At 47.0% G+C, this 56762-nt stretch carries 60 protein-coding genes and 2 pseudogenes (2 of these 62 cut by a window edge); 39 read left to right on the plus strand and 23 right to left on the minus strand.

The genetic code is table 11. The annotated features are described in order from the left end of the window. Nucleotides 1-723: the 5' portion of an NAD(P)H-dependent flavin oxidoreductase gene (locus DYD54_RS10530; protein ID WP_218563664.1), read on the minus strand. Its footprint begins 18 nt before the window's first position; 723 of the gene's 741 nt are visible here — the first part of the coding sequence; it begins with the start codon at nt 721-723; its stop codon lies beyond the left edge, outside the window. Beyond that, nucleotides 720-929 (minus strand): nitronate monooxygenase, encoded by a 210-nt coding sequence (locus DYD54_RS11640; RefSeq protein ID WP_218563665.1) that lies wholly within the window; start codon nt 927-929, stop codon nt 720-722. Before DYD54_RS11640 ends, DYD54_RS10530 begins: the two co-directional genes overlap by 4 nt. A gap of 166 nt (nt 930-1095) precedes the next feature. Here DYD54_RS11640 and DYD54_RS11860 point away from each other — a divergent pair, with 166 nt between their 5' ends. The 4 genes from DYD54_RS11860 to DYD54_RS10545 all read left to right on the plus strand — a co-directional run bounded on the left by DYD54_RS11860 (nt 1096) and on the right by DYD54_RS10545 (nt 5714). After that, the gene (locus DYD54_RS11860) at nt 1096-1740 is read left to right on the plus strand and encodes a hypothetical protein (protein ID WP_228703561.1); all 645 of its coding nucleotides are present in this window, start codon (nt 1096-1098) and stop codon (nt 1738-1740) included. Further along, a complete protein-coding gene (locus DYD54_RS10535; protein WP_228703562.1) occupies nt 1670-2872 on the plus strand; it encodes a hypothetical protein in 1203 nt (400 codons plus the stop codon). The genes DYD54_RS11860 and DYD54_RS10535 overlap by 71 nt, the downstream gene beginning before the upstream one ends. Next, nucleotides 2869-3741 (plus strand): LysR family transcriptional regulator, encoded by an 873-nt coding sequence (locus DYD54_RS10540; RefSeq protein WP_063514840.1) that lies wholly within the window; start codon nt 2869-2871, stop codon nt 3739-3741. The genes DYD54_RS10535 and DYD54_RS10540 overlap by 4 nt, the downstream gene beginning before the upstream one ends. A gap of 101 nt (nt 3742-3842) precedes the next feature. Next, nucleotides 3843-5714 carry a cation:proton antiporter domain-containing protein gene (locus DYD54_RS10545; RefSeq protein WP_063514841.1) on the plus strand — a complete coding sequence of 624 codons (1872 nt, stop codon included), beginning with the start codon at nt 3843-3845 and terminating at the stop codon, nt 5712-5714. Here DYD54_RS10545 and DYD54_RS10550 read toward each other — a convergent pair. Next, nucleotides 5707-6303, minus strand: coding sequence for a YqiA/YcfP family alpha/beta fold hydrolase (locus DYD54_RS10550; RefSeq protein ID WP_063514842.1), 597 nt, complete (start codon nt 6301-6303; stop codon nt 5707-5709). The two genes, DYD54_RS10545 and DYD54_RS10550, sit on opposite strands and share 8 nt — an antisense overlap. 81 nt (nt 6304-6384) lie before the next feature. Between DYD54_RS10550 and DYD54_RS10555 the strand changes: the two genes are divergently transcribed. Then, nucleotides 6385-6645 carry a DUF1289 domain-containing protein gene (locus DYD54_RS10555; RefSeq protein WP_046697308.1) on the plus strand — a complete coding sequence of 87 codons (261 nt, stop codon included), beginning with the start codon at nt 6385-6387 and terminating at the stop codon, nt 6643-6645. Here DYD54_RS10555 and DYD54_RS10560 read toward each other — a convergent pair. The 8 genes from DYD54_RS10560 to tyrS all read right to left on the minus strand — a co-directional run bounded on the left by DYD54_RS10560 (nt 6642) and on the right by tyrS (nt 10623). Next, nucleotides 6642-7040, minus strand: a complete 399-nt coding sequence (locus DYD54_RS10560; RefSeq protein WP_063514843.1) for an FKBP-type peptidyl-prolyl cis-trans isomerase — start codon at nt 7038-7040, stop codon at nt 6642-6644. The two genes, DYD54_RS10555 and DYD54_RS10560, sit on opposite strands and share 4 nt — an antisense overlap. A gap of 13 nt (nt 7041-7053) precedes the next feature. Then, nucleotides 7054-7308 (minus strand): GNAT family N-acetyltransferase, encoded by a 255-nt coding sequence (locus tag DYD54_RS11955; protein WP_323807414.1) that lies wholly within the window; start codon nt 7306-7308, stop codon nt 7054-7056. Beyond that, on the minus strand, nt 7292-7636 hold the full coding sequence (locus DYD54_RS11960; RefSeq protein ID WP_323807415.1) for a GNAT family N-acetyltransferase: 345 nt from the start codon (nt 7634-7636) through the stop codon (nt 7292-7294). The genes DYD54_RS11955 and DYD54_RS11960 overlap by 17 nt, the downstream gene beginning before the upstream one ends. After that, entirely contained in the window at nt 7633-7857 is a 225-nt protein-coding gene (locus tag DYD54_RS10570) for a DUF1653 domain-containing protein (RefSeq protein WP_046697310.1), read from the minus strand. The genes DYD54_RS11960 and DYD54_RS10570 overlap by 4 nt, the downstream gene beginning before the upstream one ends. After that, complete coding sequence (locus tag DYD54_RS10575) at nt 7850-8488, minus strand: histidine phosphatase family protein (RefSeq protein WP_063514844.1); 639 nt, start codon at nt 8486-8488, stop codon at nt 7850-7852. The genes DYD54_RS10570 and DYD54_RS10575 overlap by 8 nt, the downstream gene beginning before the upstream one ends. Nucleotides 8489-8490: 2 nt before the next feature. Beyond that, nucleotides 8491-8805, minus strand: coding sequence for a hypothetical protein (locus DYD54_RS10580; protein WP_084260716.1), 315 nt, complete (start codon nt 8803-8805; stop codon nt 8491-8493). 75 nt (nt 8806-8880) lie between these two features. Then, the gene (locus DYD54_RS10585) at nt 8881-9333 is read right to left on the minus strand and encodes a hypothetical protein (RefSeq protein WP_147285097.1); all 453 of its coding nucleotides are present in this window, start codon (nt 9331-9333) and stop codon (nt 8881-8883) included. Between the two features lie 81 nt (nt 9334-9414). Then, on the minus strand, nt 9415-10623 hold the full coding sequence (gene tyrS, locus DYD54_RS10590) for a tyrosine--tRNA ligase (RefSeq protein ID WP_063514845.1): 1209 nt from the start codon (nt 10621-10623) through the stop codon (nt 9415-9417). Nucleotides 10624-10855: 232 nt separating this feature from the next. Between tyrS and gshA the strand changes: the two genes are divergently transcribed. Genes gshA through mpl form a run of 3 tightly spaced genes read left to right on the plus strand, consistent with a single transcriptional unit; the run spans nt 10856 to nt 14340 of the window. Continuing rightward, nucleotides 10856-12412 carry a glutamate--cysteine ligase gene (gshA, locus tag DYD54_RS10595; RefSeq protein WP_063514846.1) on the plus strand — a complete coding sequence of 519 codons (1557 nt, stop codon included), beginning with the start codon at nt 10856-10858 and terminating at the stop codon, nt 12410-12412. Between the two features lie 21 nt (nt 12413-12433). Beyond that, the gene (locus tag DYD54_RS10600) at nt 12434-12934 is read left to right on the plus strand and encodes a disulfide bond formation protein B (protein ID WP_063514847.1); all 501 of its coding nucleotides are present in this window, start codon (nt 12434-12436) and stop codon (nt 12932-12934) included. A gap of 26 nt (nt 12935-12960) precedes the next feature. Next, complete coding sequence (gene mpl, locus DYD54_RS10605; protein WP_063514848.1) at nt 12961-14340, plus strand: UDP-N-acetylmuramate:L-alanyl-gamma-D-glutamyl-meso-diaminopimelate ligase; 1380 nt, start codon at nt 12961-12963, stop codon at nt 14338-14340. Nucleotides 14341-14401: 61 nt separating this feature from the next. Here mpl and DYD54_RS10610 read toward each other — a convergent pair whose 3' ends face one another. The 3 genes from DYD54_RS10610 to argH form a co-directional block, all read right to left on the minus strand. Continuing rightward, nucleotides 14402-14875, minus strand: a complete 474-nt coding sequence (locus DYD54_RS10610) for an acyl-CoA thioesterase (protein WP_063514849.1) — start codon at nt 14873-14875, stop codon at nt 14402-14404. Then, complete coding sequence (locus DYD54_RS10615) at nt 14875-15168, minus strand: oxidative damage protection protein (RefSeq protein ID WP_036363899.1); 294 nt, start codon at nt 15166-15168, stop codon at nt 14875-14877. The genes DYD54_RS10610 and DYD54_RS10615 overlap by 1 nt, the downstream gene beginning before the upstream one ends. A gap of 242 nt (nt 15169-15410) precedes the next feature. Further along, nucleotides 15411-16778, minus strand: a complete 1368-nt coding sequence (argH, locus tag DYD54_RS10620) for an argininosuccinate lyase (RefSeq protein WP_172459614.1) — start codon at nt 16776-16778, stop codon at nt 15411-15413. A 108-nt stretch (nt 16779-16886) separates the two neighbouring features. Here argH and DYD54_RS10625 point away from each other — a divergent pair, with 108 nt between their 5' ends. From DYD54_RS10625 to DYD54_RS10660, 8 genes are all read left to right on the plus strand, one after another. Continuing rightward, complete coding sequence (locus tag DYD54_RS10625) at nt 16887-17693, plus strand: LytR/AlgR family response regulator transcription factor (RefSeq protein ID WP_063514851.1); 807 nt, start codon at nt 16887-16889, stop codon at nt 17691-17693. Between the two features lie 44 nt (nt 17694-17737). Beyond that, nucleotides 17738-18709 (plus strand): hydroxymethylbilane synthase, encoded by a 972-nt coding sequence (hemC, locus tag DYD54_RS10630; RefSeq protein ID WP_063514852.1) that lies wholly within the window; start codon nt 17738-17740, stop codon nt 18707-18709. Next, on the plus strand, nt 18702-19499 hold the full coding sequence (locus tag DYD54_RS10635) for a uroporphyrinogen-III synthase (protein ID WP_063514853.1): 798 nt from the start codon (nt 18702-18704) through the stop codon (nt 19497-19499). The genes hemC and DYD54_RS10635 overlap by 8 nt, the downstream gene beginning before the upstream one ends. Nucleotides 19500-19615: 116 nt before the next feature. After that, the gene (gene grpE / locus DYD54_RS10640) at nt 19616-20137 is read left to right on the plus strand and encodes a nucleotide exchange factor GrpE (protein WP_063514854.1); all 522 of its coding nucleotides are present in this window, start codon (nt 19616-19618) and stop codon (nt 20135-20137) included. A 277-nt stretch (nt 20138-20414) separates the two neighbouring features. Continuing rightward, nucleotides 20415-22328, plus strand: coding sequence for a molecular chaperone DnaK (dnaK, locus tag DYD54_RS10645; RefSeq protein WP_063514855.1), 1914 nt, complete (start codon nt 20415-20417; stop codon nt 22326-22328). Nucleotides 22329-22473: 145 nt separating this feature from the next. Continuing rightward, nucleotides 22474-23202, plus strand: coding sequence for a response regulator (locus tag DYD54_RS10650; protein WP_063514856.1), 729 nt, complete (start codon nt 22474-22476; stop codon nt 23200-23202). Between the two features lie 230 nt (nt 23203-23432). Further along, entirely contained in the window at nt 23433-23624 is a 192-nt protein-coding gene (locus DYD54_RS10655) for a hypothetical protein (protein ID WP_063514857.1), read from the plus strand. A gap of 208 nt (nt 23625-23832) precedes the next feature. Next, a complete protein-coding gene (locus tag DYD54_RS10660) occupies nt 23833-24063 on the plus strand; it encodes a hypothetical protein (protein WP_063514858.1) in 231 nt (76 codons plus the stop codon). 87 nt (nt 24064-24150) lie between these two features. Here DYD54_RS10660 and DYD54_RS10665 read toward each other — a convergent pair whose 3' ends face one another. Next, complete coding sequence (locus DYD54_RS10665; protein WP_063514859.1) at nt 24151-25014, minus strand: MBL fold metallo-hydrolase; 864 nt, start codon at nt 25012-25014, stop codon at nt 24151-24153. A gap of 115 nt (nt 25015-25129) precedes the next feature. Between DYD54_RS10665 and creC the strand changes: the two genes are divergently transcribed. The 4 genes from creC to nqrM all read left to right on the plus strand — a co-directional run bounded on the left by creC (nt 25130) and on the right by nqrM (nt 28507). Next, complete coding sequence (creC, locus tag DYD54_RS10670) at nt 25130-26590, plus strand: two-component system sensor histidine kinase CreC (RefSeq protein ID WP_063514860.1); 1461 nt, start codon at nt 25130-25132, stop codon at nt 26588-26590. 93 nt (nt 26591-26683) lie between these two features. Beyond that, on the plus strand, nt 26684-27994 hold the full coding sequence (gene creD / locus DYD54_RS10675; RefSeq protein WP_063514861.1) for a cell envelope integrity protein CreD: 1311 nt from the start codon (nt 26684-26686) through the stop codon (nt 27992-27994). After that, complete coding sequence (locus DYD54_RS11490; protein ID WP_155400064.1) at nt 27981-28142, plus strand: hypothetical protein; 162 nt, start codon at nt 27981-27983, stop codon at nt 28140-28142. The genes creD and DYD54_RS11490 overlap by 14 nt, the downstream gene beginning before the upstream one ends. Nucleotides 28143-28258: 116 nt before the next feature. Beyond that, nucleotides 28259-28507, plus strand: coding sequence for a (Na+)-NQR maturation NqrM (nqrM, locus tag DYD54_RS10680; RefSeq protein WP_080702180.1), 249 nt, complete (start codon nt 28259-28261; stop codon nt 28505-28507). An 88-nt stretch (nt 28508-28595) separates the two neighbouring features. Here nqrM and rlmB read toward each other — a convergent pair whose 3' ends face one another. Continuing rightward, complete coding sequence (gene rlmB, locus DYD54_RS10685; RefSeq protein ID WP_084260718.1) at nt 28596-29441, minus strand: 23S rRNA (guanosine(2251)-2'-O)-methyltransferase RlmB; 846 nt, start codon at nt 29439-29441, stop codon at nt 28596-28598. Nucleotides 29442-29720: 279 nt separating this feature from the next. Here rlmB and recN point away from each other — a divergent pair, with 279 nt between their 5' ends. The 6 genes from recN to xerD are packed head-to-tail and all read left to right on the plus strand — an operon-like array spanning nt 29721 to nt 34161. Beyond that, nucleotides 29721-31436 carry a DNA repair protein RecN gene (recN, locus tag DYD54_RS10690; protein WP_063514862.1) on the plus strand — a complete coding sequence of 572 codons (1716 nt, stop codon included), beginning with the start codon at nt 29721-29723 and terminating at the stop codon, nt 31434-31436. A gap of 18 nt (nt 31437-31454) precedes the next feature. Beyond that, nucleotides 31455-32021, plus strand: coding sequence for a YqgE/AlgH family protein (locus DYD54_RS10695; RefSeq protein WP_063514863.1), 567 nt, complete (start codon nt 31455-31457; stop codon nt 32019-32021). Next, nucleotides 32021-32509: a Holliday junction resolvase RuvX gene (gene ruvX, locus DYD54_RS10700; protein ID WP_063514864.1), complete on the plus strand. Its 489-nt coding sequence runs from the start codon at nt 32021-32023 to the stop codon at nt 32507-32509. Before DYD54_RS10695 ends, ruvX begins: the two co-directional genes overlap by 1 nt. A 32-nt stretch (nt 32510-32541) precedes the next feature. After that, the gene (locus DYD54_RS10705) at nt 32542-33003 is read left to right on the plus strand and encodes a hypothetical protein (protein WP_063514865.1); all 462 of its coding nucleotides are present in this window, start codon (nt 32542-32544) and stop codon (nt 33001-33003) included. Beyond that, complete coding sequence (gene tusA / locus DYD54_RS10710) at nt 33000-33230, plus strand: sulfurtransferase TusA (protein ID WP_046700496.1); 231 nt, start codon at nt 33000-33002, stop codon at nt 33228-33230. The genes DYD54_RS10705 and tusA overlap by 4 nt, the downstream gene beginning before the upstream one ends. A 1-nt stretch (nt 33231) precedes the next feature. Next, entirely contained in the window at nt 33232-34161 is a 930-nt protein-coding gene (gene xerD / locus DYD54_RS10715) for a site-specific tyrosine recombinase XerD (protein ID WP_063514866.1), read from the plus strand. On the opposite strand, the gene DYD54_RS10720 is transcribed toward xerD, so the two are convergent. From DYD54_RS10720 to DYD54_RS10735, 4 genes are read right to left on the minus strand one after another with little or no spacing between them, the layout of a single operon-like run. After that, complete coding sequence (locus tag DYD54_RS10720) at nt 34151-36634, minus strand: DEAD/DEAH box helicase (RefSeq protein ID WP_063514867.1); 2484 nt, start codon at nt 36632-36634, stop codon at nt 34151-34153. The genes xerD and DYD54_RS10720 overlap by 11 nt on opposite strands. Next, nucleotides 36631-37683, minus strand: coding sequence for an FRG domain-containing protein (locus DYD54_RS10725; RefSeq protein ID WP_115265763.1), 1053 nt, complete (start codon nt 37681-37683; stop codon nt 36631-36633). The genes DYD54_RS10720 and DYD54_RS10725 overlap by 4 nt, the downstream gene beginning before the upstream one ends. Next, nucleotides 37676-39415 (minus strand): Eco57I restriction-modification methylase domain-containing protein, encoded by a 1740-nt coding sequence (locus tag DYD54_RS10730; protein ID WP_063514869.1) that lies wholly within the window; start codon nt 39413-39415, stop codon nt 37676-37678. Before DYD54_RS10730 ends, DYD54_RS10725 begins: the two co-directional genes overlap by 8 nt. 1 nt (nt 39416) lies before the next feature. After that, on the minus strand, nt 39417-40058 hold the full coding sequence (locus DYD54_RS10735) for a DNA methyltransferase (protein WP_063514870.1): 642 nt from the start codon (nt 40056-40058) through the stop codon (nt 39417-39419). 341 nt (nt 40059-40399) lie between these two features. Between DYD54_RS10735 and DYD54_RS10740 the strand changes: the two genes are divergently transcribed. From DYD54_RS10740 to DYD54_RS10750, 3 genes are read left to right on the plus strand one after another with little or no spacing between them, the layout of a single operon-like run. Then, entirely contained in the window at nt 40400-41005 is a 606-nt protein-coding gene (locus DYD54_RS10740) for a class I SAM-dependent methyltransferase (RefSeq protein ID WP_063514871.1), read from the plus strand. A 39-nt stretch (nt 41006-41044) separates the two neighbouring features. Continuing rightward, nucleotides 41045-42388, plus strand: coding sequence for a deoxyguanosinetriphosphate triphosphohydrolase (locus DYD54_RS10745; protein WP_063514872.1), 1344 nt, complete (start codon nt 41045-41047; stop codon nt 42386-42388). Between the two features lies 1 nt (nt 42389). Next, nucleotides 42390-42899, plus strand: a complete 510-nt coding sequence (locus DYD54_RS10750; protein ID WP_046697337.1) for a hypothetical protein — start codon at nt 42390-42392, stop codon at nt 42897-42899. Between the two features lie 49 nt (nt 42900-42948). Here the strand turns inward: DYD54_RS10750 and DYD54_RS10755 are convergent. Together DYD54_RS10755 and DYD54_RS10760 are read right to left on the minus strand one after the other, a co-directional pair. Beyond that, nucleotides 42949-44639 (minus strand): annotated as a pseudogene (locus DYD54_RS10755) (AMP-binding protein). Nucleotides 44640-44744: 105 nt separating this feature from the next. Then, nucleotides 44745-45353: a TetR/AcrR family transcriptional regulator gene (locus tag DYD54_RS10760; protein ID WP_063514873.1), complete on the minus strand. Its 609-nt coding sequence runs from the start codon at nt 45351-45353 to the stop codon at nt 44745-44747. A 249-nt stretch (nt 45354-45602) separates the two neighbouring features. Between DYD54_RS10760 and DYD54_RS10765 the strand changes: the two genes are divergently transcribed. The 5 genes from DYD54_RS10765 (at nt 45603) to DYD54_RS10785 (ending at nt 52391) form a co-directional block, all read left to right on the plus strand. Next, complete coding sequence (locus DYD54_RS10765; RefSeq protein WP_370446601.1) at nt 45603-46784, plus strand: isovaleryl-CoA dehydrogenase; 1182 nt, start codon at nt 45603-45605, stop codon at nt 46782-46784. 116 nt (nt 46785-46900) lie between these two features. Further along, nucleotides 46901-48514, plus strand: coding sequence for a carboxyl transferase domain-containing protein (locus DYD54_RS10770; protein ID WP_063514874.1), 1614 nt, complete (start codon nt 46901-46903; stop codon nt 48512-48514). A 59-nt stretch (nt 48515-48573) separates the two neighbouring features. Beyond that, a complete protein-coding gene (locus tag DYD54_RS10775; RefSeq protein WP_063514875.1) occupies nt 48574-49365 on the plus strand; it encodes an enoyl-CoA hydratase-related protein in 792 nt (263 codons plus the stop codon). A gap of 45 nt (nt 49366-49410) precedes the next feature. Beyond that, nucleotides 49411-51387 carry an acetyl/propionyl/methylcrotonyl-CoA carboxylase subunit alpha gene (locus DYD54_RS10780; RefSeq protein WP_063514876.1) on the plus strand — a complete coding sequence of 659 codons (1977 nt, stop codon included), beginning with the start codon at nt 49411-49413 and terminating at the stop codon, nt 51385-51387. Nucleotides 51388-51491: 104 nt separating this feature from the next. After that, nucleotides 51492-52391, plus strand: coding sequence for a hydroxymethylglutaryl-CoA lyase (locus DYD54_RS10785; RefSeq protein WP_063514877.1), 900 nt, complete (start codon nt 51492-51494; stop codon nt 52389-52391). Between the two features lie 65 nt (nt 52392-52456). On the opposite strand, the gene DYD54_RS10790 is transcribed toward DYD54_RS10785, so the two are convergent. Then, nucleotides 52457-53347, minus strand: a complete 891-nt coding sequence (locus DYD54_RS10790) for a LysR family transcriptional regulator (protein WP_063514878.1) — start codon at nt 53345-53347, stop codon at nt 52457-52459. Nucleotides 53348-53475: 128 nt separating this feature from the next. On the opposite strand from DYD54_RS10790, the gene DYD54_RS10795 reads away from it, so the two are divergent. From DYD54_RS10795 to DYD54_RS10815, 5 genes and pseudogenes are all read left to right on the plus strand, one after another. Beyond that, on the plus strand, nt 53476-54603 hold the full coding sequence (locus tag DYD54_RS10795; protein ID WP_063514879.1) for a YbfB/YjiJ family MFS transporter: 1128 nt from the start codon (nt 53476-53478) through the stop codon (nt 54601-54603). 65 nt (nt 54604-54668) lie between these two features. Next, entirely contained in the window at nt 54669-54887 is a 219-nt protein-coding gene (locus DYD54_RS10800; protein ID WP_036363821.1) for a tautomerase family protein, read from the plus strand. Nucleotides 54888-55102: 215 nt separating this feature from the next. Continuing rightward, a pseudogene (locus tag DYD54_RS10805) lies at nt 55103-55911 on the plus strand (thioesterase family protein). 12 nt (nt 55912-55923) lie between these two features. Then, on the plus strand, nt 55924-56508 hold the full coding sequence (locus DYD54_RS10810) for a methyltransferase domain-containing protein (RefSeq protein ID WP_228703563.1): 585 nt from the start codon (nt 55924-55926) through the stop codon (nt 56506-56508). A 222-nt stretch (nt 56509-56730) separates the two neighbouring features. Continuing rightward, nucleotides 56731-56762, plus strand: partial view of a hypothetical protein gene (locus tag DYD54_RS10815; RefSeq protein ID WP_084260719.1) — the 5' end (the start) only. 736 nt of this gene lie beyond the right edge of the window; only the first 32 of its 768 coding nucleotides appear in the window; its start codon is at nt 56731-56733; its stop codon lies off the right edge, out of view.

Below are 56762 nucleotides of genomic sequence, written 5' to 3' on the forward strand. Positions count from 1 at the left end.
AATCATCTCTTGTACGCTTTTGATACGGTTAATGGCACCAATGCCATTGCCCACCGACACATAGCCATTTTCAAAATCGCCTTCTAGCATTCCCAAACGCATGCCTGTGCCAGCGTTCATCACTTTGGCGATGTCGGCTCGGCTTGCTCCACTTTCACTCATTTGGAAGCATTGTTTGGCAAGTTCGGTTGGCAATGAGCGGTAATAATACGGCTCAGTGCGGAAAAGAAATAAATCGTTGGCGGTAGAATCCACAATCCACTGCTTGACTTTTACGCTCGCTCGGCATTCTTTGGTGGCGATAAATGCCGTGCCAACCCAAATGCCCTCCGCCCCAAGCGTTAAAGCCGCCTGCACCGCTTTTTTATCGGCAATGCCACCAGCCAGCATTATGGGCAAATCCACCTTACCGACAAACTCTGCCAAAACGCTAAAACTGCCCACTTCTTTCATCGGCAAAGTTCCGCCTTCGTCAAAGCCTGTCAAAACCAAAATATCCGCCCCCAGTTTTTGGGCTTTTAAAGCGTCTGCCAAGTTGGGATTGGGCAGGCGACAGATGATTTTGGTGCCAGCAGTTTTGAATTTTTGGTAAATATTTTCATCAAGCAAGCCGTTATCCAGCACCACAGGCACACGCTCGTCAATCAATAAATCCACCATCAAGGGAATGAGCGACAAATCATAAGACAGCATAAACGGCACGCCAAAGGGCTTGTCGGTCAAGGCTTTGACCTTACGGATTCGTTACGCATACGATCTAAGACTTCTTCGTTGGAGCTTGGGTTGGTCGTCTGCCCTGCGTGTGGGGCCAAAAAACCAAGCCCGCCTGCGTCTGCCACGCTTGCCACCAAATGTGCATCTGTCAGCCACGACATTGGGGCTTGGACAATGGGGTATTTGATGTTTAGGATTTGGGTGATACGGTTCATAAAATTTTCTCTTTAAAATAAATGGAATGGGCGTATTATAAGATTTAATTTTTAAAATTTGAATGGCGAAAAATAGGAAGTTGGTTTTCGTTTTTGGAAATTTAAACTTGAAAAATTCTTAACTAACCACATATGTGAGAACACTATTGTTTTAAGGTGATGATATATGAATCAAAAGCAAGATAAATTAGAGTGGCTTTTGCAAACCAAAGAAACTCGTCAATATTTTGAGAAAAGTACTTGGGTTACTTTACGAGCATCCAATCATCAAAAACAAGGCGAATGCAGAGAGATAGGCTTTGTAGAAGGATATTTTGGCTGTTATTCCGTTGCATTTCCTCCTGAGCATAAAGAGAGAGCTTCTGAATTGACTTGGTCTCAATTTGGTGGAATGGAAGTTCTGCCTTATGCATATGATGATGGTCATTATTCGCCTATTGAAGAATATGAAATTGGCGATAAAGAACCAGTGGGTGTTAATTTGATTTTTAATCATCCTCAACCTGTAATAGGTGGAAATAAATGGATTATCAACCCAGACCTAATTGTGGCTTTACGCCTAATTAAAGAAGGAAATAATTGGGTAAGACCAGAAGAAAATTTTGTTATTGTTATTCAAGAAGAGTTGGATTCTGATGGAAATCACATTTCTATCAGAATTAAAAGAGAGTTTTTATTGGATTATCTAGCAGCAAGAAATTTATCTTTGCGTTTGTCATATTATAGACGAAGAGTAGAAAATGTTGATAATTTATCAACAAGCCCATATTTTTTCCCTTCAAAATACACAAGAAGAGAGAGATGGGGGTAGATTTGAAATATTGATTCGTCATTTAAATGATATTTATGGTGGTTGTTGGTCTATGTTTCGTGTATGGAGAACCGATATAGATGAAAATGACGATGCCCCACTTATGACAGAAGAAACCGACCAAAATACAGCCTATGAACAAAAGCAAGGCTATGAAAGTGGCTATGTTGGCATTAGAGTTGAAAGTGAGTTTTGGAGAGACGAATGGATTGAACACAAAAATCAAAGTATTAGAATTAGAGGAGATAAGGATTTAAATTTACCTTCTTTTATTGTGGAAACAGATGGTTCACGCCTAGCTTCTGAAAAACTCAATAACGAAGATGTGGGTAGATGGCTTTGGTTTAGAACAGGTATCATTAATGAGCTTTTGAATTGTCGTGGATTTAAACTTGAATGGCACACAGCACAAACAGGGGCTATTCATTCTACTTCTGGATACAGAACGCATTTTGGGATTAATAATGCAGATTTAATCACGGTTTATGCCTATGACATTGCAAAACTTGATTCTTGGGAACAACATCTTTGGGCTGGTCATAATGTTGTGCCTGATGGTAAAGTATCATCAGAATTATTAGATTCACAAGTAAAAGTTCAGCCTGCCAAAACTTATGCAGTAGAGGATTTGTTATTTAAGTGTTTAGATGCATTAGAGCGAGATTTCTTAAAAAAATACAATAAACCGTTATTCTCTCACAAGTTAGATGAACAAATGATTCAAAATATTTCTCGCTTTGCAAGTATGGACAAGGCATCATTGTTGCGATTAGCCAAAGATTTAGTGAGGGTTTTTACTGATAGACTTAATGTAAAATCTTTAAGAGAAATATCACAACATAAAGATAAGGATAAGCTAGGTTCAAATAAATTACTTCAAGATATTATTGCTCAAACAATAGGGGAAGATAAAGCAAAATCATTATTTTCCAATATTGTTGGGATTTATAATATGAGATTAGGAGATGCACACCCAACGGGTTCAAAAATTGATGATGCTATCAAATTGGCAGGAATTGATGAAAACTTATCATACTTGCGACAAGGAGAACAGCTTATTCACAATTTACAAAAAGCAATAACTTATATTGGATATGTTTTATTTGTACTTAATAAGAATGCAAAACAATGAACCTCAACGCCTTATCCCTATTTGTTGCCGTCATCAAACACGGCAGTTTCTCCAAAACGGCTGAAAAATTGGGCGTGCCGATTGCCACCATTAGCCGTCAAATTGCCGAGCTGGAAAAATACTTACAAATTCAACTCTTTGACCGCCAAAAATCAGGCGTGAAGCCCACAATGGCAGGGCAAAAACTCTATGATGAAGTGCATTTGCCCATTGAGAGTTTGTTGAATGCCAAGCAGGTTTTGTTTGACGATGAACAAAATTTAAAAGGTGTGTTACGCATCTCTACCATGCCTGCGTGTGAGCCGATTTTGGGGTGGGTGGGCGAATTTCAAGCACAGTTTCCCCACATTCAAATCCATTGCACCATGACCGACCGAGTGCTGGACATGACCGCAGACGGCATTGATGTGGCGTTTCGCATGGGAGCGCTACATGGCGAGCAGTTTATCGCCAAAAAAGTGCTGTCCGTCCGCTCAAAATGGGTGGCTCACCCTGACTTACTTGCCCAACATGGCACGCCAAGCACCATGCGGGACTTGGCAAATCTCCCCTTGGCAGGCTGGGCAAGGAATGGCGAGACGGCTTTGTCTATCAAAATTGACAAACAAACCCATCATTTGCCTTATTTATTTGCCAGCAATGAAAGCCCAGCGGTGGAATTTATGGCGATAAATGGGCGAGCAGTGTGTCAGCTTGCTGATTATACGGCAGATAGGCTTATCAAGGATTATGGGCTAACAGAAGTCTTGGCGGACATAGAACTTCCAAGCTATGACGTGTCCATGCTCTATGCTTCACAGCGTTATCCGTCTGCGATAGTGCGGGCGTTCGTTGAATTTATTATGAATAAAATTGGTATCGCTTCATGACGGACAGATCTTAATATAATCATTACGCCAAATAATAACCATGTACAAATCTCAAAAACTGATTTAAACTTAAAAAAGATACTCACAAGCCTACCGCCGTTATGACAGAATTACTTCTCTACACTTTTATTTATCTCTCCTTTGCTGTGCTTGCGGTCATGATAAGCCAGCGAGCGGGCTTGGGATCGGTCTTGGGTTATCTGCTTGCCGGGATTGCCATAGGACCTGTGCTTGGCTTTGTCGGTAAAGAGACCGAGAGTATCGGGCACGTTGCCGAGTTTGGCGTGGTAATGATGTTGTTCATTGTCGGTTTGGAGCTTGCCCCAAAAATGCTGTGGCAAATGCGTCATAAGCTCATCGGACTTGGCGGATTACAGGTGGGGCTTAGCCTGCTTGGAATTATGATGGTGGCCATGCTGATGGGCTTGCCGTGGCAAATTGGCGTGGCGTTAGGCTGTATCCTGTCCTTATCATCTACCGCCATTGTCCTACAAACCTTCGCCGAAAAAAAGCTCATGAACACTCAAGGCGGTCAGTCTGGCTTTGCCGTGCTACTATTCCAAGATGTCGCCGCCATTCCCATGCTAACGCTCTTACCCCTGCTTGGTGTGGCAAGTGTACAAACTGAACATAACGATCTACTATCCGGTATGGACGGCTGGGTGATTGCTCTTGTGGGTGTGGGAGCGGTGGCTCTTATCGTCATGCTCATGCGGTATGTCGTGCCGTTTTCTTTGCAGATGATTAGCCGTTATCGCATTCATGAGATGTTTTTGGTGTTTACGCTTACGGTGGTAGTGGGCATTGCCACACTGATGTCGCTTGTGGGTTTGTCGCCTGCGTTGGGGGCGTTTATTGCAGGGGTCGCCCTTGCCAACAGCCCTTATCGTCATGAAATGGAAAGCCAGCTTGACCCCTTCAAAAGCCTATTTCTAGGACTGTTTTTTATCACGGTGGGGGCGAGCATGAATTTTGCCCTATTAAAGTCCAATCTTGGCGAGATTCTCGCCATAACGCTTGGGGTCATGGCTCTAAAAGGGGCGGTGCTGTATGGGCTTGGGCGATTGTTTAAATTAAACCCCTTATCCAACAAACTTTTTGCCCTATCATTGGCAGGGGCAGGGGAATTTGGTTTTGTGCTGATTTCTATTGCCAATCATAGCCGAGTTTTGCCAAAAGAATTAAGCGATAAAATCCTACTGGTGGTCGCTTTGTCCATGATTTTAACGCCACTTTGCTTTATCATTTATGAAAAAATCTTTGCCAAAAAGGCTTTGGTGCATGAACAACATGAGCGAGCCGATGATGACATTGCCCATACAGGGGAAGTGGTGATTTTGGGGCATGGTCGCTTTGGGCAACAGGTCAATAGCCTGCTTATGGCGTGTGGGTTTAATACCACCGTGATTGACAACCATGTGGAGATGATTGAAGGGCTTGCCAAGTTTGGCATACAGACCTATTATGGCGATGCCACACGCCCCGACATGCTAAAAAGTATCGGACTCAAAAACGCCAAAATGCTCGTCATCTGCCTTGCCAATGAACAAGCGTCCACCGACATTATCCATTTTGTCCGCCGTCATTATCCGCATTTGACGATTTTGGCTCGGGCGTATGACGCTCGTCATACCTTTGATTTGCACCATGCTGGGGCGAATTATATCATCAGGGAGACAGCCGATTCTGCCATTCGTAGCGGTCGCATTGTCCTTGAACAGCTTGGGCTGTCCCGTGATAAAGCTCGTGAGCTGACCAAGTTCTATGAAGCCCGTGAACGTCATCATTTGGGGCGTGCGTCCTATCTGTATGACCCTGCCGTGTCGGTCTATGATAATGACGAAATGATGAATCTTATCAAGGACTTACGAGATGAGACACACGAGATGATGGGTGCGATACGCCGTGGCGAGAGCGTGGACTGGCAAGAAGACCCAGAATGCTGGACAAGGACGAAGAAGGGGATTAGTTAAACATCCTAACCAATTCAAGTACCAATCTCACCTGCTCATCATAATCACTCATTCTGCGGTCGCCCCTGTCTTGGGCGACAACGTCCGCCCCACAACTTTCAAAAAATGCTTGTGTGGCATGGGCGTCCAACAGTTCATCGCCCATTTTTAACAGGACTTTGATTTTGTGGGCATTTTTGGCGGTTAAGCGGTGCTTTTCAAGCCACGCCAAATCGCCATAACGAATCTGCCAACCCCCTGTTGTGGTATAGATGATGGTATCGTCCGTGAGCGTTTGCCCGTCAAAATTATCCGTTAAAAATCGAGTAAAGCTAAGATCAGGGCGTATGCTTGGGTTTGACAGCACCGCAGGCATGCCTGTCATGTCGGATAACAGCGTGGCAAAGTACCCGCCCAAAGACGAACCGACCAGCACGGCATTGGGGTTTTCTTTGATTAAATTTAAGAGCTTAGCCACTACTTCATCAGGCGGACAGTTCAAATCAGGGCGCAGCGTGTCTATGCCAAGCGCTTTGGCATGATTGGCGGTGATAATGGCTTTATTGGCGTTGGGGTCGGCATCTAGCCCGTGCAGGTAAATGATGGTCATGGAATTTCCTGTATTTGTACAGACAAAGTATTGATTAATCAACAAAAAATCGTTATAGTAATATTTTTGTCACGGTTTTTTATGTCGCAATTTGAATTGTTCGACATTGACAGCCCATGCATTGGTGTCTGCCAGATGAACAAGAAGGGCTACTGCATCGGCTGTCTGCGCAATCGCACAGAACGGCAGAGGTGGCACACCCTTGGCGACGACGACAAGCACCGAATCCTAAACCGAATCATCAGACGACAACGCAAGCTCATGGATGCGCGCCGCCAAAGACAGCAAGCAGAGCTGGACTTTTTTGGGGTGCGCGAACAGCTTAGTCTGGACGGTTCTTAATCGCGCGTCTTCACATCGAGAAGCTCAATCTCAAAGGTCAGATCTGAATTCGGTGGAATTTTCCCCACCGAACGCTCACCATAGCCAAGGTGCGTGGGCACGACAAGCTGTCTTTTACCGCCGACTTTCATCGCATCGAATGCTGGCAGCTCAAGCTCAATGCCCCACTTTTGGACAAGCTTTGCCCCGATCTCACTACCCAATACACCCAGATCCCACCCCTTAATCACGCGCCCTGTACCGATGACGCACTCAAACGGCTGCCCACGACTGTGCGATGAATCAAATACCGTGCCATCCGCCAGATAGCCCGTATAGTGAGCGGTGATTAATGCGCCACGTTCAGCAGCTTTACCGGTGCCTACAATGAGGTCTTGTGTTTTAAAATCAATCATGTTGTCCTTGGTGCTACTGCATCTTTTGTTGTAAGTTATGTTTAACGTTTGGCCATTCATCCGCCGTGATGCTGTACATCACCGTATCGCAAATGATGCCGTCTTGGGTAGTGCGTTGATTGCGGATGACGCCATCTTTTTTGGCACCCAGTCGCTCAATCGCCGCCTGTGAACGTATGTTTAAACTACTGGTTCTAAGCGCAACCGTCTGATAAGACAGCACTTCAAAGGCGTACCTCATCAGCAGAAACTTACAGGCAGTGTTCACGCGTGCGCCAATAACTCTTGGCATACCAAGTATAGCCAATCTCGAGGCGCAAACAATGCGGCAAGATATCATGATAACTCGTACTGCCAATCGCACGCCCTGTGATCTCATCGATGACCACAAAGGCAACCCTATCCATCATCGCATGAGCCGTAGCGATGTATTCATGAACTTTATCAGGGCTTGGTGCGATGGTGTAAAGCAGCTTCCACAGATTACCATCTTGGCATGCCTGCACCAAATCATCCTCATGACGAAGGTCCAATAACTCTAGTCGCACGCCATCATGCGATAGCGTCAGGTCGGACGGCAATTGCAAAAGTTTCAAGAGACGATCTCCTTGATAAGCTCAAATCGTGGTACATCTTGACCATCGACATTCACCATCTCGTGGAACATGTCGGCAGGTCGCACCCACACGCCATAATCGCCATACAACGCGCGATACACCACAAGGCACTCTTCAGTCTCGCTGTGCTGCGCGGTGTGTAGAACTTGGTACAGATTGCCCTTATAATGACGATAGATGCCCGGCTGAACCTTATTCATCACGCACCCGCACCTTCGCCACTGACTGCACGCCTTGGGCATCTGTTAGTAGATAGACTTCACAGTTTTTTGGGCGGATAGCAAGCTCATACGCACGAAAAGCCGGCATGTCCATCATGCGTGTACCATTGCCGTGGATAATCTGCCACATCAACATGCCAATCCACATACCATGTGTAAATACAACGTAATTACCATCTGGCAGCTCATCGAACATCTGGCGCACCGTGCACACTCGCTCCACGAACCGCTCATAGGTATCTTCTGCCGTGCCGTCCTGATAAGTGGTATCGCCCTGCTGCCAAAAATTATCCGCCGTAGCGATCAAGTCCTCAAATGACAGATCCTTAATACGATCAAAGTCCAAATAATCAAACTCATGCAGCGCCTCGATTACCTTTGCTGTGCCGCCAAGCTGTGCCAAAAACGGCGCGGCTGTCTGTGCCGTACGTACATAGTGGGACGTAAACACGCCATCGATCGGCTGCTGGATGTTAATGCTTAGCCATTCGGAGAGCTCTTCAGCCTCCATTCTGCCGACATCGGTCAGATTAATCACAGGGTTTGGACGAATGGCAAGGCGGGCGTTGGATTCACTCTGAGCGTGGCGAATAAGGTAAAATTTTTTCATGATTATTGGTATTCTTTAGTGATTGGGTTAAATAGCAGCTCTTGGCTAAAGTCGACATAATTGATCTGCTCGCCGCTTTCATCGATTGGCATATCACCCACAAAATGCAGACGAATCGGATAATATGCCACACCGTTATTTACAACACTGGGCGTGCTCTCGTAGCTATATGCCAAAGGGCTGTCCTCGCCATAGATGCTACTGGTATCAGTGCCGCTATCCCCAACATAATAAGCACCAATATAGTCAGACTCTAGAAGGTGCAGTGCCAACCATACAGACTCACAAACCCCCGTGCTACAATAGCCAAGATTCATCAAAGAGCCCATCAGCGATTTTCCCAGTGGCTGTATGGTACCTGCAATATCTTCGCTGTTAAAGTTCGAGCGACCCTAGCTGCCGCCTATGCCATCATATTCAGCTGGCGTTCTACTGACCAGCTCATAGCCACCCACGGATGATTCCTTAAAAATATACAAATCCACAGGCGCATCACAGACATGACAAGCAACCAAATTACCATCTTCATCAAATGACGGCTTTTCAATTGTAACCAGATAACGCTTTTGCCCATCTTGATTTTCATATTCGATGACAGGGTGCATCAGTGCAACGACACTCTCGCCAATTTCAGAAGTTTCATCCAGCGCGACATTTGGAAATTGGCTTAACTCATCATCAGCAATGTGCGCGTTGCCCAGCATTTTTCCTGCGTATAGCGCACACATGATGCTTTTAAAGCTCAAATCTCGCACTTTGGTTTGTTGCATTTGGCTTGATGAGAAACTTTGAGCGTGCGCATCATTCACCACCATACCCATTGTAGACGCGATCGCCAGAGTCATCGCCAACAGTATTTTTTCAGGACCTAATTATCTATTCAATAAAAAACAACCAAGATGACAGAATCACCTTGGCTGGGTTCATTATGCAACGCTTACTCTGGCATACGCCTTTTTCCCTGCCTGTATCACAACCGTCTGCCCTGCACCAAGGGCAAAACTTGCGTCCACGACTTGCCCGTCCACTTTGACCGCCCCACGAGACAGCATATCTTTGGCTTGGGCGGAATTTTTGGCAAGGCTGGCTTGATTTAGCACTTGGGTGATAAAGAGCTTGTCCGCACCGTCAAGAGACAGCGACACTTCGGGCAAATCAATGGGCAACTCCCCGTCTGCCAAGCGATTGCCTGCTGAGCGGTGGGCGTTGTCGGCAGACTCTTTATCATGAAAACGCTCAATGAGCTCATGGGCTAGGATTTTCTTTAATTCTTGGGGGTTGCGACCGTTTGCCATTTCATCAAGCAAGGCATTCACTTCATTCATCGGCTTAAAGCTCAAAAGCTCAAAATAGCGAGCGATGAGCGTGTCGGGCATGGATAGGATTTTTTGGTACATCACGCCCGCAGGTTCGTCAATGCCAATGTAGTTGCCAAGCGATTTGGACATTTTTTGTACACCGTCCAAGCCCTCCAAAAGGGGCATGGTGATACAAACTTGGGGTTCTTTGCCGTAGCGACCCTGTAGGGTACGTCCCATAAGCACGTTAAAGGTCTGGTCAGTACCGCCAATCTCCACATCAGCTTCCATGGCAATGCTGTCATAGCCTTGTACAAGTGGGTACAAAAATTCGTGAATGGCGATCGGGGTTTGGCTGTTGTAGCGTTTTGAGAAATCATCACGTTCAAGCATACGAGACACGGTAAGCTGACTGGCTAGGGCAATCATGTCCCCTGCACTCATCTTGGAGAACCAGTCAGAGTTAAACATAATGGTGGTTTTGTCTTTATCTAGGATTTTAAAGACTTGCTTGGCGTAAGTTTCGGCATTTGCCTTGACCTGCTCTTCAGATAGGGTCGGACGGGTGGCGTTTTTGCCAGACGGGTCGCCAATGCGAGCGGTGTAGTCGCCAATAAGAAACAGCACTTCATGCCCCAATTCTTGAAAGGCACGCAGTTTGTTCAAAACAACCGTATGCCCAAAATGCAAATCAGGAGCGGTGGGGTCCATGCCAAGTTTGATACGCAAAGGGCGACCTTTGGCGAGTTTTTTTAACAAATCTTCTTCGGAATAAATCTCAACCACGCCACGTTTTAGAAGTTCAAGTTGTTCGGCAGGGGGCAAAAAATTTGACATGGGACACCTTAAAAAATTTCAAAATACACAAAATTAGCCTAGTATAGCAGAATTTTTGGGATGAAAAAACGCCAAGCATCGGATTTTCTTTGCCATTATTCGCCCATAGGCTTATAATAGGCAAAACACCGCCAGACACGTTATGGCATGGTTGGTTATGCAAAATTAGCACATTAAAATACATCGATACGCCTTATAATAAGCAAAAATTAGGCAAGTACGGGGATTAATTATGAAAACACAGCAATTTCGCCTGCCTGAATGGTTCGACTCCGAGTTGGTCGCAGGCATGAAGCGCGGCATCGAAAAAGAAGGCTTGCGCATGCGCGCTGATGGCTATGCCGCCAAGACGCCGCACCCTGCCGATCTGGGCTCAAAGCTAACCCATCCCTACATCACAACTGACTATTCTGAGAATTTACTTGAGCTCATCACCGAGCCTTTTTCATCAATCAAAGAAGCCTTGGACATGCTAAGAGAGCTACATGTGCTCGTGCACCGCTCACTAGGCGATGAATTGATGTGGCCGCTATCCATGCCGTGCATGACCGCCGACAATGATGAAGACATTCCACTGGCCGATTACGGCACATCCAATATCGGCAAACTAAAAACCCTGTACCGCTCTGGGCTTGGGGTGCGTTATGGTCGCAAGATGCAAACCATCGCAGGGCTGCACTACAACCTATCCATCGGCGATGACTTGTTTGACAGATGGTTCAAGCATTCAGGTGGGGAAGACTTTACCGCTTTTAAAAACGACAAATATCTTGCCTTAATCCGTAACTTCAAGCGCCTAACCCCGCTTGTGCTGTATCTGCTGGGGGCAAGTCCTGCGGTGTGTGCGTCATTCATTAAGGGACGCGAGCACCACCTTGTGCCGCTGTCAGATGGCAGCTACACCTACTATCAGCCACACGGGACAAGCCTTCGCATGGGTAAGCTTGGCTATACTAACAGCGTCCAAGAAGACCTAAACATCGAATACAACGATCTAAACGAGTACATCAAAGGTCTGCGTGCAGCGATCGGTACACCATTTAAAGACTTTAGCGACATCGGCGTGGATGACAAGGACGGCAATCCTATCCAGATTAACGACCACATCCTCCAAATCGAGAACGAATTCTACAGCCCGATTCGCCCAAAACAAATCACCAAATCGGGCGAAACACCAACCGCTGCCTTGGCTGATCGCGGCATCGCTTATGTTGAATTCCGTGCCATCGACTTAGACCCTTATAGTGACATCGGCATTCGCGTACAGACAGCGTGTTTCCTAGAAGTATTGGCGGTGTATTGCCTACTGCTTAACTCGCCTGCCCTATATAAAGATGAAGAAAAACGCCTACAAGCCAACATCGACACTGTGGTAAACCATGGCCGTAATACGGATCTTGTCATTAACACCGAGATCGGCGACATGTATCTGCACGACTGGATCGTCAAGCACCTAACCAACATGCAGATCATCGCTGATGCCTTTGATGACCATCACGGTGGTAATGCCTATCGCGAAGCCTTGGCGATGATGCAAGGCAAGGCGACCAACCCAGAGTTTACGCTCTCCGCCCAAATCGAGACCGACAGTCGTAGACTTGGTAGCACATGGGCATTGGGCAAGCTACTTGCTAAGAAACACCAAAACGACCTTCTTAATCATGCGCTAAGCCAAGAGAACGAAGCGCATTTTGCCAAAGTCACCAAAGACTCCATCCAAGAGCAAGCCGACATTGAACAGGCGGATACGCTGTCATTCTATGACTATATCCAAAGCCATCGCCAGTAATTCATCATTTTTGAGAGTTTTATGACTTATCGTCAAATCAACGCCTTCTTGGTATTCATCTGTGCGGTAGGCAGTGTATTTGCCATCGGCTACCTTCAAAACACTCTTGGACTTGACCCGTGCCCTTTGTGTATTTTTCAGCGGATTGGGCTGTGGGCGATGGGCTTATTTGCATTCTTGGGGCTGATTTTTAACCCCAAAGGCAAAGGATCTCGCCTAACATTATGGCTAGGCTCACTGCTGGGTACGCTGTGGGGCGCAGGTGTCGCTGCTCGTCATGTGTGGCTGCAGCATCTGCCTGCCGATGAAGTGCCTGCCTGCGGACCGGGACTGAACTACTGGGTGGAGACGCTGCCTATAATGCAGGTCTTTGAGCAGGTGTTAAAAGGCTCAGGCGAATGCGCACTCATTGATTGGACATTCCTAGGTCTATCCATTCCCATGCAGACACTGGTTCTGTTTGTTGTTATTTTGGTGATTTTATTGGTGCAACTCACCAAGATTCTTCAACATCGCCCTTGATCCATTTATTATAAAAAGGTTATTTCATGCACGTTCATATTTTAGGTATTTGTGGTACTTTCATGGGTTCGCTTGCCCTATTGGCGCGCGATCTGGGCCACACCGTAACAGGCTCGGACACTGCCATCTACCCGCCGATGAGCACTCAGCTGCATAACGCTGGTGTTGAGATCTTAGAAGGTTATAAAGCTGAACACCTACAACCTGCGCCAGATCTTGTCATCGTGGGCAATGCCAGCAAGCGCGGCATGGAAGCGGTCGAATACATGCTAAACGAACGCCTGCCCTACACATCAGGACCGCAGTTCTTAGCCGAGCACGTCCTACAGCATCGTCATGTCTTGGCGGTGGCGGGCACACACGGCAAAACCACGACCACAACCATGCTGTCATGGATTCTGCAATATGCTGGCATTGATACGGGATTTTTGATCGGTGGTGTGCCACAAGTTAGCAGTGATGATATGCGCCTGCAAGATGCCTTTAAGCACAGCTCGCACCTGGGTAAAGATTATTTTGTCATCGAAGCGGACGAGTATGACTCGGCATTTTTTGATAAGCGTTCTAAGTTCGTGCATTATCGCCCGACGACCGCCATCTTAAATAACCTAGAATATGATCACGCTGACATCTTCCCAGATCTAAAGGCAATCCAAACCCAATTTCACCACATGATTCGCATGATTCCTGCCAAGGGTCAGATTATCATGCCTGCCAACACCCAAAGCCTAGAAGATACTCTGGAGATGGGCGCATGGACGCCTGTGGTGCGTACCTCTCTAGGCGATGATGGCGATCACAAGGCACAGCTATTAAAAGAAGACGGCTCATCATTCAATGTGACCATCGCAGGCGACAGCGCCCAAGTAAATTGGGGCATGAGCGGTCTGCATAACGTCAATAATGCACTGGTTGCCATTAGTGCCGCTCATCATGTGGGCGTAAGCGTGGCGAATGCGTGTGAAGCGTTGTCGAACTTTGGCGGCATCAAAAGACGTATGGAGCTGATCGGCGATGTTGGTGATATTCTGGTATTCGATGACTTTGCACACCATCCTACTGCCATCACCACCACACTAGACGGCGCCAAAAAAATGCTGCAAAGTCGTAGAATTTGGGCGGTCATCGAGCCACGCTCCAACACCATGAAGCTGGGCAGTCACCGCGACCATCTTGCGCCATCGGCGTCGATCGCTGACTTTGCGCTGTGGTATGAGCCTGCCAATTTGGCATGGGGCTTGGCTGACGCCATTGGCAATGCACCAAACCAACAAGTGTTGACCAACACAGATGACATCATCGCCTGCCTAAAAGCAAACGCCAAAGCAGGCGATGCCATCATCATCATGTCAAATGGCGGCTTTGAGAGCATTCACACCCGTCTATTGGACGCATTGTCTGAGTGATTTCATAAGACATAAAACCTCGATAAATTTCGAGGTTTTTTATTGATTGCATTATTTAAGCTTAAAGCTCGCGACCTTCAAACTTAGCAAAGGCTGCTCGCTCACTGTCCGCCCACACTTGCTTTGCGCCATGTTCATCAGCGCGCACCATCACCGCCTCGGCTGTCGCTACGATGGCGTCTTGAGCGGTGCTATAATAAGCATGTTCGAACACCACGCTTGTCGTGCCCAAGTTCTTAATGCGCACACCGACCAGCAATGTGTCTGGATAAGTGACGGGGCATTTGTACTGACAGCTGTTCGCCGCCAAGATGGTCGAAATATCAGTACGCGTCTTCACCAGCCCGGACGCGCGCAAATAGCTAATGCGCGCTGACTCAGCATAGCGGTAGAATACCACGTTATTTAGGTGGTGAAAGCCATCCATCTCGCCCCACGCCACAGGCTGAACATGGACGCTAGGATACTCCGCCAACACATCAGGGCGATCATCGCCCACCAATATCGGCTCATACACGCCAGTCACACTAAGCATTAGGCATCCGCCTTTGGTTTATAGCCTGCGGGGCGTTCGTAATCGCCATTATCTAGGAATAATTCACGCTGTTCAGCGATGAATTTTTTGGCTTCTTTATCCACCATACTTAGGTGTTTTTCGTTGATGAGCATGGTTTGTAGTTCTAGCCACTCGCCCCATGCCTTAGCAGAGACGGTGTCTTGAATCTCCTGCCCTTTGGCATTAGGAAAAGGTGGGTTGGGTAGTTTGGGTAATTCTTGTTTGTATTTACGGCACATCACAAGATTGGCTTTAGGGTTAAAGATTTCCATGGTGCTTCCAAATGATAAAAAGGTATTATAACAAATGTGGGGATGGATTTGGTGTTATCAATGATGAGTTTTCAGTTTATAAAAATTTAGATGCGATGGCAAGAGCTACCGTAATTAACACGGTACAAACTTAGTGTCCAAATCTAGCCATCCTGTACATCTACCACCAATAATCCATCAGACATTTCACCCAAACAAAAACCCAACGCTTAACACATTGGGTTTTATCAATCACTTTTTAATCAGCCTTTAACCCGACCACGCCCCCGCTCAATCGCTTTTACCACCTGCTCTGGGGCAGTACCCCCGATATGATTACGAGCGTTTAGCGAGCCTTCTAGGGTTAGGCAGTCAAAGACATCATCGCTAATCAGCGGACTAAACGCCTTTAACTCATCAAGGCTAAGCTCACTCAAATCCACGCCTTTTGATACGCCAAGTGCCACCGCACTCCCAACCACTTCATGAGCATCACGAAACGGCAAGCCCTTTTTGACGAGATAATCCGCCAAATCAGTCGCTGTGGCATAGCCTTTCATCGTGGCGGTACGCATATTTTCTACATTTGGCGTGATGTTTGGAAGCATATCAGCAAAGGCGATGAGCGAGCCTGTCAGTGTGTCCACGCAGTCAAACAGGGGCTCTTTGTCTTCTTGGTTGTCCTTATTGTACGCTAGGGGCTGATTTTTCATGAGTGTGAGCAGAGTTGTGAGCTGTCCGAACACACGAGCGGTCTTACCACGCACAAGCTCTGGCACGTCAGGATTTTTCTTTTGGGGCATGATAGACGACCCTGTACAAAAGCGGTCAGGGATATGGATAAAACCAAACTGTGCCGACATCCACAAAATCAGCTCTTCACTCATGCGAGATAGGTGCATCATCAAAATGCTGGCGTTGGCGGTAAATTCAATGGCAAAATCACGGTCAGACACCGCATCGAGCGAGTTCTCAGAAATGCCGTCAAAGCCAAGCAGACGAGCGGTGATTGTGCGGTCAATGGGATAAGTTGTCCCTGCCAGAGCCGCCGAGCCAAGTGGCATTTGGTTAATGCGAGTGCGAGTCTGGGCAAAACGCTCGCTATCACGGCAAAGCATCTCAAACCACGCCATGACATGATGAGAAAAACTCACAGGCTGGGCGGTCTGCAAATGCGTAAAGCCGGGCATGATGGTCGTGGTGTGTTTGCTCGCCAAATCTAATAGACCATTTTGTAATTTGCCAATTAAGGCGATGATTTTGTCGGTCTCATCTCTTAGGTACAGGCGAATGTCGGTTGCCACTTGGTCGTTACGGCTACGCCCTGTGTGCAGTTTTTTGCCGACATCGCCAATCAAGGCGGTCAAGCGACTCTCAATGTTCATATGAACGTCTTCTAGCTCCACACGCCATTCAAATTCGCCACGCTCAATCTCGCCTTTGATTTGAGTCAGTCCGTCCACGATTTGACGGCTCTCATCGGCGGTGATGATACCGCACTGTCCAAGCATGGTGGCGTGGGCGATAGAGCCTTGTATGTCTTGATTTGCCATGCGTTTGTCAAAATTGACCGAGGCGGTAAATTCGGCAACAAAACGGTCGGTGGCTTCGGTAAAACGTCCGCCCCACATTTGGGCGGTGGGTTGATCATTGTGTGTATTATTGGTCATCATAACACCTATATTCAGTCTAAAATCTCATGAATTATAACACAGCCCACCCCCAAAACCGCGCCAAAGATGGGAAAATTATCACAAAAATGCTATGATGCTCGTAAATTATTCGCAAGTTTGGCCATGCAGATTTTATTATTTAGCAATCATCGCGCGCTGATAGACCACGTTCGGCGATCCCTAGCGGATGACAATAGCTCACACACGCTGATTCATGCTGGCACGCTCACAGACACCATCACATCATGCAGGCTAAACCAGCCTGCCATCATCATTATTGATGTCTATACAGCACCCATCACGTTCTTTGCTCACAGATTCATCGAGCACTATCATAGAAAGCTGCGCCCTGCCATTGTGCTGTTTAGCCAAGATGACAACCTGCCCATGGACATCGCATCGCTTGGCGTGCAGGGCGTTCACGCGTATGGCGATAACAAATTCCCCTGCATGGCAGACATCATCGAGCGCTGCACCCAGCCCACCCTAGCGCAGCGCCAGTCGCACGAGTACATCATGATACACAGCCATCGCGGCGATGAGCGGATTTTTATTGATGATATTTTTTATTGCCAAGCGGAACAAAAATACACCAAGATTCTCCATCGCCACGGCACCACATTCACCGACGACACCTTAAAATCCCTAGAGTCTCTACACCCCGCCAAGCTGGTGCGCATCCATCGCCACACCTTAGTAGGCATGGCGCACATCCGCGCCATCACGAGCGATGATGGTCATCAGCTGCATTTATACGGTGTCAGCGAATCACTTGACATCTCACGGCGCTGCCTACCAGCCCTGCATGATAAGTTAAAAAGCAGCCAAGATAACCAAAATAGGTCAGCATTTGCCCAAAGCTCATTAATGTGATTAAATATGACCAACCAAATAACTCTACGGAAAAATGAAAAATCATGACAACTGCACTTAACATCCCTGCCACCCTAACCATCGCCACACGTCAAAGCCCGCTTGCGCTATGGCAGGCGAATTTTGTCAAAGATACGCTTGAGGAGCTGTATCCTACGATGAAAGTCGAGCTGCTTGAGATGGTTACCAAAGGCGATAAAATCCTAGACACCCCGCTTGCCAAGATCGGCGGTAAGGGCCTATTCGTCAAAGAACTCGAAAACGCCCTATATGAAAAACGCGCTGACATTGCTGTGCACTCCCTAAAAGACGTGCCGATGGTTCTGCCAGAAGGGCTGACATTAGGCGCCTATCTAGAGCGCCACGCGCCGACAGACGCCTTCGTATCGAACCGCTATGCCAGCCTAGATGAGCTGCCTGATGGCGCAGTCCTAGGCACATCAAGCCTACGCCGTGAATGCCAAATCGCTCACACCAAGGGAAACCTAACCATCAAATCCCTGCGCGGTAATGTCGGCACCCGCCTATCAAAACTCGATGCTGGCGAATATGATGCCATCATTCTGGCAACCAGCGGACTAGAGCGCCTAGGCTTGGGCGAGCGTATCCGTCATGAGCTCGATGATGAGCTTAGTCTGCCTGCGGTGGGTCAAGGGGCATTGGCGATCGAATGCCGAGCGGATGACGAGACGATTTTACAGTTATTAGCACCACTAAACCACCTGGCCACACGTCTGTGTGTGATCGCAGAACGTGCGATGAACAAGACGCTAGAAGGCGGCTGCCAAGTGCCGATCGCAGGCTTTGCCACCATCGATGGCGACACGCTCAGCCTTCGCGGCCGAGTGGGCAGCATCGATGGCAAGACACTACTAAAATCTCAAAACACCATCACCTTAACACACACCGCAGATGATGAACAAAATGCCGAAAACCTAGGTAAACAAATCGCCCAAGACCTACTATCCCAAGGCGCTGATCAGATTCTAAAAGAAGTCTATCAAAACAATGGCTGACACTCTGTTCATCAATACCCGCCCCACGCACCGAAGTGATGCACTCAATCGCTTGAGCGTGCGTGTGGCAAATCTGCCCTTACTTGCCATCAATGATTTATCACTGACGGCAAGCGAGCAGGCGATGATGGGTAAATTTTGTCACACCAACCCGTATAAAGTCCTGATCGTCACCAGTGTAGAGTCCGCCAAACGTGCCATTCGTTATCTAAGCAATCAAGGCTATAATGCCGCTCAAGAACTGACAGCCTTGTCAGAATGCACTATTGTCGCCGTGGGAAGTGCGACCGCCAGAGCCTTGATCAATTTTGGCTTTACAGTGGTTCTGCCTGCCACCGCCAATAACGAAGGCATGTTGGCACTTGATGTCATCCAGCGCCTAACATCAGGCGATCAGGTCATGATCTGGCGCGGTGTAGGTGGGCGCAGGCTACTGCATGATGACCTAATCGGCCGCGGCGTGCAGATAGATGCCATCGAATGGTACGAACGCACCGCCCCACATGACCTGATTAACATTCATCATGCCATCGCACCACTCATCGATGATGCGATGGCAATGCGCACACCTGTATTTATGCTCATCGCCAGTCAGATGGCGTTCGAACATTGGCAAAACCTCAACAACCCACACGCCCCACAGCTGCACTATCTCACCCTAGGCGAGCGTTTGTTTGATATCGTCAAGACCGCGCACCCCGCCGCACAGGTACATCTGATTGATAATCTCGACGCCGACCACGTCAGCGCCATCATCACACACCTGCCTCAAGACCTCCTAGACTGCTAAACTGCTAAATTTTCACCAATTTTTCGCAAATTTGTCCCACGCCCCTTGAAAAACACCCAAAAGCCTTTATCAAGATAAGGATTTTATTGTTATATCTTTTCACAGGCAGGACAACCATGACCGAACAAACTCAAGACATCACCAACGAAGAGACCACAGCCACTGAGCAGGTCGCAGGCGAAACTTGCGAATTGACCGCCAAAATTGCCGAATTAGAAGCCCAAGTCAAAGAGGCCAAAGACGCGGCAGCCCGTGCCAATGCCGAGAGCTACAACGCCCAACGCCGCATGGAGCAAGAAACCGATAAGGCAAAAAAATTCGCTCTACAAAAGTTTGCCAAAGAACTGCTTGACGTGGTGGATAACTTGGAGCGCGGTCTAGAAGCCAGCGAAAAATCAGGAACGGATGAGAGCGTTCTTGAAGGCTTGCGCTTGACCCATAAATCTCTGCTTGGCGTCCTAGAACGCAATGGCGTGGTTGCCGTGGGCGAAGTGGGTGAGAGTTTCAACCCTGATTTGCACGAAGCGGTGGGCATTTTCCCTGATGCCGACAAAGACACCATTGGCCAAGTACTGCAAAAAGGCTACACGCTAAATGAACGCTCCATTCGTCCTGCGATGGTATTGGTGGGAGCTTAATCCCGTCCTTGAACGTTTGATTTATGCTTAAAACTTGGGTGAATTATAACTTGCTCAAGTTGGATAAGCATAAAAACACATGGGCGAAATTTTTATGATAGCCTGTGGATTTTGTTTTAAATTTCAATGGCTTAAAACAAAATTTTTATAAAAATTTTTTAAGAATTTGTCAAATTTTCTCTTGAAAATACAAATTTGACACAAATATAACAGACAAGTGTGACAAAACTGTTTTGCAAATTTGTCAAAAATTCACTTAACAAATCGGAGAAAAATTATGGGTAAAGTTATCGGTATTGACTTAGGTACAACCAACTCTTGTGTGGCAGTCCTAGAAAATGGCAACGTCAAAGTCATTGAAAATGCCGAAGGTGCCAGAACCACGCCTTCTATCGTGGCATTCAAAGACGGCGAGACCCTTGTCGGTCAATCTGCCAAACGCCAAGCAGTTACCAACCCCCAAAACACCCTATTTGCCGTCAAACGCCTCATCGGTCGTCGTTATGACGAACAAGCGGTTCAAAAAGACATCGGTCTTGTGCCTTACAAAATCGTCAAAGCCGACAATGGCGATGCGTGGGTAGAAGTGAACGGTAAAAAACAAGCACCGCCACAAATCTCTGCCGAAGTTTTGAAAAAAATGAAAAAAACCGCCGAAGATTATCTTGGCGAAACCGTTACCGAAGCGGTCGTTACTGTGCCTGCTTATTTTAACGACGCCCAGCGTCAAGCCACAAAAGACGCAGGACGCATTGCAGGTCTTGATGTTAAGCGTATCATCAACGAGCCAACCGCTGCCGCCCTTGCTTTTGGTCTTGACAAAAAAGAAGGCGACCGCACCATTGCTGTCTATGACTTAGGTGGTGGTACCTTTGACGTGTCTATCATTGAGATTGCGGACGTGGACGGCGAACAGCAGTTTGAAGTACTATCTACCAACGGCGATACCTTCTTGGGTGGTGAAGACTTTGACATTGCTTTGATCGACTACCTTGTGGACGAGTTCAAAAAAGAGCAAAACGTCAATCTAAAAGGCGACCCGCTAGCCATGCAACGCCTAAAAGAAGCTGCCGAAAAAGCCAAGATTGAACTGTCAAGCTCAACTTCCACCGAAGTGAACTTGCCGTACATCACCGCAGATGCCTCAGGTCCTAAGCACTTGGTAATCACCATCAGCCGTGCCAAACTAGAAGCCTTGACCGAAGAGCTGGTGGCTCGCACGATTGCTCCATGTAAGATTGCCCTAGAAGATGCTGGTCTGTCAGCTGGCGATATTGATGACGTGATTTTGGTGGGTGGTCAAAGCCGTATGCCACTTGTACAGCAAAAAGTGCAAGAGTTTTTTGGTAAAGAGCCAAGAAAAGACGTGAACCCTGATGAAGCGGTGGCAATCGGTGCGGCGATTCAAGGGGCGGTACTTGCGGGCGACAAAAAAGATGTCTTGCTACTTGACGTAACTCCGCTAACGCTAGGCATTGAGACCATGGGTGGCGTGATGACGGCAATCATTGAGAAAAACACGATGATTCCTACCAAAAAATCACAAGTGTTCTCAACCGCTGCTGACAACCAACCTGCCGTAAGCATTCAGGTGTATCAAGGTGAGCGTAAGATTGCCAACCAAAACAAACTTTTGGGCAACTTTGACCTAACCGACATTCCGCCTGCACCCCGTGGCGTGCCACAGATTGAAGTTACCTTTGACATCAACGCAGACGGTATCATGAACATCTCCGCTAAGGACAAAGGCACAGGCAAATCACAATCTATCCAAATCAAAGCCGACAGCGGTTTGACGGATGAAGAGATTGAACAAATGGTGCGTGATGCCGAAGCCAATGCTGAAGCGGACAAGAAGTTTGCCGAGCTTGCAGATGCACGCAATGAAGCAGATGGTCGCATCAGTGCGGTGCAAAAAGCCCTAAAAGAAAATGGCGACAAAGCCACCGATGAAGAAAAACAAGCGGTAGAAACGGCAATCAGCGAGCTAGAACTTGCGACCAAAGAAGATGACGTGGACGCAATCAAAGCCAAGCTAGAAGCCCTTGACAACGCATTCTTGCCAATCGGTACGAAGATTTATAGCACTGACCAAGGCGGTGCGGACGCAGGTCAAGCACAAGAGCAAGCCAAACCTGCCGATGACGGCGTGGTAGACGCTGAGTTTACCGAAGTTAAAGATGATAAATAATCTTTAGTCGTTAGGCAAAAACGAAACACCGCTCAATTTGATTGGGCGGTGTTCTTTTATGGAAAATTTGTGAAAAATTTTCTTGTGCAGTATTTGTATCTAATTTTGACGTATAATATTGACATACCAACTAATACGCCATGCCATGCACATTCTCATCATCGAAGACGACCCTGCCATTGCCACGACCTTGCGTTTTTCCTTAGAGCGCGAAGGCTATACCGTGTCATGGGCGGACACGATTGCCAAAGTCGCCCCCTGCCTTGATACGCCACGCCTTGACGCTGTTGTGCTGGACGTGGGATTGCCTGACGGGGACGGTTTTGACGTGTGCCAAATGATACGCCAAGGCGACAGGCACGCCCACGCTCCCATACTGTTTTTGACAGCACGCACGGACGAGATAGACCGAATTTTGGGCTTGGAGCTGGGGGCGGATGACTACATCGCCAAGCCATTTAGCCCCCGAGAGCTGATGGCACGGCTAAAAGCGATATGGCGTAGAGAGAATATCTTTACCCAAAAATCGGACAAATCTGATACATCAGGCAAATCAGACCCCACCCACACCGATTTTACCAAAACCACGGGCACGCATACTTGGCGTTATCAAGCCCATGATTATTCACTTTTTCTAAATAATCACGCCTTGACCTTATCAAAAACCGAGCTTGGTATCATGCTCACCTTGCTTGCCAATCCCACGCACATTTTGTCCCGTGAGCAGATTTTGGCAAGCATTTCCGGCCACCCCGAACACCGCCTATCACGCACCATTGACAGTCATATCAAGACTTTACGGCAAAGATTGGGCGATGTGTGCGATGATGAGATTATCATCACGCATCGGGGGCTTGGGTATGGGTTGGCTTAAAAGATGAGTTTGGAACAAAATTTGCGCTAACACAAAATAAAATTGCCAAATACTTGCTTTTCTTTTTATTATATGCACTATCATTAAGGGATGCGGATGTTGATTTTATGGCGAGCCAAAAGATTTAATCTCAATTTAATCAAAAGATGATAGTGTGATTTTATTGATTAATTTCTTTTGAAATACCATCCTATCTTTTAAATAAAGTTTTTGGAAATTAAGGCGGAATCATGACACAAAAAAGACACCAGTTGTATTACAGAAAATTAATCCCCTTACATCTTGAAAAAGATGCAGATTTAATTGAGGCCATTAACAAAGACGAAGGCAGCTTCAATGATCTGATGAGGGTATTGCTATCAAGGCATTATCAATTAGGCGAATCCGCACAAGCGCAAAAATCAGAACCCAAAAAAGATTAAAAACTGAAAGTTTATGGGTGAATTTATCCAATGCATTGCATGGCTCAGTCATGCCAACATCAGATAAAAAGTAAAGCCCTAAGCTATAAACTTAGGGCTTTTTAAAAATCAAAAGGCAATGATTTTTATGTAAGCCAACATATAATATTGACTTGCTAAGCATTATAACACTTTCCCAAGAAAGCGCAAATTTTTTTAAGGCAATAGAATGAGTAATTTTAAAAATCCAAATGAATTAAAAACACCTGATTATGTCCGCCGAGCCATCAAGAAGCGCGAAGAAAACATCGTGAACAAATTGATTAACTTTCATAAAGAAAAAGACGCGGCATTGATTAAGGCAATCAACCAAGAAGCGCGCGGCAACTTTGCGCCATTGGCAAGAAAACTACTACGTGAACACTACCAATTGCCAGCAGAAAACCGAAATGACAGATAAAGAATAGTTGTCATCATTGCAGCATTTGCAAGTGATTTGTCTATGGCATTGGTGTGCAAGCTTAATCTGATGTCCGTATTTGAATATCTAGAACTGATTAACAGGAATGCGAACATACGGCTTGCCGTTTTGGGTGGTAAAAAACTCGCCTGCGTTGATATTGACCTGCACGGACGGAAGCATGAGTCTAGGCACGGATAGGGTTTTGTCCCGAGTGTCTCTCATGTTAATAAAGTCATCTCGGCTGATACCGTCTTTGACGTGGATATTATGCCGTCTTTGCTCGCCGACTGTCGTGGTTGGGCTATACGTGCGGTGCTTTGACGGATAGTCATGGCACAGATACAATACCGTCTCATCGGGCAGTGCCAGAATGCGTTGTATCGAATCATAAAGCCGACCACTATCACCAGCAGGAAAATCACAACGAGCCGTACCAACATCAGGAGCAAAGAGCGTATCACCCACAAAGACGATGAGCCGTGTGCCGTCCGTTACCTGATACGCCATGTCTGCAGGGGTATGCCCTGCCACGTGCATGGCGGTAATGCTAAGACTGCCAAGTGCAAGAGTCGTGCCGTCATCGGTCAAATGGTCAAATTGAGAAGCATTGGGAATAAAGTCATCATCAAGGTCATAGATGTCCTTAAAAATATGCTGAACCGTGGCAATGTGTTTGCCGATGACCGTCTGCCCACCAAGTTGCTCTTTTAGATAATGGGCGGACGTAATATGGTCGGCATGGGCGTGGGTCTCAATGATGTATTTGACCGTCAAATCGTGCGTTGTGATAAAATTGATGAGTTTATCGGCATTATCATAACTCACCCGCCCCGACACAGGGTCATAATCTAACACAGGGTCAATGATGGCACACAGTTTGGTATCATCATCGATGAGTATGTGGCTATACGTCTCGGTCTGTGGGTCTAAAAAAGAATGCACGTTCATGTGTCCGCTCCCTGATATTCGTGGGTTTAGTTATTTATAGCATAATTTACCCACCCCTACAATGCTATTTTAGATAATTCTAAAATAAGAGGAATTAATCAAAATAATTATCATCATGCCAACTTTTCACACCCTACTTGACCGCATTTTTAAAAAACGCCTAAGTTTTAGCATTTTTGTGCGGATATGGCTCACCTTTGCCTTGATTACCCTGTTGTCATCGTCCCTTGCCCTATATTATGTCCAAAAAACCGTGCGACCGTCCGCCAAGCGTGTGGTAGAAGACAGCCTTGTGGATACATCGATGCTACTGTCGCACATCGTGGCAGATGACGTGGCAGATTTATCAAAAGATGAGTTAAATCAATCCCTTAACGCCAAATTATCCCACGCCTTTACCGACCCAAGCGAGCTTGCTGGCACGCCAATTTGGTATCATCAAAAATCCACAAGCACTTACCACATCTATATCACAGACAGCACAGGCGTGGTCATCTATGACAGTCGTGGGGCGAGCGTGGGGGCGGATTTTAGCCGTTGGAATGACGTTTATCTGACCCTGCGTGGCAAATACGGGGCAAGAAGCACTGACATCGGCGGGCATTCGGTCATGTATGTGGCAAGCCCGATTGTCTCAGACGGGCAGATAATTGGCGTGGTATCCGTTGGCAAGCCCACCCAAACGCTTATTCCCTATATCAACAAAAGCACCGATGAGATTATTAAGATTATCTTAACAATTATGGTAATCACGCTTGCCACCGCCACACTCATGGCATGGTGGTTAAGACGCAGCATAGACAGCGTAAACCGCTACACCAAAGGGCTTGCCAGCACCGCTCCGCCCCATTTTTATCTTGGGCGAGAGCTGAACGAACTCATGGCAAGCATTCACGCCATGAAAGACACCATAGAAAACAAGGCGTACGTCAGCGAGTACGTCCACACGCTCACGCATGAGCTAAAATCCCCCCTGACCGCCATTCGTGCCAGTAGCGAGATTTTGACGGACGAGCTGAGTCTTGCCGAGCGTGAGCAGTTTACGGGCATTATCCTATCGCAAACGGACAAATTAACCGCCTTGGTGGACAAACTTTTGACCCTTGCCAAGATTGAACAGCCCACCTTTAAACTTACCATGAGCGATGTTGATTTGGACGCACTCATTCAAACCTGCCTAAATCAGCAGTCGGCAACCCTAAAACAGCTTGGCAAAACCGTGCAATTTGACAAAAGCGGTATTCATATCCGTGCCGATGAATTTTGGCTCACCCAAGCGGTGCAAAACGTCATTGACAACGCCATTTATTATAGCAAAAGCACAATAGTCATTCATATAAGCCAAACCGAGACAGACACGTTTATCCATATCAAAAACGACAGCGACACGCTGGACGACTTTATCATCAGGCGAGCCTTTGAGCGGTATTTTAGCATGGGCAACAGCCACCGCCAAAAAAGCACAGGGCTTGGGCTAACCCTTGTCAAGCAAGTGGTAGAGCTACATGGCGGGGCAGTGAGTTTTGGGCAGGATAAGGATAATTGCGTGATTATGGTGATGAGTGTGCCACGCTGATTTCACACATTTTCCATAAAAGTCCCACCTTTTTCCATCATTTTTGCATACAGGGTTTGTACTATTTGCATAAATTTCCCACAGGAGTAATTTATGCAAAAGACCTTTACCATTAAACTGTTCATCATCGGCACGCTATGCTTTTTATTCGGCTTGGGAATGGTGTTTATAAACTCACTGGTTTACGAACGCTCAAATTACCACCAAAGCGTGATGGAAGAAATCAAAACCATGCACGCAGGCGATCAGTTCATGATTGCGCCATTTTTATTGGTCGGTGATGCGCCCATTTTTGCCCAAAGTAGCAACATCGCGGGCACAAGCGACGTACAGGATGATAAATATCGCCGCGGCATTTATCACGCCATCAGCCATCAAAGCAGCCTAGACATCTCTCAAAAATACCAACCCATCACCCCACCAAAGACCGAAGGTAACGACGCAACCCCCGTCAGCCTGATCATCCCCATATCCGACCTTCGCGGCGCAAGCAACGCCAAAATCACCATCAATGGCAAAGAATATCCGACCAAGTTCAACACTCAAGGTAAATATTACTTATCCTACATCGAAGCCATCATCGCCGACGATGCACACACTTTAGATAAGCCTCTGAACATCCGCACCAACCTGAACGTCTTAGGCATCGACAGCCTGCACATCGCACCGACAGGTGACAATGCCAAAGTCTCATTGGCGGGCAATTGGGCAGAGCCTAAGTTTTTGGGTGATGCGCTGCCAAATAATAAGCGCATAGACGCCACAGGATTTAGCGCGGACTGGCAGAATGATTTTTTGGCGACCGCCAACACACAAGCCATCATCAGCGCCAGCGAATGCAAGAGCGAATGCAGCCCCAATCTTCATAACAACCTAAACCATTTGGCGGTGGCATTCGTCAATACCACAGACACCTACACCCTAACCGACCGCGCCATCAAATACGCACTGCTGTTCTTGGTTATTTCATTTGGTACTTTCTTTTTATTTGAGACCATGAAGAAGCTGCGCATTCACCCACTACAGTACGGTCTGGTGGCGAGCGCCTTATTGATATTTTATGTGCTGCTGCTGTCGCTTGCTGAACACATCGCCTTCTATGCAGCCTATGGCATCGCGGCAGGTGCATGCGCCTTGCTCATCGGGTTCTATACCTACTACGTGTTGGATGGCGCCAAGCGTTCTGGCACATTTACGCTCTTATTATCATCACTTTATGCGGGATTCTATTTTATCCTATCGATCGACGAACTTAATCTACTGTTGGGCGCTGTTTTTTGCTTCCTACTGTTAGCGGCGGTCATGTTCATCACACGCAAGGTGAATTGGTACGCTCTAGAATTAAACCCAATGAAGCCAAACCAAACCCATCAACCAGAAGGAGATAACCATGCAAACCCATGATCTGATCGGCTTGTCCAAATCTGCCATCATGCGGCATTTTGAAGGTGCGGTAGAGTTTTTGCATTGGCTGTATCTGCCAACATTGGGGCTGATTCTTAGCTTTGATAAACAAATCTGCTGCCAAGCAAACCCTTTATCAGACCACTAAACGCACCAAAACCATACAAAAATCAGCCACGGGTTTACAAATGTGGCTGATTTTTTGTGCAAAAAAGCTTATAATAGAATAAATTTATCTTGCCATCTGAAAAAAAGGAGCAAGCCATGACCGACATGTTTTATCAATTTTTACCTGTATTTGCGGTGACTTTTGGTATTTTTTTGCTGTTTTTCTTATTCATGGGCGTGGGCTATTTGGTAAAAAAACAACCCCTAAAAGGCTCATGCGGCGGTGTCGCCAATCTTATGGGTGATGAATATTGCCAGTTCTGCGGCAATGACCCCAATAAATGCGAAAGCAATATGGACAAGGCGACCAGCGATAAAGCCAAAAGCTTGGCAAAATCTGCATAAAGCTGAATCATGTTTCACGTGAAACACAATAAAAATAATCGCCCAATCTCTTGAGTTTGGGCGATTTATTATGGTGATTTAACTAAGGTTATTTGGCGCGCTGTCTTGTTACTTCATACAGCGCCATGCCTGTGGCAACACTCACGTTAAGGCTCTGAGGTCGATCAGGATTATCCGCCATCGGGATATAGACCAGCGTATCGCAATACTCACGCGTCAAGCGTCTCATGCCATCGCCTTCTGATCCCATGATGATGGCAACCTTACCCGAGAAGTCACAATCATACAAAGGCTTGGCCGTCTCATCTAGGGCGGTGCCAAAGACGAATACGCCTGATTTTTTGAGGGCATACAGACTACGAGCCAAATTCGTCACCGCCACCAATGGGATAACTTCTGCTGCCCCGACCGACACCTTGGCGACCGTCGGCGTGATGGAGACACTTTGATGCTTGGGAATGATGACCGCATCCACACCCATCGCGCTGGCAGAACGCAGGCATGCGCCCAGATTATGCGCATCGGTAATCTGATCTAACACCAAAAATAACGCATCTGCCTTATCACACAATGCCACCAGATCGCTCTCATCATACAGCTTCGGCGCTCGCGCAGACACAACCACACCCTGATGCTGATGACTGTCGCACAGCTCAGCAAGCTTGTCCTTGTGCGTCATCTGCACACTCACGCCCACATCTTTGGCAAGCTTGATGATGTCGTCATGCGTCTGGCTAGTCGCACCATCTTCGCGCAGCTGCACAAATAACGCCAACGCATCCTGTGGGCGGTGCTTTAATAATGCCATCACCGCATGAATGCCGTAGAAATGTGGCGTGCGATTGGGTTTGGCTTTTGATGAATTTGGCTTGCCCGACTTGTCTTTTTTGAATTTATCGGTAGATTTGGCGAATGCTTTGGGTGCTTTTGACATAAAATGGGCTTATTAAGAAGGTAAAATCTTTGATATTGTGGCAAATTTATGCCAAATTGTCAAAACATCGTCCGGTAATGGCAGATAATTTTAGCCAGCACTTTTGAATGGCAAGCATCATCCCCATTATAATCCCAAAGCACACAAAAATAACCGATGCCGCCCACGATGGTATGCGTCATCATCTCACGCATGCATTAAAATTAACATTTCATAAATTGCTAAATCGGCATAAATTGATTATCATAAACCGCCGCCTTTTTACGGAAAAATGTCGCCATGTTGGTATCTCTAAGCCTAAATAATCTTGCCCTGGTCCAGGAAAAAGAAATCAGCTTTGATGAGCGTTTTAACGTCATCACGGGTGAGACAGGTGCGGGCAAGTCATTGATTTTAGATGCATTATCCTTATGCGCTGGGGAACGTGCTGACAGTGGCATCGTGCGTCATGGCTGTGATGAGGCGACGGTTTTTGGCGAATTTGACATCACCAATAACGATGAAGTCACCGCATGGTTCGCCGAGCACGAGCGCGAATTAGAGGAAGACACCCTGCTGATCCGCCGTAAGATTAGCAGCCAAGGGCGTTCAAAGTCGTGGATCAACGGTGTGCCCGCCAGCATCAGCGAGCTAAAATCACTGGGGCAAATTCTCGTCAATATCCACTCTCAGCACGCAGGGCTTGAATTATTAAAGCCGCAATTCGTCATTGATTGGCTGGACAAAATTGGCGAACTCACCACCTTAAAGACCGCCACCAAAACAGCCTATCAGAACTGGCAAACCATCAAAAAACAAGCCGATGACGCAAAAAGCCAATCTGTACAACGTGCCGATCGTATGGCATTACTGTCTGCCAAGCTTGCTGACATTGAACCGCTGTTGTCAGTGAATTTCGACGAGATCGAAAGCGAATATGACGAGCTGTCAAACCTTGAAGCCTTGATGACCGAGGCGATGACGGCGGTGAATTTCTTGGATAATGACAGTGACGAGCCTAGCGTGGCAAGCCTGCTAGGTCGTGCGATGCGTATCTGCGATCACAGCGCGGATAAGAGCAAGGTATTTAGCGAATGCAGTCAGCTGCTGGCACTCGCCCAAGAGCAAATCATGGACGCCACCGCCAAGCTCTCCGACTATGCTGAACAGTCACTACCCGACGAAGAACGCCTGCATGAGCTGAACAAACTGCTGGACTTAGCGCACCAACTGTCTAATAAATACCACACGCCTGTCAATGAACTGATCGCGGATGCCTCGAACTGGCAAGCCGAACTTGATCATCTAGGCGGTCTGCCCGATAATGATACGCTTGACGCCAAGGTCAATGAAGCCTATGAAGCATATCTGTCAGCGGCAGAAGCGCTTGATAACGCACGCATCGCCATCGCGCCTGACATCTGTGAGCGCCTAGAGGCAAGACTGCTACCACTTGCTCTGCCGAATGCACGCTGCGAATTTGCCTTCAATGCCAAAGACGAAAGCCAATATAACGCACACGGTAAATACGACATCACACTCTTGTTCAGCGCCAACGTCGGCATGCCGCTACAGCCATTACACAAGGTCGCCTCAGGGGGTGAGCTGTCGCGTATGGCGCTCGTCATGCAGGTAATGGCAGCAGGTGATGGCAAAGGCAGCCGCCCAACGCTGGTATTCGATGAAGTCGATGTGGGCATCAGCGGCGGCACAGCGCAGGTCGTGGGCGAACTGCTTCGCAGCTTGGGCAAGCATCAGCAGCTACTTGCCATCACCCACCAAGCCCAAGTCGCTGCCGCTGCACACCGCCACATTCTGGTCTATAAAGACCATGGTGAACAGACCACCAGCGACATCAGCGTCATCACAGGCGAACACCAGATCGATGAACTGGCGCGCATGTCAGGTGGAGTGAACATCAATGAAGCCACGCGCAACCACGTCAAGAGTCTGCTGGCGGATATTGCCCATGCCGACCAGATTGGCGCGAATGCTGATGCCAACTTAAATAATTAGATAAAAATAACACACACGATGAATAAAAAAACCAATCCAAAAAGCCTTGCGCATCATTTCTTGTTGGCAAGCCCACAGATGGATGATGAGCGCTTTGAAGATACATTGATCTATGTCTGCCGTCACAATGCCGATGGCGCGTGGGGCTTTATTGTCAATCAGCCCCTATCCATCTCGGTAGGTGGACTCTTGCACGAGCTGGATCTACCAAGCTCACAGATCGCCATGAACACGCCTGCCATCAATGGCGGGCCAATGCGCCCTGATGCAGGCTTTGTGCTGCATACAGGATTGCCCGACTTCAAATCAAGCTTCGCCATCGGAGAGAATGTCTGTCTGACGACCAGCAAAGACATCCTAGAGCGCCTGTCAGAAGACAGCATGGCGCATTATCTGATGTGTATGGGCTTTTGTACTTGGGGTAAGGGTCAGCTTGAAGACGAGCTTGAAGCTGGAGACTGGCTGATTTGCCCTGCTGATTTGCAGATACTGTTCCGCGCACCGTTTGATGAGCGGCTGTCCTTAGCTTATGATAAAATCGGTGTCAAACCCACCGCCTTCGTCGCCACCCAAGGACGCGCCTAATGACTGACAAGCCAACACTCATCCTTGCACTGGATTTTGGTGTCAAAAAAATGGGGATGGCGCTGGGCAATAGCCTAAGTAAAGATGCGCGCCCCTTTGACATCCTAGCGATGAACAACGGTCAGCCCGACTGGGATAACCTGCTTGGCATCATCGAGACTTGGAAAATCGATGAAGTACTGGTGGGCTTACCGCTGAATATGGATGGCACGGATTCGATGCTCTCGAAGCGCGCGCATAAATTCGCCCGCCGCCTATCGCATCGCCTTGGCGAACGCAAACACCCTGCCAAGGTCTTCACTTATGATGAACGCCTAAGCTCTGCTGAAGCACGTTCATTGGCGTGGGAGCGCGGCTGGATGCAGAATGAGCGTGACCCGATCGATGACATCGCGGCTTGCATTCTGTTGGATGGCTATTTTTATGCGCCAGAGCTTGCCCAATATGTCGGCAGCTACCATGACAATCCCACCAAGGGCAAAGACTAACTTTATTTTGACAACATTTACCCAAGACACTCATGACTCATACCGCCACACTCATCACTCGCACCAAAGAAGCCATCCGCCTTGCCAACATTAGCATCTATCTAGGCATGGCAGCCATTATCTGCTTTGGTGTGTTTGGCACATTGGCTAGCATGGCAAGCTTTAAGGATAACACACTCATCTATTACGCCTTTCACTACCTGCCTTATGTGCTGATCGGGCTTGGCATTCCGCTGAGTCTGTTTCATGCGATGTTCTTGCAGCGTTATCGCATCATGCAAGGCGGCATCTTGGCGACGATTCTACTAACTGCCGTTATCTTGGTTGCTTTTGCTGTTAGCGTCTATGTGCTACATGGCGCAACCACGACTTTCTTTATGAGTGTGTTTTTGGCGATGGTAGCTTGGTTTACCATGCCGTATGTTTTTCGAGTGAATTTAAAGAAATTTTTAAACTTTTTAGAAGACAAACAAAAAAGCGAAACCAACTCATGAGCGATCATCAATTAGACACCACAGGACTCATCTGCCCAGAGCCCATCATGCTGCTGCATAAGACCATCCGTAAGGCGGCAGGCGGCGAGCGCATCGAAATCATCGCCACCGATCCTGCGACGACGCGCGACATTCCGAATTTCTGTCGGCATCTGGGGCATACGCTAGAGAATCAAGAAACCCTAGCAGACGGCAAATACCGCTATCTGGTCATCAAAAAATCCTAACATGAGCAAAGTCCGCGCCAAAGAGCCTCGCACGCCCACCATCATCCATGTGATGGGCGATCCCGTCTATCTGACCGAATTTCGCACAGCGATGCTGGCACGCGGTCTGTCGGTGCGCACGCGTAACGCCTACATCAGAGACCTAAGATTATGCATGGCGACCACCGACAAGCCTTTGACGACTTGGGATAAAGCGGACGTGTATCACTGCCTAGAATCTGCCCAATCCCAAGGCAAAAATCCGCGCACCATCTCTAGAATGCTCGCCAGCCTGCGCCAGTTCTTCTTGTGGCAGATTGGCAATGAAGTGCGCCTTGACAACCCCTGTCAAGACATCAAGAACCCAAAAGTCACCAAGCCTCTACCCAAGACCTTATCCGAAGCCGACATCACGCGCCTACTAGACACGCCAAACGTCGCCGCCATGTGCGGACTGCGCGACAAAGCGATGCTTGAAGTCATGTACGCCTGCGGGCTGCGCGTGAGTGAGCTCGTGAATCTATCGCTAGAGCAGGTCAATCTCAACGCCGGCTGGCTACAGATCACCGGCAAAGGCAACAAGACTCGCCTTATCCCACTGGGTGAATACGCCCAAAACGCCCTACAAGACTATCTCATCAGACGCGGTGAACTGCTGTCAGGCAAGAGCGACTGTCAAGCGGTGTTCCTCACCGAACAAGGCGGCTACATGACGCGGCATAATTTTTGGCACATGATTAAAAAATACGCTCTACTGGCGGGTATCAAAACCGACATCTCACCGCACACGCTTCGCCATGCTTTTGCCACGCACCTGCTCAACCACGGGGCGGATTTGCGTAGCGTTCAGCTTTTGCTCGGGCATAGCGACCTATCCACCACGCAGATTTATACCCACGTTGCCACGGCACGCTTACAGACGCTCCACGCTGAACATCATCCTAGAGGCTAAGGTATTTTCTCGGTACCACTGTGTTATAAAGCCCCACATACTCATCTTGCCTGTCAATCCCTGCGTATTCAAGACTGGCATCTTCATAGCGTTTAAAATGCCAAACGGCTTGATTCATCACGCTTTCGTCGAAGACATTTAAAGACACCAATAGCGAAAAATCAACCTGTGATAAGCCCGTAACCTTAGTAAACAGCTCAGGCTCAAGCTCTTGAATGACATCTTGCAAATTATGCTCACGGTAATCGCTTAAATACATAAAAATCGGAATGCGAGTGGCAAACTTGATGAGTTTTTCTTGGATTTGCTTGCGCAAGGATTTTTCTTTTTTCTCTTCGTCCGTCAGTGTTTTCTTTTCTTCTTTGGTCAGCTCTTCTTCGCCTGCTTTTTTCTTCAAGCCTTTGACTTTTTCTGAACGATTAATGACCACTTCAATATCATCATTAAGGCTTCTAAACTCTTCAATTTTCATCAAAGCGTCCATGGCATCTTGATTTTTCATCAGATTTTGCAAGGTAAAATCATCAACATTGACCAAAAGTGCCGACTGCCAACGGCGAGCCAGTAGCGTTGCCGTTGTGCCACTCATCGCCATATCAAGGAGTAGTTTTGCGTCCACTTGTTGCATTGCACTGCCGTCATAGGCAAGCACAGGCAAAAAGGCGATAAATTCAGATACTTTACTCTCAGGGTTGCCCTCGGCTGGGTTTAGTTTATGGGCATAATCAGCGATTTGGCGTAAGGCACGATTGGGAGCAAAATCAAAGATATAGCATTGATTTTTAATAATATTTATCCCATCATCACCACGCACCGTCCACGGAGTCTGCACCCGAAATCCCGCCTGAAAATAAGTCTCAGGGCTGGCACAATTTCTTAGCATAAAAATCCCCGTCCACGCAGGCACGGAGACGCCCGTCATCAGCTTGCCACACGACAGCGTAATGGATTTTGTCGCAAGTGGATTATTGCCAATCGCATTATTCACAGGAATTAACGCCCTATCGCCCATTCCTGCACTATTGCCTGCCGATACGATAATATCATAATCGTGGTAAAATTTATTATTAGGGGCTTTTAATAAATTTGCCATTGCATAACAACTTGCCACGCTAGGCAAAAACCAAAGCGTATGTAATAAACTGTTTAACAAATTCACATCGCTAAATGGCATTGGCGGTTTGGCATTGCCTTGTTTTAAATTGCTAACAATCATCTCATCAAGATTATCACGAATTAAATCCAGCCATTTTTGCACATAATTTTCGTGTTTAAATTTAGCCGTTTCACCATTGCCATCTGCTTTAAAAAATTCGCCCAAATCAAATTCATTAAATTCGCCTTGTGTGGCAATATGGCGAATATTTTCTGGCAATTGATAAGTTAATAACATCATTTGTGGCAATGACAAATAAGGATTATCGCCTTTTGTCTTATCCCATTCTAATTTGGCTTTTTGTTCATCGCCATAAGTCCAATTAAAAATCTGCTCCTCTATAAATTCACCACTGGCAATCGCTCGAAATGGCGTACCTGATAAATACAAATAATGCTCTGTGGTAATGGGCAATTCATTTTCATCAAAACTTTCTACCCCAATTTCCATTTCTTGATATTCATTTTGCATTTTTGCCAATTCATCATCTTTGGCAAAAAGCGATTTGGCGTTATCACGCCACGCCCCAAAATGGTATTCATCAAATACCACACAATCCCAATTGATGCTATGTATCCATTCATTTTTCGCCTTAATGTTGCCATATTTATCCCTACCCAGCACATCTTGAAATGAACCAAAATACACCATTGGGCGATTTTTATCATAATCATCAATCGTCAAATCACTATCACGGCTGATAAATTGCCAACCATTAAAATCAATGTGGCTTGTCAAATCATCTTGCCACGCCATTTTTACCGCAGGCTTAAAGGTCAAAATCAAAATACGTTGCCAATTCATCTTTTTGGCAAGCTGATAAGTGGCAAAAGTTTTACCAAATCGCATTTTGGCATTCCACAAAAAATGCGGTGTGCGGTTGTTATTTTTATCTTGTTTAATAGAATTAAAATAATAAGCGGTTTTATTCACAGCGTCCAATTGCTCTGGACGCATTTTAAAATCTTGTGTGCGTTGCCGTTCAAAAGTTTTGGCTTTCTTAATATTTAAAATGGCATTTTTGATAGTATCAATATTACATTCAAACCATTCGCCTGCAATGCGGTTAATACCCATTGTTTCTAGCATTTTATGCACGGCAAAATCTTTAAAATAACTGCCGTCATCTTTAATCGCCAAAATCTCAAATTCTAGTTTCCAACTTTGGCTTGGCGTAACGGTTGGATAATGCTGTTTCATTCGCTGGCTTACCGTTTCTTGGGCGGTATAGCCGACTTTTAGGGCGTTGGGATAACGGCTGTCGGAATAGACATAGATTTTTGGTGTGTGGATTTGGGTAAAGGTTGGGTTGGTCATTTTGAGTTGTCCTTGTAGCGATTGATAATATGAGCGGATTGTTTATCCAATTCTGGGAATAAGGTTTGATGTCTAATACCAAAATATGCCAACTCTCTTAGAATATTGTTCTTACTGTCAGCATCAATAATAAACTTTGCCCTAACCCACTTTGGATTAACATCAGCTTGATTACTTTTATTATTTTGAATGCCAAAAATTAAAAACGCTCCGTGTTGCTTGGCAATTCTTGGATTGTTTAATTTTGGCTTGACACAAATAACTTTTTCTAAATCATTTGAGTTAATAATTGGCATAAAGTAAGACTTATCTTTACGAATATCATTTAATAATCTCATTATTTGTTCTTGCTGATTAAATGTTTCAAGAAATTTTTTATTGTATTCTCTATTTGATAAATGACTTAGTAAATCTTTTGGACTGGAAAAACCAAGCCTTAACATTTCATCTTTTATCTCAATATTAAACTCATTATTTTGATAAGTTGATTTTGAATTAAACTCTTTTACCATATAAAATGTTTGTGCAATTTTTGCTTGCTGGTCAGAAAAGGAAATAATTTCCTCTAAATCAAAACTTTCATCTCTTAAACTTAAAGCTGATAAAATAGCAACCGTATCACTATCGTGATGTTTTATTTCATCATTAGGAATATCAAAAACAATCACCTCTCCGTCATTTTTGTCTTTTAATTCATCTTTTGAATTGGAAATGGCAAAATATAAACCAACCAACGCATTATAAGAAATATCTAATAATCGTGTTGGATAATCATAATGTTGCATTTTTACCAATTTATCAAAAAGTGTATCGTGTGGCGAAAAGTATTCGGCACATTCAGTTAAAACATCTTTGACAATACGATGTTCGTTTTGAATATGCTCTTGCTTTCCAGTATTTTTGTCTTTTCTATAAATGCTTGACTCTAACAAATATTCTTTGTTAGAATGCCCACGAAAAAATCGTGATTTATCTCTATCACATTCCCCTAACTCTGATAAAGCACTGACAAAATCTGCAACACTTTCAATTCTAATCGCATTACTCATCATCACTCTCCAAATCCAACTCTGATTGCGTGGTCTTTTTACCACGAGATTTTTTAGGTTTTTCGCCTGTATCGTTATCCATTGAACTTATTGTATTTTCAATTAAATTAATTTCATCTTTTGACAACCCATATTTCAAATACAGTTTTTCATCAGACCAACTCTCATAAAAATTTTGCAAAGGCACGAATTGATAAACGCCCCTTGCACCATTTTGGGTTTTTTTCTTAATGCTTACTAAATATCTAAAAAATTTGGTTTGAATATAAGAAATGATATTTTCGCATTGCTCTTTTGTTAAAAAATGCTTTTTAGGGTCATAACCAATAACAAGATAAGTTTGCGAACATACACTATTAGGTTCTCCATAAAAAGGTTTTCCCAAAATTAGATTATTAGAACCATTGGCGGCTGGAATATAAACTTTATGTAAATCTTTGCTTGCCAAATTCTTTGGAATTTGTGTTTGACTTACCCAGCCAAATCCAACCGATGAGACATTTTTATTTAGATAATATTTGATATTAAAATCATCTGTTGGCGATTTTTTAAATCCTTTCCACTTTGAAGTTAAAAACTCTTTATTGGTAAAAAAGTCTTTTGGGCTAACTAATGATGAAAAGTTATTTTCTTCTTCCAAAAAATAATCTTTATGAATTTTTTTAATTTTATCAATAATTTTAAAAGAATTAGGGTCTCTAATAACAACACCTATTTTATTGGCATCTAATAAATCAAATCTGCTCAAAACATTTCCGCTTGTTGTGTGATAATTGTATTCACATTTACCATTATAATTACCGTCCCATAAAAAATAGTTTACACCACCTTCAATAGGCTGTGCCAAATTTGGAAAACACTCTTTTGAGCTTTCAAAATCATGTATCACTTTAAATTTTGTAGAATTTAATATACCATCAATCCATTCTGGCGGAATACCTTCCACACTTCGTGTCATCCATCTGCTTGGTGTAATCATAACCAAATATTTAGGATTTAATTTTATTGCCTGCTCTATAAAAAGATGATAAATTGCTTTTGCCTTAGAACTATTACCGCCATCATTACCAATATTTAATTGATAAGGCGGATTGCCAATAATCACATCAAATTTCATTTTTAAAATCTCTTTAAATTCATTGTCTTTATCGCTATGAATAAACGCATAAGCGTGGTTTTCTAAGCCTTGTCGATTACCAAAAACTTCTTGGCTTGCTCCACATTCTGTGCATTTGCCATTGTCAAATTGATGATTGACATTGCCAAAAATAATATTGCCACTTTCATTATCAAATTCATCACAGATAGAAAATGGCGAATTGGCAACTTTGGCACAATACACACTACGGCGGGATAATAGGGCGGTAAGTTGGGTAATAGCAATACCAAAAACTTGATGTTTTAGAATGTGGTTAATGCGGGTTTGTTTATCGGGTATTTGACTTGCCAAACCTTTATCCAAGCGTTTGACAATCTCTCGCAGGAACACGCCCGATTTGCACACAGGGTCTAAAAATCTGGCATTGGGATTTTGCCAAATGTCGCTTGGCAATAAATCCAGCATTTGGTTGGCTAGTTTTGGCGATGTAAATACCTCATCATTGGATAGACTGGATAAACAATCCAAAACATCAGGATTGTAGGCTTGCTCAAATAGCGATAATTGACCTTGATTAAGAACGTCTAGGTCTTTTGTGATGTTACTGTTTATTTGCAAGTTTAAATTGTCCATTTTATTGCTCGCTTAATTTTAGATAATGAATGGGCGGATAATCTTGGATATTTTTGGGAATAAATCCTTGATTGTCGGTTAATTGATTATTGGTTTTTTCTACCAAATGCTCATAAATATAATCACGCCTTTGAATGATCGTGTCGCTGATGAACTTCCATTCGCTAAATAGAATCGGATTATCATTTAAATCTTTTAAGGTTAGGGCATTGCCATTGACAATATTTTTTGACAACAAAAACTCTGCCGTTTGAATAACAGCAGAGTTAATTTTTTTAAAATGGCTTTGATAATGGTCTAGAAATAAACCCAATAATCGGCTACGGCATTCGGTGCAATTATCCGATAATAGCTCAATGCCATAAATGCTGGATATGGCATGAATGGCGTGCTTTTCGTAATGAAATTGGGAATATTTGGGGGATTTTTGGCTTTTGTTGATTTGGGATAATTTTAGGGAGGTTGTCAGTTTTCGGCTTAAAATTTCCGCCAAAAAATTGCCCGTGCCACACGCAGGCTCCAAAAAGGTGCTGGCGATTTGTTCGGATTGGGCTTTGACCAAATCCAGCATTGCCTTAACTTCACGCTCAGCGGTAAATACTTCGCCGTGGTCGGCAACACGCTGACGAGATTTAACCTGCATGGGATTGCCCCTTGCAAGCTAGTGGATGATAGGATTTAGAATAAGAAAAAGAAGTGGAATATCGGGCGGAAGTTAGGCTAGCAGGTACGCAGGTACGCAGGTACGCAGGTACGCAGGTACGCAGGTACGCAGGTACGCAGGTACGCAGGTACGCAGGTACGCAGGTACGCAGGTACGCATTATAGCGCGCTTGAGAATTTCGTCAATAAAATACATAACAAAACCGAGTAAATATTTATGAAAATTCTATCATATAGCGCTTATTTTCTAAAGTAAAATAAATAGGTTTTATGGCGTATGGCTTTTTGTTACAATAATCAAAACTTTTTTGGAAAAACATCATGACCACCACCCTAGCCGACCTTCAAAATAAAGCCAAACAATGGCGACAAGACATCACATTTACCCAAGACGTGCTTGGCAAGCCCTTTACCTTTCACACCACTTGGGGGATTTTTAGCCCAGAACGTCTTGATGACGGCAGCCTCATGCTCCTTGATTATATTGATTTTAAGGCTCATGATAATTCCATAGACCTAGGCTGTGGCTATGGCGTGCTGGGCATGACGGCGGCTCGCGAATGCCCCAATGGTCAGCACATCCTGATCGACAAGGACTTCGTCGCGGTAGAATACGCCCGCTTAAATTGCCAAAAAAACGGGCTGACTAATACCCACGTTCAACTCTCCAACGGCTTTTATCACGTGGATAAAGACAAAAAATTCAGCCTTGTCATGAGTAACCTACCTGCCAAGGCAAGTAAAGAACAGCATTATCTGTATCTGCTAGACGCTTATGAACGCATGGAAGCGGGCGGACGGTTTTATGTGGTTACCATTAACGGACTGCGTGATTTTATGAAACGCTCATTTAATGAAGTGTTTGGCAATGCCGACAAAATCAAACAAGGCAAAACTTATACGGTGACGCTTGCGGTGAAGGAATAGCACCATTCGAGCAAACACCCACCAATAAAAGGAAAATTCATGAGCTGGTCACAATTACTCTCCACCAATCGATTTAAGGTTGAACGTGGCGTCGTCAGTCCAAAGATGGCCAGTCAAGATGGCATCGGTGTTCTGCGCACGCCCTTTCACGTGGATTCTGACCGTGTGGTCTTCTCGGGCGCCTTTCGCAGATTGGGTCGCAAGACTCAGGTTCACCCCTTTGCCAAGCACGACCACACCCACAACCGCCTAACTCACAGCGTCGAGGTGGCGAGTGTCGGGCGAAGCCTTGGTAATCGTGTCGGGGTACAGCTCGAACAAGGCGGTCTTCTGCCCGATCCGTTCACCCCAAGCGACATCGGCACGGTGGTTCAAGTGGCGTGTTTGGCGCACGACATGGGCAATCCGCCCTTTGGACATACGGGCGAAGATGCGCTGCGGGCGTGGTTTCGCAATCCGAATCACTCGCATTTTTTGGCGAATCTTAGCAACCCTGAGCATGATGACATCTGCACTTATGAAGGCAATGCTCACAGCCTAAGGCTGCTTGCCACGCTTGAGATGTATGCTGAACGCGGCGGCATGCGCCTCACCTCAGCCAGCCTAGGCACACTATTAAAATACCCTTGGACGTCCAGCCATCCCACCGCACGCACCCGAGGTAAATTCAACATCTATCAGACCGAACTGCCACTCATGCAGACAGTCGCCGAAGATCTGGGGCTTGCCAAGCTCGGCGATAACCACTGGGCGCGTCACCCCTTGTCATACCTGATGGAGGCGGCGGATGACATCTGTTATGCCCTGCTGGACTTGGAAGATGCGGTTGAGCTGGATTTATTAGATATCAATGAATTTGAGACCGTGCTGCACACCCTCATCCCTGTCGAGAAAACTTGGCGCATCACCAACCAAAAAGAGCGCTGCGCTGCCTTGCGTGGCATGGCGATCGGTCAGGCGATTGAGGTGGTGTCAGATACCTTTATCCGCCATCAAAGTACACTCGTGGCAGGTGAATTCGCCGCCAAAGACCTGCTCGCTGTCTGTGATGACAACCTACAAGAAACCCTAGAAAACGCCAAAGACCTAGCACGGCGTAAGATTTTTAACCATCATAGTAAGCTTGCGACCGAAGTGGCGAGCTTTGGCTGCATTGGGTTGATCTTAGATTTGTTGGTGCCTGCAGTGCACGCCAAAGTCACCCATCAATCATTATCCAACAAAGACGCGCTATGCCTACAGCTCATCGACACACCGATTGATCCTCATGACACACCTTATCAGGCATACATGAAGGTGCTTGACTTTGTGGGCGGGATGACCGACAACCGCGCAGCGACATTGGCCAGAGATCTGTCAGGCATGGGCATGATGTCGGTATAACATGATCAACTGGGCATTGCCATGGCTAAAACTGCCATGGTTCATCAAAAAATACCAAAAAATCAAACCACCCATTCGCCACCTGACAGATGGCGAGGTGGCGTTGGCACGCGGTGTATTTGGCGAGCTCATGGATTATAACAGGGTGCGCGTGGTGAATTATCCTTACATTCCTTGGCAGTCTGACGATGTGTTTATTGCGCCTAATGGTTGGATTTTTGTGGGTGGTCGGCATTATCGTGATGATTTTAGCGCGCATGGCAGGCTGTATCAGCAGATTTTTATTCATGAGATGACGCACGTTCTGCAGTATCAGCACGGCATCAATGTTCTGCTAAAGGGTGCATGGCTACAGACCCTGTACTACCTTAGCCTAAAAAAATACAACCCCTACAGATACACCTTCGATCAATACAAGAGCTTTTGGGATTATAACATCGAGCAACAAGGGCGCATCGCTGAGCACGTCTATCTGGGCAAGATTCCCAACATTCTGTGTAAAAGACACTAAAAAAGCAAGTCCGAAAACTTGCTTTTTTGTACTTTACATAGGCTAATGTTTATTCAAAAATATTGCCCGTTAGGTTGAACTCAACACGCATCAGCTCTTTTAACTTAAACTTCTGCGGCTTGCCCGATGCGGTCATCGGAAATTCCTTCACGAAGGCGACATAGCGTGGCACCTTGTGATGCGATACCTGCGATCGGCAGAAGTCTCTAATCTCGTCTTCGTTACCGTCCATACCGTCATTTAGGATGATACACGCGCACAGCTCTTCGCCATAGCGCTTGTCAGGCAGACCGATGACTTGTACGCTAGAGACGGCAGGATGCTTAAATAGCAGATCTTCGATCTCTTTAGGGAACAGGTTCTCACCACCGCGGATCACGACGTCTTTGATGCGCCCTTTGATCTTCACGAAGCCATCTTCATCCATCTCAGCGATGTCGCCTGTGCGCATCCAGCCGTGCTTGTCCACGACTTCCTTGGTCTTATCTGGCTCGCCCCAGTAGCCCGCCATCACCGAATAACCTCGCGTGTACAGCTCGCCCGCGACACCGACAGGCGTAATGTTGCCATTCTCATCGACGATCTTAACCTCTAGGTGCGGATGGATCTGTCCAACCGTGCTCACGCGCTTATCAATTGGGTCATCGACATGGCTTTGCATTGATACTGGTGATGTCTCGGTCATGCCATAGCAGATGGTGATCTCGCTCATGTGCATGCGCTCAATAACACGCTGCATGATCTCGCGCGGACATGGCGAGCCTGCCATGATGCCTGTGCGCAGACTTGATAAGTCAAATTCTTCAAATCGCTTATCTTCTAGCATGGTGATAAACATCGATGGTACGCCATACAGCGCAGTACAGCGTTCATCGTGCACCGCTTGTAGCGTCTCGGTCGGATTATAAGCAAAAGACGGATACACTACGGTCGCACCATGTGTCATCGCCGCCAAGTTACCCATCACCATGCCAAAGCAGTGGAACAGCGGCACGGACACACAGATGCGGTCATGCTCGGTCAGCTTAATGCCTTCACCAACAAAATAACCGTTATTAAGGATATTATGGTGAGTTAGCATCGTGCCTTTTGGGTTGCCTGTCGTGCCCGAGGTGAACTGAATGTTCGCCACGTCGTCGAATTGTAGCTTTTCGGCGACGTACTCGATGTGCTGGCGCTGCGCCAATGTCGGTGGGTTTAGCAGGTCATTAAAGCGATACACACCATCGTGCTCGACATCACTTGCCTTGATGACGACTTTTAGGTGCGGCAGATTATGAGACACCAGATGCTTACTGCGGTTGCTCTCAAGCTCAGGTGCAATACTGGCCAGCATCGCGTGATAGTCTGATGTCTTGAAGGCATCAGCGATCAGAATGCCACGACACTCAACTTTATTAAGAACGTATTCTAGCTCTTTGGCTTTATAGGCAGGGTTTAGATTGACCAAAATCACGCCAATCTTGAAGCAGGCGTACTGCGTGATGAGCCATTCGACACTGTTTAATGCCCAAACCCCTAAGCGGTCGCCCGTGTCGAACCCAAGCTCAATCAAGCTCGCCGCAAAGGCATTGACCTTATCAGCCAGATCCTTATAGGTTAGGCGTATGTTTTGATGAACGCTGACGATGGCTTCCTTATCAGCGTACTGCAGGCATGCACGATCAAACATCTCACCGATGGTAAGACCAATGAGCGGTTATCGCTCGTGCCTGATAGGTAGCTTAGTTTTTGGTACATGACACTCTCCTTAGATCATGATTTATCCGCCTGATGAACAGGGCAAGCAACACCCATGTCACTTTTTTCAAGTTAAGATACGCCAAACCACCTTACCACAGCGCCCTACTTTCCTTGATTGACCGCTTTGAGACAAAAGTCTGCCACTTGCGTGCTAAATACTTCCTTGTTCATCGCTTGCGGATTTAGGCTTAAAGGTTCAATGACAGCAAACGTCATCGCTCCAACGATACACTGCGCAGTTACGCCCACATCCTCAAATTCAAACACCGCCTGCGCTTGACCTTCCTTTAGGATGTGCTCGATCGCCTCTTTGACGATTTGTTTGCTTTTAAATCGCGCCTCCTCCACCGCTGCATCTGCAGGTTCTAGCATGAGTGAATAGGCAAGTTTTGGGCTGTTTAGTGCCCGCTTTACAAAGACTCTCACCGCCTTGTGTAATTTGTCTTGCGCTAGCCCTTCTTGACCGGCAATCTGCTTTAGAATATCGATCTCATGCATGATCGCCTCGGACAGCACTTCGATGATGATGTGGTTTTTATTATCGAAATAACGATACACCAGACCATTGGACACGCCTGCCAAATCCGCCATCGCTTGGATTTGGGCGTCCTTAATGCCTCCTTGGCTAATGAGCTGCTTGGCTGCCTGTAAGATCGCTTCGCGATTTTGACGTAGGCGCTCTTGCATTAATGCGGATCTTTTGTAATTCATGATTTTATTGTCTCTCATTTAAAAATGAATTGCAAATCATTTTTTTAATAAAATTCACTTTTTTTTGAAAAAATAGTGTGGTACAGTATGTAAAAGGCAAATTTTTAGGATAATTTTTTAGGTTGAGTGGCGTTATTGAAGATAACCTGACCGTTAAAAATGTGAAATTTGCCGATTGTAATGCGAGGCACATTGTAACATAAACCCCCGCCAGTTTTGGCATTTTCCAAGGACTACAAGGACGAAACCATGAACCCAATCACTCTATCTAACCTAACCTTTGGCATCGATGAGACACTGCTTGCAGTTCAAGATGAGGTACGCAAGTTCTGCCAAAAAGAAGTTGCGCCACTTGCTGAAGCCGCCGATAAAGAAAACCACTTCCCCGCCCAGCTGTGGAAAAAATTCGGCGACATGGGTCTGTTGGGCATGACCGTCTCTGAAGAATACGGCGGTGCGAACTTGGGCTATCTGGCTCATATCCTAGTGATGCAAGAGATTTCACGTGCATCGGCTTCTATCGGTCTGTCCTATGGCGCGCACTCTAACCTATGCGTCAACCAAATCAACCTAAACGGCAACGAAGAACAAAAGGCGCGTTTTTTACCAAAATTAATCAGCGGTGATTATGTGGGCGCGCTTGCCATGAGTGAACCAAACGCAGGCTCGGACGTGGTGAGCATGAAGCTAAAAGCCGAACAAAAAGGCGACCGCTTCATCCTAAATGGCTCAAAAATGTGGATCACCAACGGTGGCGACGCTGATGTTATGGTCGTCTATGCCAAAACCGACCCAAATGCAGGCGCCAAAGGCATCACTGCATTCTTGGCAGAAAAAGGCATGAAAGGATTTAGCCACGGCACGCACTTGGACAAGCTAGGCATGCGCGGCTCGAACACCTATCCGATGTTCTTTGATAATGTAGAAATCCCAGCTGAGAACGTGCTAGGCGGTGTCGGCAATGGCGTTAAGGTACTGATGAGCGGTCTAGATTATGAGCGTGCGGTACTAAGCGGCGGTCCGCTAGGCATTATGGATGCTTGTATGGATCTGGTGATGCCATATGTTCACGAACGTACTCAGTTCGGTGAAGCCATCGGCGAATTCCAGCTCATGCAGGGCAAAATCGCTGACATGTACTCGACCATGCTGGCATGTAAATCACTGGTCTATGCCGTAGGTGCCGCCTGCGACAAATCAAACCACGATCGCAGCCTGCGTAAAGACTGCGCCAGCGCAATCCTATACAGCGCCGAAAAAGCCACCTGGCTGGCAGGCGAAACCATCCAAACACTGGGCGGTAACGGCTACATTAATGAATTCCCAGCAGGACGTCTGTGGCGTGATGCCAAACTGTACGAGATCGGCGCAGGCACTTCAGAAATTCGCCGCATGCTAATCGGTCGTGAGCTGTTTAGCGAGACCAAATAATCATCATCGGTAGCCACCACAAGGATAAGGGTGCTGAGTTTCACGCCCTTATCCAAAAACCTAAGCTAAGTGATGAGCTAATATTATTTTCAAGGATAAAGAAAAAAGGATGCACCATGACTGCCAACCTAAACGTACTAAATTCCAAAATCAACGTCCGCAGTGACACCTATAAGACCAACCAATCCGCCATGCTGCCATTGGTGCAGGATTTGCAAAGCCTATCCGCCAGACTTGCGCTAGGCGGTAGCCAAAAAGCTCGTGAAAAGCACACAGCACGTGGCAAGTTATTAGCGCGTGAGCGTATCAATGCCTTGGTCGATACTGGATCGGCATTCTTGGAAGTTGGACAGCTTGCAGGGCTTAACGTCTACGAAGATGACGTGCCTTGTGCTGGTGTCGTGGCAGGCATTGGTCTGGTGAATGGCGTCATGTGCATGATCGTTGCCAACGATGCCACCGTTAAAGGCGGCACCTATTATCCTTTGACCGTAAAAAAACACCTAAGAGCTCAAGAGATCGCCAAAGAAAACCGTCTGCCTTGTATCTATCTGGTGGACTCTGGCGGTGCGTTCTTGCCATTGCAGGATCAAGTTTTCCCTGACAAAGAGCACTTCGGGCGAATCTTCTATAACCAAGCTCAGATGTCTAAGCTTGGCATCCCTCAGATCGCTGTCGTCATGGGCAGCTGTACCGCAGGCGGTGCGTATGTGCCTGCGATGAGTGATGAGACGATCATCGTTCGTAATCAAGGCGCGATTTTCTTGGGTGGTCCACCGCTGGTGAAGGCTGCCACGGGTGAAGTGGTGTCAAGTGAAGACCTTGGCGGTGGTGATGTGCATACTCGTCTATCGGGCGTGGCTGACCATCTGGCAGAGAACGATGAACACGCGCTACTGATCGCGCGCAACATCGTCGCCAACCTAAACTATCCTAAGCAATCATTGCCCAAAGAATTCGATGAGCCGCTATTTGACAGCGATGAGCTATACGGCGTCGTTCCTGCCGATGCCAAGACACCTTTTGACATCCGTGAAGTCATCATGCGCTTAACTGACGGTTCACGATTTGGTGAATTTAAGGCACGCTTTGGCACGACATTGGTGACTGGCTTTGCGGAGATCTACGGTCAAAAAGTCGGCATCATCGCCAACAACGGTATTCTATTCTCAGAATCCGCCCAAAAAGGCGCGCATTTCATCGAGCTGTGCTGTCAGCGCAAGATTCCACTGCTGTTCTTACAGAACATCACAGGCTTTATGGTCGGTCAAAAATACGAAAACGAAGGCATCGCCAAGCACGGGGCCAAGCTTGTCATGGCGGTCGCCACCGCGAACGTGCCGAAGATTACGCTGGTCATCGGCGGTTCATTCGGCGCTGGTAACTACGGCATGTGTGGTCGCGCGTATTCGCCACGCTTTATGTGGACATGGCCAAACTCTCGCATCTCGGTCATGGGCGGCGAGCAGGCGGCGAGCGTGCTATCCACCATCAAGCGCGAACAGATCGAAGGTGCGGGTGGTACATGGTCAGCCGAAGAAGAGAACACCTTCAAAAACCCAATCCGCGAACAGTACGAACATCAAGGCCACCCTTATTATGCTTCTGCCCGTCTATGGGACGATGGCGTGATTGACCCAGCTCAGAGCCGTCATGTATTGGGGCTTAGCCTTGCCATTGCCATGAACGCACCGATTGATGAGATGAGCTTTGGCGTGTTCCGCATGTAATTGGCAAGTTTTGTAATTAGCATGACAGATCAACCGTTTGAATTTTATAAGGAAATAAGATGAACAGTTATACCACGATAGAATGCATCATTGACAACCAAATCGCCCATGTCTGGCTAAACCGCCCTGACGTGCACAACGCCTTTAACGCCGATGTCATCAGCGAACTTCATGCTTGCTTTGATGCGTTGGATAAAGAGACGGACGTACGCGTCATCGTACTTGGCGGTCGTGGTAAAAGCTTCTCGGCGGGTGCTGATCTGTCATGGATGAAAGAGATGGGACAGGCAGACTTTAACACCAACTCAGCCGACGCCCTAAAGCTTGCCAAGATGTTAGAACGCATCGCCACCGTACGCCAGCCTACCATCGCTCGCGTGCATGGTGCTGCGCTCGGCGGTGGCATGGGTCTGGTCAGCGCCTGTGACATCGCGGTGGCAAGCCAAAATGCCAAATTCGCCACATCAGAGGTGCGCCTAGGGCTTGCGCCCAGCACCATCAGCCCCTATGTGGTGCGTGCGATCGGCGCAAGACAAGCCAGCCGCTACTTCTTGACCGCTGAGCGGATCAATGCCGACAAGGCTCAGCAGATTGGGCTTGTGCATGAAGTTGCCGAAGATGATGACGGACTTGATGAGATCGTCAGCCAGATTATCAGCGAAATCAAAAAAGGCGCGCCCAACGCCCAAACCGCCAGCAAAGAACTGATCACCATGGTGGATCACGCCAGCATCGATGACAGCCTACTTAACAGCACCGCGAACCACATCGCCACCGTGCGCACGGGCGACGAAGCCAAATCAGGTCTGGATGCATTCTTAAACAAGCAAACGCCGCACTTGATTAAGTAGCTGTACTTGACTGATAAATTTAATAATTTTAAAAGGACGATTGAAATGTTTAGAAAAATTCTAATTGCTAACCGCGGCGAGATCGCCTGTCGTGTGATCAAAACTTGTAAAAATCTTGGCATCACCACCGTGGCGGTATATTCAGACGCTGATAAGAACGCCCAGCACGTCAAACAAGCGGATGAAGCGGTGCACATCGGTGAATCGCAAGTCTCAAAAAGCTATCTGCTCATGGATAAGATCATCGAAGTTGCCAAGGCGACAGGCGCCGAAGCAATTCACCCTGGTTATGGCTTCTTGTCCGAAAATGACCAATTTGCCAAAGCTTGCGCTGACAACAGCATCGTCTTTATCGGCCCACCTGTCGAAGCGATTCTTGCGATGGGTCTAAAAGCCACCTCAAAAGCCCTCATGGAAAAGGCGAACGTACCGCTAACCCCTGGCTATCACGGTGAGAATCAAGATCCGAACTTCCTAAAAGAACAAGCAGATCGCATCGGCTATCCTGTGCTGATCAAGGCAAGCGCTGGCGGCGGCGGCAAGGGCATGAGCTTGGTTGAGCGTGCAGAGGATTTCCTAGAGAGCCTATCGTCTTGTAAGCGTGAAGCACTGTCTAGCTTCGGCAACGATGATGTCTTGATTGAGCGATACATCGTGAATCCTCGCCATGTGGAAGTACAGATTTTTGGTGACAGCTTTGGCAATGTGGTGCACTTATTTGAACGCGACTGTTCTGTACAGCGCCGCCACCAAAAAGTCATCGAAGAAGCTCCGGCACTGAACATCAGCGACGAGAAGTTAGCTCAGATGCGTACTGCCGCCATTAACGCAGGTCGTGCGGTCGGCTATGTCGGCGCAGGTACGGTCGAGTTCATCGTAGAACAAGACGGTACGGCGTACTTCATGGAGATGAACACCCGCCTGCAAGTCGAGCATCCTGTGACAGAGATGATTACAGGTGTGGACTTGGTGGAGTGGCAGCTTCGCGTGGCGTATGGCGAACCCCTACCAAAATCTCAAGACGAACTCACCTCGACAGGTCACGCCCTAGAAGCGCGTATCTATGCTGAGATTCCAGAACAAGGCTATCTGCCAGCGACGGGTAAGATTACCTATCTGTCATATCCTAACGTGACCGACAGCGTGCGCATCGACAGCGGCATCGTGGCAGGTGACGAGATTACCACTTTCTATGATCCGATGATCGCCAAACTCATCGTCTGGGGCAAGAACCGCGACGAGGCCATCGGCAAACTTCGTCACGCGCTATCACAGACGCACATTGATGGGCTGGGCAATAACATCGCATTCTTGGAGCGTATCTTAAGAATCGACAGCTTTAAGGATGTCAAACTAGACACCAACCTGATCGCTCGCGAAGAAGATTTCTTGCTTCGTCCGACCATCCAAGTAGATGATGAATTGATCGCCAAGACAGCATTCATTAAGCTACTAAGCGGACTTGGCAAGGGCAGCATTTGGCAAAAGTCCTCATTATGGCGACTAAATACCCCAACCATCCAAACCGTCAAAATCGTCCACCAAGACGAGACGTACGTGGTGACATTTAGCCATGACAAGGACGTATGGACAGCGAATGTGGGCGATAAAAGCTTTACCCTGACAGGCAGCCTAACCGATGATCACACCGCTGACATGACGATCGATGGTAAATGCCAAAGCGTGGCATTTAGCCAAAGTGCGGACGGAGTGACGGTATTTGATGATCGCTTCGGCGCCAACGCCATCAAATTCACCCATCCTAAGGCTGACTACGGCACGGATGATGATGGCGACAGCGGCGGTCTGACCGCACCAATGCCAGGCGTGATCGTGGATGTGCGTGTCTCCTCAGGTCAAAGCGTCACAAAAGATGAGATCCTACTGACCATGGAAGCCATGAAAATCGTCTACACCATCAAGGCCCCAGAAGACGGCATGGTGTCAGAAGTGTATTATCAAGCAGGCGATCAGGTCAAAGCCGGTGATGAGCTCGTTGCTTTCACCCCAAATGACCAATAATGACAGGATGGTAATTTAGCAGGGGTGTTTGGCAGATAACGAGCCAGACCACCCATCTGCCATCCCCTGATGGATGCACTTTAACCCTATTTTTAAGGATAAAAATGAAACCTGACATCAAAATCGTAGAAGTGGGCGCAAGAGACGGCTTACAAAACGAAAAAACACCGCTTAGCGTGGACGATAAGCTTACCCTCATTCAAGGGCTGGCAGATGCCAATCTAAAATTCATCGAAGCTGGCTCATGCGTCTCGCCAAAATGGGTGCCGCAGATGGCGGGCAGTACGGAGATTTTTGGAAGGTTGCCCACCGATACGGACGTGAGCTTTTCTCTACTGACGCCGAATCTGCGCGGTTTTGAAGATGCCCTGGCAGTTGGCTGTAAAGAAGTGGCCGTGTTCACAGGTGCAAGCGAGACCTTCACCCAAAAGAACATCAACTGTAGCATCGATGAAAGCATAGACAGATTTGCAGACATCTTAGCGCTTGCCAAAGAGCATGACATCAAGGTCCGCGGCTATGTGTCGTGCGTGGTCGATTGTCCTTATGAAGGCGCAACAGACCCAAAAATCGTCGCCAAAGTCGCACGTCGCCTGTACGACATGGGCTGTTATGAGATCTCGCTGGGCGAGACGATCGGCACCGCCACGCCTAATCGCATCAAAGCCATGCTACAAGCCTGCATGGATGAGCTGGACATCAGCGTCATCGCAGGGCATTATCACAACACCTACGGCATGGCGATCGCGAACATCCATGAGAGCCTAAATATGGGCGTAAGAATCTTCGATGCCAGCGTGGGCAGTCTTGGCGGCTGTCCTTATGCCAAAGGCGCATCGGGCAATGTCGCCACCGAAGATGTGCATTATCTAATGACAGGGCTTGGTCTATCGACAGGCATTGACATTGATAAGCTCGTTAAAGTGAGTGCCGACATCTGCCAAAAACTCAATCGAGACAACGGCTCGATGGCGACCAAGGCTTATCTGGCAAATTGCAGCTAATCACCAGTCACCCATCACGTTCATTAGATAAAAATAAGTCTGCCAAGATCATGTCTGTGGTGGGCTTATTTTTTGGCGTCGATAAGTTCATTTTTCAAAAACCCAATCCACGCCTGCACTTTGGTAGGGAGCAGTCGGGTCGTGGTTAGGACATAGACCCAAATGGGCATAAGCTCCCAATCAGGCAGCACCCTGACCAGAGCACCTGCCTTGACGGCACTGTCCACCACCATGTGTGGCAAGGCGACCACGCCAAGCCCCTGTAAACCAAGCCGTAGCGTAAACCCCAAACTGTTTGAAAACAGCGAACCTTCCGCATGAATGATTGTCTCTGCCCCTTGTTTGTCAAACAGCCGCCACTGCCGATTATAGCCCGCCTTGATGAAAATGAGCTTGTGTTGATACAGCTCATCAGGGTTTTGCGGATTGCCATGTGCATTTAGATAATCTGGCGAAGCGTATAGCCGACCGTCCAAATCAAAACTAAGATGATTCACCAAGCTATCACTGTCCGCCGTCCACAGCCGAATGACCACATCATAAGGCTCACTCACCAGATCCACCTTACGAGAATTTAGGTCAAAAGATAGCCTGATATCAGGATAGCGTTCACAGAACTTAGGCACAATCGGAGCGATGAGTTCATAAGCAAAATCCACCGGCAACGAAATCCCAACTTCGCCATGCACCCCTTGCCCAAAGTCGCTAATCAGCTCATGGGTTGCCAATGCATCATCGATGATTTTTTGGGCTTTGTCAAAATACAGATCGCCTGCTTCGGTCAGCTCAATCTTGCGTGTAGTGCGGTTTAGCAGTTGCACGCCAAGCGACTTTTCCAGTCGCTTGATACGCTCAGAAAGTATGGATTTTGGCATGGAAAGATGAACGCCTGCCTTTGACAAGCTTTTACTGCGTACAATTTCCACAAAAATTGCCATGTCATTGAGATGCTGCATGAGATATATTGATAAATTTAGAGTAATTGTTCGGCAGATCGAACACTGTTTTCCGATTTGTGATATTTACCTTATTATAAATGATTGCTAGAATATTTTGATCATTTATACCACCATTTTTTAACGCTATGAAATCATCCGCCATCAAGAACGGACTTGAAGCCGCTCTCATACTTGCCCTTGTCATGGGATTTGGTCGTTTTGCTTATACGGCTTTGTACCCATACATGGTAACAGGCGGCATGCTGAGCGTGGCACAAGGGAGCGTTGTCGCATCAGCGAACTATGTCGGCTACCTAGTCGGGGCGCTCTTCGCTGTGCGCATCAAGGCGGACAAATCAAACGTCTTTACCTTAATTGCTCTGATTGGCACGAGCGTATGCCTTGGCTTGATGTCGATGCTCTCGGGGGCTTTGTGGCTTGGTGGTGTGCGGTTTTTGGCAGGGGTGTTTAGTGCCCTAGGCATCGTGTCGGCATCAATGTGGCTACTTGCCAAACAAAAACACACCGGCACAACCCCGCTCATGTACGCAGGTGTGGGGCTTGGTATTGCTTTATCATCGGAGCTTGTCGTGTGGGGAGTAGGTGCGGGCATGGATTCATCTGGGCTGTGGCTATGGCTTGGGGTGCTTGCGGTCGTGTTGTCGTTATTTGTGCTACATGGATTGTTTTTTCAAAAACCAGCCGACAGTCACCAATCAAATAATGCACTCATCGTCACGCCAAAACTTACCGCCAATGCACTCATCGCACTCTATGGGCTGGCAGGGTTTGGCTATATCATCACCGCCACGTATTTGCCCCTGCTGGTGAACATGGTGTTGCCTGATGTGAACGTAGGGCATATCTGGGCGGTGTTTGGTTTGTCAGCAGTGCCGTCTTGTTTTGTGTGGCACATGGTTCATGTTCGCCTGGGAACTCGTGTGGCACTGATTGCCAATTTCACCGCCCAAATCATCGGGGTCATGTTCCCCATTATCATGCCAAACATGGCAGGGTATCTGATGAGTGCCTTGCTCGTAGGCGGTGCGTTTATGGGGACGGTAACGATTGTCATGCCAGTGGCGCAGATGATCGCTAAAACCACTGGCAAAAATCTCATCGCCCTAGCCACGCTGTCATACAGCATCGGGCAGATTGTCGGGCCTTTGGTTGCAGGCGGCCTGTATGGAGCTACCCAAAGTTTCGCCCCTGCGCTTGGGCTTGCCACCCTAGCGTTAATATTGGGTGCGGTCATCTGCCACCAACGAGCGTAAACTTGTAACCAAATAACGAATAAATTTATCTTTTTACCTTAACCACAACACAATAGGAGCATGTCATGCCTTATGTCAATATCAAAGTAACGGGCGGCACTGAAGCCCCCACCACCGGACAAAAAGCCGAACTCATCCAAGGCGTTACCGAACTGCTTGGGCGAGTTCTCAACAAAAACCCTGCCACAACGGTGGTAGTCATTGATGAGATTGACATGGATAATTATGGCTTGGGCGGTCGCTCCATTACCGAAGTGCGAAAAGCCGCCAAAACAAAAGACTAACACCCCCAAAAGCACAAAACGCCATCTATGCATGGCGTTTTGTTTATTGACTTTTTGGTGGAATTATTTTAAATTTTAGGAACATGTGGCGATAATTTTTAGTGCTTTTGCTGTCAGAATCTTACAAATCTTTGACAAGTATTTTGCCAGTTAAATTAATCCGCACAGCGAGACTTTTTATTTATCGATCCACACCCACACAAAAAGAAGTTTGTATGCGTGCCTATTATGAGCCAATCAGTCGCAGCGTCAATGATGACACCACCACCGCGCACTATCAATCAACCGATTACGCCCAAGGTGCTTGGAATCCATTCGAGCAGCACATGACTGTTGCCACAGGGTTAATGGCGCGCGAGCTTGAGCAGTTTTTTCCCCGAGATGATTTGGCGATCGCACGCCTAAGTTTAGACGTTCTGGGCGTGATTTATCAGGGCGAGACGGTCGTTCGTACACGCTTCATCCGCACAGGACGCACGATCGAACTGATCGAGAGCACTCTATCCACCTTTGATAAGAATGGCACCGAGCGAGTTAGCATCATCATGCGTGCTTGGCGACTTGCTGTCAGTGACACGAGCGCGATTGCAGGGACTGAGGACGCTTCTTGTAGCCCCATTGACCTGCCGGACTGGGATGGCATGAGCGTATGGGACAGCGGCTATATTAATACACTAAAGGCGAAGGTCGCCCATCACCGTACCGGAAAAAGCCTAGTGTGGTTCGACACTGACATCGAGATGGTAGCAGACGAACCGACATCAGACTTCGTACACCTGATCGGCATGGTGGACACCGCCAACGGCATCGCCTGCGCACTAAGGATAGAGCGTGGATTTTCCCAAGCATCGACCTACAGATTCATCTGTATCGTATTCCTACAGGGCGATGGCTGGGGTTAGATACCGTGCAGCAGATTGGCGAGAGTGGTGTGGGTCTGACGAGCAGTGTTCTGTATGACGAGCATGGTTCATTTGGGCGTGACGAACAGATTCTAACCGTTCGCCACATTGGCAAATCCTAAAAGGAGCATGGCATGGACGTTAATCAAGCCCATTTTTGGCAAGATCGCTACAAAGCCAACCAGACAGGTTGGGACTTAGGACAAGTATCACCCCCACTGCAGGCGTATTTTGACACACTCACCGATAAATCCGTGCGACTGCTCATTGTCGGAGCAGGTAATGCTCACGAAGCCCGTTATTTGCACGAGCTAGGATTTACCAACGTCCATGTGCTTGACATCGTGCCATCTGTACTGGATAATTTTGCCAACGCCAATCCTACCTTTAATCCCAAGCATTTGATTTGTCATGACTTTTTTGATGTGCATATGCTTGGGTTGGGGCGGTTTGACATCATCATAGAGCAGACTTTTTTGTGTGCGATAGACCCAAGCCGCCGTGATGAATACGCTCGCCAAGTGCATCGCTTGCTACGTAATAAGGGCGACTGGTGGGTGTACTGTTTGATTGTGAGTTTGAGAGCAGTCCGCCGTTTGGGGGCAGTATGGCGGAGTATCGCGCGTTGTTTGAGCCTTATTTTGGCATGCAGACCATGGAGCGGTGTCATAATTCAGTCAAGCCTAGAGAAGGGCGAGAGCTGTTTATCAATCTTATGAAAAGGGGTGGATAATGGCATAATGGGGCGAAAGCCCTTTTTTATTTTGGTAATTTTCTACGTCAAACGACAATTAAAAATGTTAAAATTGGCGGTATTGTTCAACAAAGATGTATTTTAAAATTTGGACGCGTAGGGGCGAATGACATTCACCCAAAAATTTGATATTTCAAAGGGCAAATGTGATTTGCCCCTACAAGCCTAAAAAATAGTATAATACTCCATGAAACCCATTTTTTCACCACTCGCCCCACG

This window comes from Moraxella ovis, assembly GCF_900453105.1.
Classification (GTDB): domain Bacteria; phylum Pseudomonadota; class Gammaproteobacteria; order Pseudomonadales; family Moraxellaceae; genus Moraxella; species Moraxella ovis.

Excerpts from the sequence above, each read along its gene's own strand:
- DYD54_RS11640 (WP_218563665.1), bottom strand. The coding sequence starts at position 929 with ATGAACCGTATCACCCAAATCCTAAACATCAAATACCCCATTGTCCAA.
- DYD54_RS11860 (WP_228703561.1), top strand. The coding sequence starts at position 1,096 with ATGAATCAAAAGCAAGATAAATTAGAGTGGCTTTTGCAAACCAAAGAA.
- DYD54_RS10535 (WP_228703562.1), top strand. The coding sequence starts at position 1,670 with ATGTTGATAATTTATCAACAAGCCCATATTTTTTCCCTTCAAAATACA.
- DYD54_RS10540 (WP_063514840.1), top strand. The coding sequence starts at position 2,869 with ATGAACCTCAACGCCTTATCCCTATTTGTTGCCGTCATCAAACACGGC.
- DYD54_RS10545 (WP_063514841.1), top strand. The coding sequence starts at position 3,843 with ATGACAGAATTACTTCTCTACACTTTTATTTATCTCTCCTTTGCTGTG.
- DYD54_RS10550 (WP_063514842.1), bottom strand. The coding sequence starts at position 6,303 with ATGACCATCATTTACCTGCACGGGCTAGATGCCGACCCCAACGCCAAT.
- DYD54_RS10555 (WP_046697308.1), top strand. The coding sequence starts at position 6,385 with ATGTCGCAATTTGAATTGTTCGACATTGACAGCCCATGCATTGGTGTC.
- DYD54_RS10560 (WP_063514843.1), bottom strand. The coding sequence starts at position 7,040 with ATGATTGATTTTAAAACACAAGACCTCATTGTAGGCACCGGTAAAGCT.
- DYD54_RS10570 (WP_046697310.1), bottom strand. The coding sequence starts at position 7,857 with ATGAATAAGGTTCAGCCGGGCATCTATCGTCATTATAAGGGCAATCTG.
- DYD54_RS10575 (WP_063514844.1), bottom strand. The coding sequence starts at position 8,488 with ATGAAAAAATTTTACCTTATTCGCCACGCTCAGAGTGAATCCAACGCC.
- DYD54_RS10580 (WP_084260716.1), bottom strand. The coding sequence starts at position 8,805 with ATGAATCTTGGCTATTGTAGCACGGGGGTTTGTGAGTCTGTATGGTTG.
- DYD54_RS10585 (WP_147285097.1), bottom strand. The coding sequence starts at position 9,333 with ATGACTCTGGCGATCGCGTCTACAATGGGTATGGTGGTGAATGATGCG.
- tyrS (WP_063514845.1), bottom strand. The coding sequence starts at position 10,623 with ATGTCAAATTTTTTGCCCCCTGCCGAACAACTTGAACTTCTAAAACGT.
- gshA (WP_063514846.1), top strand. The coding sequence starts at position 10,856 with ATGAAAACACAGCAATTTCGCCTGCCTGAATGGTTCGACTCCGAGTTG.
- DYD54_RS10600 (WP_063514847.1), top strand. The coding sequence starts at position 12,434 with ATGACTTATCGTCAAATCAACGCCTTCTTGGTATTCATCTGTGCGGTA.
- mpl (WP_063514848.1), top strand. The coding sequence starts at position 12,961 with ATGCACGTTCATATTTTAGGTATTTGTGGTACTTTCATGGGTTCGCTT.
- DYD54_RS10610 (WP_063514849.1), bottom strand. The coding sequence starts at position 14,875 with ATGCTTAGTGTGACTGGCGTGTATGAGCCGATATTGGTGGGCGATGAT.
- DYD54_RS10615 (WP_036363899.1), bottom strand. The coding sequence starts at position 15,168 with ATGGAAATCTTTAACCCTAAAGCCAATCTTGTGATGTGCCGTAAATAC.
- argH (WP_172459614.1), bottom strand. The coding sequence starts at position 16,778 with ATGTGGGGCGGACGTTTTACCGAAGCCACCGACCGTTTTGTTGCCGAA.
- DYD54_RS10625 (WP_063514851.1), top strand. The coding sequence starts at position 16,887 with ATGGGAAAATTATCACAAAAATGCTATGATGCTCGTAAATTATTCGCA.
- hemC (WP_063514852.1), top strand. The coding sequence starts at position 17,738 with ATGACAACTGCACTTAACATCCCTGCCACCCTAACCATCGCCACACGT.
- DYD54_RS10635 (WP_063514853.1), top strand. The coding sequence starts at position 18,702 with ATGGCTGACACTCTGTTCATCAATACCCGCCCCACGCACCGAAGTGAT.
- grpE (WP_063514854.1), top strand. The coding sequence starts at position 19,616 with ATGACCGAACAAACTCAAGACATCACCAACGAAGAGACCACAGCCACT.
- dnaK (WP_063514855.1), top strand. The coding sequence starts at position 20,415 with ATGGGTAAAGTTATCGGTATTGACTTAGGTACAACCAACTCTTGTGTG.
- DYD54_RS10650 (WP_063514856.1), top strand. The coding sequence starts at position 22,474 with ATGCACATTCTCATCATCGAAGACGACCCTGCCATTGCCACGACCTTG.
- DYD54_RS10655 (WP_063514857.1), top strand. The coding sequence starts at position 23,433 with ATGACACAAAAAAGACACCAGTTGTATTACAGAAAATTAATCCCCTTA.
- DYD54_RS10660 (WP_063514858.1), top strand. The coding sequence starts at position 23,833 with ATGAGTAATTTTAAAAATCCAAATGAATTAAAAACACCTGATTATGTC.
- DYD54_RS10665 (WP_063514859.1), bottom strand. The coding sequence starts at position 25,014 with ATGAACGTGCATTCTTTTTTAGACCCACAGACCGAGACGTATAGCCAC.
- creC (WP_063514860.1), top strand. The coding sequence starts at position 25,130 with ATGCCAACTTTTCACACCCTACTTGACCGCATTTTTAAAAAACGCCTA.
- creD (WP_063514861.1), top strand. The coding sequence starts at position 26,684 with ATGCAAAAGACCTTTACCATTAAACTGTTCATCATCGGCACGCTATGC.
- DYD54_RS11490 (WP_155400064.1), top strand. The coding sequence starts at position 27,981 with ATGCAAACCCATGATCTGATCGGCTTGTCCAAATCTGCCATCATGCGG.
- nqrM (WP_080702180.1), top strand. The coding sequence starts at position 28,259 with ATGACCGACATGTTTTATCAATTTTTACCTGTATTTGCGGTGACTTTT.
- rlmB (WP_084260718.1), bottom strand. The coding sequence starts at position 29,441 with ATGTCAAAAGCACCCAAAGCATTCGCCAAATCTACCGATAAATTCAAA.
- recN (WP_063514862.1), top strand. The coding sequence starts at position 29,721 with ATGTTGGTATCTCTAAGCCTAAATAATCTTGCCCTGGTCCAGGAAAAA.
- DYD54_RS10695 (WP_063514863.1), top strand. The coding sequence starts at position 31,455 with ATGAATAAAAAAACCAATCCAAAAAGCCTTGCGCATCATTTCTTGTTG.
- ruvX (WP_063514864.1), top strand. The coding sequence starts at position 32,021 with ATGACTGACAAGCCAACACTCATCCTTGCACTGGATTTTGGTGTCAAA.
- DYD54_RS10705 (WP_063514865.1), top strand. The coding sequence starts at position 32,542 with ATGACTCATACCGCCACACTCATCACTCGCACCAAAGAAGCCATCCGC.
- tusA (WP_046700496.1), top strand. The coding sequence starts at position 33,000 with ATGAGCGATCATCAATTAGACACCACAGGACTCATCTGCCCAGAGCCC.
- xerD (WP_063514866.1), top strand. The coding sequence starts at position 33,232 with ATGAGCAAAGTCCGCGCCAAAGAGCCTCGCACGCCCACCATCATCCAT.
- DYD54_RS10720 (WP_063514867.1), bottom strand. The coding sequence starts at position 36,634 with ATGACCAACCCAACCTTTACCCAAATCCACACACCAAAAATCTATGTC.
- DYD54_RS10725 (WP_115265763.1), bottom strand. The coding sequence starts at position 37,683 with ATGAGTAATGCGATTAGAATTGAAAGTGTTGCAGATTTTGTCAGTGCT.
- DYD54_RS10730 (WP_063514869.1), bottom strand. The coding sequence starts at position 39,415 with ATGGACAATTTAAACTTGCAAATAAACAGTAACATCACAAAAGACCTA.
- DYD54_RS10735 (WP_063514870.1), bottom strand. The coding sequence starts at position 40,058 with ATGCAGGTTAAATCTCGTCAGCGTGTTGCCGACCACGGCGAAGTATTT.
- DYD54_RS10740 (WP_063514871.1), top strand. The coding sequence starts at position 40,400 with ATGACCACCACCCTAGCCGACCTTCAAAATAAAGCCAAACAATGGCGA.
- DYD54_RS10745 (WP_063514872.1), top strand. The coding sequence starts at position 41,045 with ATGAGCTGGTCACAATTACTCTCCACCAATCGATTTAAGGTTGAACGT.
- DYD54_RS10750 (WP_046697337.1), top strand. The coding sequence starts at position 42,390 with ATGATCAACTGGGCATTGCCATGGCTAAAACTGCCATGGTTCATCAAA.
- DYD54_RS10760 (WP_063514873.1), bottom strand. The coding sequence starts at position 45,353 with ATGAATTACAAAAGATCCGCATTAATGCAAGAGCGCCTACGTCAAAAT.
- DYD54_RS10765 (WP_370446601.1), top strand. The coding sequence starts at position 45,603 with ATGAACCCAATCACTCTATCTAACCTAACCTTTGGCATCGATGAGACA.
- DYD54_RS10770 (WP_063514874.1), top strand. The coding sequence starts at position 46,901 with ATGACTGCCAACCTAAACGTACTAAATTCCAAAATCAACGTCCGCAGT.
- DYD54_RS10775 (WP_063514875.1), top strand. The coding sequence starts at position 48,574 with ATGAACAGTTATACCACGATAGAATGCATCATTGACAACCAAATCGCC.
- DYD54_RS10780 (WP_063514876.1), top strand. The coding sequence starts at position 49,411 with ATGTTTAGAAAAATTCTAATTGCTAACCGCGGCGAGATCGCCTGTCGT.
- DYD54_RS10785 (WP_063514877.1), top strand. The coding sequence starts at position 51,492 with ATGAAACCTGACATCAAAATCGTAGAAGTGGGCGCAAGAGACGGCTTA.
- DYD54_RS10790 (WP_063514878.1), bottom strand. The coding sequence starts at position 53,347 with ATGCAGCATCTCAATGACATGGCAATTTTTGTGGAAATTGTACGCAGT.
- DYD54_RS10795 (WP_063514879.1), top strand. The coding sequence starts at position 53,476 with ATGAAATCATCCGCCATCAAGAACGGACTTGAAGCCGCTCTCATACTT.
- DYD54_RS10800 (WP_036363821.1), top strand. The coding sequence starts at position 54,669 with ATGCCTTATGTCAATATCAAAGTAACGGGCGGCACTGAAGCCCCCACC.
- DYD54_RS10810 (WP_228703563.1), top strand. The coding sequence starts at position 55,924 with ATGGACGTTAATCAAGCCCATTTTTGGCAAGATCGCTACAAAGCCAAC.